Raw genomic sequence first — 56,252 nt, 5'->3', positions numbered from 1 at the left:
GCGTGTAGAGGAGCGTGGACGCCGGTTCGACCGCGAGGGCTCCGTCGCCAGTCTGGACCCACGCGTGCAGGCGTACGGGGTCCGGCGCGACACCGTGACACCAGACGACGGACCGGCGCCGCAGGGCGAGGAGGAGCACGGCGGCGGCCGACTCCTCCAGACAGGCGGTGCGGGCAGGTGAATACCAGGCGGCCCGGCGCACGGCGAGGACGGCACGCTCGGCCTGCTCGGGGGTGGCGGGCCGGGTGGTTGTCGACGTGGCCGCGCGGATGGCTTCGGTGATACGTCGCATGGCGGTTTCCTTCCTCCCCGCCGCTTTGACCGCCAGGACACAGGCGAGGGCGGCGGCTGCGGCCGAGCTCCACGCATTGCGGGGGACGGTGAGACCTGCAGGGTGCTCGGTGCTGCCCCAGCTGGCCTTCGGCGCGATCGACGGAGCGGGCTCTGCGGGAATCAGGCAGCGCACGCCACCGGTGTCGTAGTCGATGACGACCTGAACATGGCCGAAGTCGACGGACCGCTCCATTACTCCACCTTTCCGGGGGCAGGGGCGACCCACACGGGATCAGGGGTGTGGGTGATGGTGCGCAACCAGGCGTCGGCAGCCAAGGCCTGCTCGATGTGCGCGAGCGGCATCGGGACCCCGGCGGCGGCGTGGCGGAGCTGCTCACGGAATCGCTTCGTGTCGATCAAGCCGAGCGCGGCCAGATTCATGCCCCCGGTGTCGAGGAGCTGGGGAAGGGCGGCGCGCAGTCCGCCGTAGTGGTCTGCCTCGAAGGCGCCCTTCGTGGTGCGGGCCACCAGTTCGGCGGGGAGGAGATCGGCGAACGCCCGTTTCAGCACCGGCTTGTAGGCGTAGAGAGGGGGACGCAGACCGACTGGGGTCCTCAGCACCGCGTCGACCACGGAGGCATCAAGGAATGGATTGTGCAGATCGATTCCGCAGGCGTCTGCCAGCTCGGCGTCGGCCACCGCCGTACGTGCCACTTCGCGGATCTCGTCAACGAGGATGCGTACCGAGGCGTCCAGGCCCGGTAGAGGGTCGGGCGCGGCAGCGTAGTCCTCGGCGGCCTCGGTGAGGAAACGTACGGCGGAAGACTCCGCCCATGCCGGTACGGGCAGGGTGGAGAACCACCTGACATCACCCCGAGTCGGCTTGACCCCGCTGGTCAGCTCGGTGGTGAGTGCTGCCGAGGCGCCCTCGCGAGTGATGGCCGTCATCATCGACGCGGAGCGAAGCAGTGGGACGACAGCGATGTGCCGAAGCCGGGCCCACCCGAATGCCTCGCGGACCGCGCGGGTGCAGCGACGATGGCGCAGGAGATCGGCGAGTTGGGCCGGCGGCTGGAAGAGGATGCCGTCCCCGCCGTCGCCGGTCAGATGAGTACGGGTGCCGAGTTCGCTTCGCATCCAGCGGAATTGGGCCAGGAGTCGGGTCTGCGTGAGCGTGGAAGGCGCGGGCTCGTCGGTCACGGGGACGTCGGTGAGGGTGGTGTACGGCCGGTGTTCATCGCCGAGGGGGAGGAGGCGGTGGCGGAGCCGGCCGTCGGAGGCCGCAGCGGTGAGCCGGGCGTAATGGAGGTCGGCGCCGTCGAGGACACCACGGGGGTGGATGGTGACAGCGTTCACCGGATCCGGCGCGGTGCGGGAAGCGAGGACGGCGACCGTGGAGGAGTCGAGACCACCGGAGAGGTCGCTCGACAGGGCCGGGTCGGTGTCGGCACGGAGACGTACGGCGGCAGTGAGGGCGTTACGCAGACACAGGTGCGGTGGCGGCCCGTCGAGGGGGTCGGGGCACCACGTGGTGCTGTACGTGTACCGGTCTCCGGTGGCGGGCAGTTCGATGCGGCTGCCGGGCGGGAGCTGTTCGACTCCGGCGAAATACGTACGGCCAGAGGCCAATACGGGCACGGATGGAGCGAGGAACGCGCATGCCAGACGCTTGGTGTCGACGTGAGCGCCCGCCAGGGCGCCGAGGTGGCGGGCCGACGTCGACCACGCCCAGGTCCCCTGCCAGGCGACTGCGTACAGGGGCAGTGCGGCGGCCGGGTCGGTGTGGAGGACCAGCCCGTGTGCCAGCTCCTCCAGGACCGCGTAGGTGCCCGGCCACTGCCACGTCGCGCGGGTGGGCACAGGGCAATCGGCGAGGGTCTGTACCTCCTCTGCGGTGGCTCCGCAGAAGCCGATGACATGGACGCGGCGGCCGGGCCGCCGCGCTGTGCGGACGGGGATGTTGCCGAGCCGCCACAGAGATGACGTGGTGAAGCTCTCCGCGCCGAGTGGGCGAGGGAGGCCGGGTCGGGTGGTGCTGAATCCGCCGATGGGCAACGTGTCCTCCAGATCCTGCGAAGGGGGTGCGGCCTCGACCCGAAGGCCGGGGCCGCACCCGTGCGACAGGGGTCAGCAGTTGTACGCGCGGCGCTTGTCCTCGGACTGTCCGCCGCCTTGGCCCTCGGTCAGCTCGGCGACGTCGCCGAGGTCGATCGCCACCGGCTTCCTCTCGGGAGTGGTGGTGCCGTTCTCGTTGCGGGTGTCGATCATGGTGATGCTCCTTCGGTGGATGCGCGAGTGTTGGCTGGTGGTGCCTCCGCCCGGGGCCGGCGATCCAGCGGGGCGGAAGTTGGTGGGCTGTCGCTGTCTCGATGTCGCGGACCTGCCGGTGCAGCCAGGGGTGATCGTCCTCGTGGAGGAATGATCCGAGGCCGACGGCGGTCATCGTGTGGCCTCCTCTTCGAGCAGGTCGTCCTCCTCGAACCGGGCGAGGAACGCCGCGAACCCTTCCTGGGCACGGGCCGTCAGGTCTGAGCTCGGAACGCCGTACTCCGGCTGCTCGTCGGAGGGGAGGGGCGTGGTCATCGCGCATTCCTACGGGTGGGGTCGGCGCAGCGGGCCGCGCTACGGACAGGGCGTGGTCGCTGCTGAGGCGGAGCGGCCCGGAGCGTTCTTCGCCTTCCGGGGCGTGTGATCAGTCAACGACCGTCAGGCGGCTGTGGACAGGAAAGGTCGCAGTCGATTCGCCCAAGACCAAGCGGAAAACTTTACGTTCGCATGACCCGGCGGCTGTTCCGGACGTACCGGCCCGGCTACGTTCTGTCGCATGGGAGCGAATGTCATCCTGAGAGGCCGGATGGATGAACTCGGCCTGACGCAGGACGAATTAGCACGTCAGATGAATGTCGCGCTCGAAGAAATCGGGGGGAGGCCGGGGGATGTGTCCGCGCGGACGGTGCGCAATCTTCTCAACGGCAGCACCCGAAGGCCGATCGGCCGCACATGCGCCGCACTCGAAGCGGTATTCGGGTGCCCCGCAGCGGATCTAGGGTTCGTCCCACCACGCACCGCCGTACGAGCGGAGGACCCAGTGCACCGCCGTACCTTCCTTGTCGCGGCGACCGGAACCGCCGCCGTCGCCGCCGCTGCTCCGCCACGCCTCACGCGGCTGGGGCAGGCCGACGCCGACCGGTTTCATCTGGAGTACACCGAACTGCTGCGCGGTGACGCGCGGCTCGGCGGGGCGGGGAAGATCGAGAACAAGGCCATCGAACTCGCGTCGCGCATCCAGTCGTCGCTCGCCGGCGGTGGCGTCTCGGACCGCGTGAGGCGCCAGCTGTACCGGCTCGCCTCCGATGCCACGTGTCTGGCGGCCTTCGCCGCCATCGACGCCCGTGCTCCGCGGCGTGCCCGCTCCCACCTCGACCAGGCTCTCCCCCTCGCGGGCCTGGCGCGCGAGGGGGAGGCCATGTACCGCGTGTGGGACCACCTGATGCTCACCTCCAGCCAACGCGAGAACCACGCCGAGGCAGCGGCCGGTGCCGAGGTCATGAAGCGGTCCTCGACCGCTCGGCGCGACCCGCTGTACGCGTCGCTGGGACACATGCGGCACGCCAACGCCCTGGCCAGGCTGCATCAGCCCACTGAATCCCTGCGTGCCATGAGCTTCGCGGAGAAGACGTTCGGACGCGCCGACGGCGTACGGCCCTCCGCGTGGATCTCGTTCTACAACCGAGCCGAATTCGACGCCCTGTCGTCGTACGTCTGGACCGCACTCGGGGACCACGAGCGGGCCGAGTCCTGCCTCCACCGCACTCTCGCGGCGATCCCCGACGACATGGTCCGCAACAAGGCCCTCTACACGGCGCACCTGTCGCTCGCCCAGGCGAGGCAAGGAGAGGTGGAGCTCGCCGCCGGAACAGGACGCCGCGCGTACGAGATGCTGCTGCCGGCGTCCGGATCGCTGCGCACGACGAGGACACTCGCCGTCACTCGCCAAGTCATCGAGGCCACGGGCACGAAGGCGCCCGAGGTCGTGAGCTGGATCGAGGAGTCACGCCGATGGATCTGAAAACGTACACGCACGCCGACGCCCCGGACGTGCGCTCCCTGCTCCTGGACATACACGACGAGGTCTACGCGAACGAGCCCGACCCGTTCCACTCGCGCGAGCGGTTCTCGTACTACGTCGATCTGTGGTCCGGGCGCGAGGACTGGCTGTGCGTCTCGGGCTGGGAGGACGGCGGAGCGGTCGGATACGCGTACGGTTCGAGGTTCAAACCGGGCGGCTGGTGGAAGGGCGCGGACCGGCCCAGGGGTGTGCGCGGCCGCATCTTCGCTCTGTCCGAGCTGATGGTGGTGCCCCGGTGGCAGGGCACCGGCAGGGCGCAGCAGCTCCATGACGCGCTGATCCGATCGGTCGAGGTCGACTTCGTGACACTCCTGGTCGACTCCACCCACCCGAGGGTGCAAGCCCTGTACGAGAAGTGGGGCTACGAAAAGCGAGACGAGGCCAAGCCGTCCGAGGACTCCCCGCTGTACGCGGTGATGGTCAGGACATTGCGAGAGGCACCCGCGCAGCGCGAGGCACAACCGAAAGGCCCTGTCGCTCTCCGCGGAGAGTGACAGGGGTCTTGCTCTGGCGAAACCGCGATTCAGAGATCGGAGTACAGCTGGACGAGCCTCCTGACCCGGCAGACGGCTCCAGCCGGTCTGGTCGGTGCACAACGGATGCACGAGACGGCCGTCCCGTCAGATGGCCGTTTGTGTGCTCACTGCCGTGAAGAGCTGAGGTCGCGCCTTATCACCTGCGGTTCTTCTTTGAATACGGCGTCGACACGCCGTTGTGGCCAGGTCCGTCTGGCATGGCCGTCTTCGACAGCCCCTACGGATACCCCTGCGTTCCGGAGAAACTTCCCATCACGGCAGCCACCAGCAACGAACTCACCAGCCTCGCAGACCTCTACCAGTTCTCACTCGACTGGGACCATCCTGCAGGTCCCTCGCCCTGGACCCAGGGGCAGCAGGAATCGTTCCGGCATGAGGCCGATACCGCGCTGGAAGCGTTGCGCCGCGAACTTGGAGACGGGTGGACGATTGAGGACCAGAGGAGCTGACTGCCCTCTGCGGCAGATGCCCCTCGGGGCTGTCGGGCGTACGTACGAGATGTTCGGGGATGCCGGCGGCTATGCGGGTAGCTGCGATGTCGGCAAGGGGCGGACGAGCGCCAGGCATCGACCAGATCTAGCCGTCTTGTGGGTTCTGCCGGTTGTATGGAAAGGGCCTCTGCCACACTCCACAGCTGATGTACCAGGCAACGAATCGGGGGTATGCAGGCCATGGCGCAGACGAGAAAGGGCTACTACCGGGCAGCGCACTACGTGAAGCCGTCGACGGTATCCAGAAAGGCCAAGAAGCCGGCGTTCTGGGTTGTCGCGGTGGGCGCGCTCTTGCTGATCGCCGCTTGGAATTCCCTCTTCGGTGACGACGGCGACAAGACGAAGCCGGAACCTCAGAGGACGGTCCAGTCAGCCACGGAGTCGCCGGCGCGTTAGTTCTCGGAGGGCTCGCGCCCAAGCAGTCGCGGTGCGGATGTCCTGGCTCCGGGGCTGCTGCTCCTCGGAATCAGGCGCCGCTTTAGCGGGGAGAGTAGATCGCAGCTGCTCCCAGCGCAGTTGCCAGTCACCCAGCCGCTCGTCCGGCATTCCGCAGGCGGTCAAGTAGGCGCTGGTTGTATGCCAGGTCCTGGGAAGATTCTTGCGGTTGAGGAGGGTACTGACTGTTCCGGTCGAGATCTGGCCGCCGGAGCGGTGGCTGATTGCTGAGTGGGTGAGGCCGCTTGTGACACGCACTTGACCCAGTGCGTTGATGAACCCTTCGACGCTGCGGATGGCCGCCGGATCTGGCCATGCGCGGAGGTCGGCAGAGCCCGCGTAGTGGCTGGCGGGCACCTGTGTTCGACTGAAGGCAGGGTTCCAGCTCAGTGCGAGCTGGCCGTTGCTGTTACGTTCTCTTCCTTGAGGGACGGGGTGCCCCTTCGCGGAGAGGGATTTCCTCAGCTGCAAGAAGACGTTGTCGAGGTCGAGCTGTTCCGGGCCTCCGGCAATACCCGTGGTGAGGATTTTGAGAAGCTCACCGGTGAATGCAGTGTGGGGCTCCCCGGGCGGGGCGAGTGCCTGACGGGTCTCCGAGGCTGCGGCGAGAAGATAGGTCCCTTCGACATCGGCTTGGGCGGCAAGATCTGAGGGCCCCATTGTTCCCAGGGCCAGGCCCGCGTAGCAGCAGTCAAGTATGACGACAGTCCGCTCGGCTCTTCCCTCCAGCAACGCGCTTCGCAGCCAGCTGTATTGAAGTCCCGTCTCCACCCGCTGCTGCCTGGATTGGGGTAGCCCCAGATAGAGCTCGCCCTCCGGCGTGACCAGTCCATGCCCCGCGTAGTACACCAGCAGCGTGTCCCTGGCCGCATCTGCGGCATCACGCAGGGTGTCCATCACGGCGATCGCACTCGTCGGCCCGGAGAGCACCTGGCAGTCGTCTCGGCTGAGATTCCAGGAGGTGGGCCCAGTGAGTACCTCGGCCAAGGAGCTGAGGTTGTTGGAGACGGCCGGCAGGTCTTCGAGGAAGGCGTACGAGCTGGTCCCGACCAGTACCGCCTTTGTGGCGCCGGCGTCCGGGAACACGCTCAACTCGCTGGGCCCCTCTGACCGTCTCCCCGGTCCTCCCGAAGCAGCTGGTTGATCCGCTCGATCTGTTCATCGCTGCAGTCCGTCAGGGCATCGATGAGATCGTTGTGCCGGACGGTGACACGAGTGGCCCGCGGCCGTGTCTGCTTCCAGGCAGCAAGCGCCAGAGTGAAGTTCGCGGCGTTCCATCCGTTCTCGGTGATCAACTGCAGAACGTCGGCTGCTGCCCCCATCTCGCCCTCGCGCGGTGGCTGCTCGCGCATCTCCAGGGTCGCGGTCCGCCGGATGTCAGGATCCTGACGAAGCCAGGTGAGCAGCGAACGGAGTTCGTCGTTCGACGGCTCGACACGAACCTCAACGCGCATGCGATCCCCCTGTTGCCGTGCTTCGAGTCTTGGCGGTCTTCCCTATGGTCGCGGATGAGCGGGTGCGTGGGGCTGTCTTCACCGAACCTCGCTGAAAGAGGTTGGCCTCCGCGTGATCCTCGCGGCCGACGGGATCGACGTCGTCCTTCAGTACGTCTCGACCAGATCCGCACGGTAGGGCCCCAGGTCACACGGCTGGGTGGTCAGCCGCAGAATCGGCTCAGTCACGGGTGTGTCCGATCGTCGTCATGACGGATGCGAACTTGCAGAGTCTTCTCTGCAGAGAATCCTATGCAGAGAAGACTCTGCAACCTACGCTACTGGCATGCCCGACGAACCGGAACGCACAGCACGGCCCGCCAAGCCCACCCGGCGCCTCGATGCGCGCAGTCTGCGGGGACTGGCCCATCCGCTGCGGATGAGCATCTTCGAACTGCTCAGCCTGGACGGCCCAGCCACCGCCACCAGGCTCGCCGAACGCCTCGGGGAGAACACCGGGACCATCAGCTGGCACCTGCGCCACCTCGCCGAACACGGCTTCATCGAGGAGGAGACCGGGCGGGGTACGAAACGCGAGCGCTGGTGGAGAAGGGCCGACGTATCCAATGAGCTGAACACGGCCGATTTCCGCGACGATCCCGACACCCGGGGCGCGTTGTCGGTCTACCTGCACGAACTGCTTCAGCAGCACTTCAACCGGGTCGTGAAGTACATCGGCGAGGACTGGGACGACACATGGCGGAGCGCCGGTACCGTCTCGGACTGGAGTGACCTGCGGATGACCCCGAAACAGTTGGAAGCACTCAACGCGGAGCTCATGGCTGTCATCACCCGCCACACCCCTGCTCCGAACGCCGACCCCGCCCCGGACGCGCTCCCCGTCGTCGTGCAGCTCCAGTCCTTCCCGCGCAAGGGCCGTGGCTCCGCATGAGCCACGACATACGCGGTGGCCTGCTGCGTCGCCACCGCGATTTCCGCCTGCTGTGGTGCGGTGAGACCGCCGGCAAGTTCGGTGCGTCCGTCACCGGGGTGGCGATGCCACTCGTCGCCGTATCCACCTTGGACGCCAGTACGTTCGAGGTCGGACTGCTGAGCGCCGCCGCCTGGGCCCCCTGGCTGATCATCGGCCTCCCGGTCGGTGTCTGGGTGGACCGGCTGCGCCGCAGGCCGATCATGCTGGCCGCCGCCGCGGTTTCCCTCGTGCTCTTCGCCGCCGTTCCGATCGCCTCATGGTCCGGTCGGCTGAGTATCGGACTGCTGCTCGCCGTTGCCCTGCTGGCAGGCACGGCAACGGTGTTCTTCCAGACCGCCTACACCGCCTATCTCCCCACCATCCTGGATCCCGATGACCAGCCCGAGGGCAACGCCAAACTGCACGGCAGCGCATCCGCCGCGCAGATCGCCGGGCTCGGCTCGGGCGGCCTGATCGCGCAGTTGGCAGGTGCGGTGAACGGGATGTTCGCCAACGCCGCGACGTTCCTCGTCTCCCTCCTGTGCCTCGCGGGCATCCGGCATCGCGAGCCGCACGTCACCAGGACCGGAAAGCGCCCCACCTCACTGGCCGGTGAAGTCCACGAAGGGCTGCGGTTGATCGCCCACGACCCCTGGTTTCGCACGTTCACGCTTTTCGGAGCCGCCTCCAACCTGGCCCTCATGGGGTACCAGTCGATCCAAGTGGTCTTCCTGGTCCGGAGCGTGGGCCTGGCCCCGGGGGCGGTCGGCGCACTCATCGCGGCGACCAGCGCCGGAGGCGTAGCCGGGGCATTCGCCGCACGCCGGGTCGCCCACCGGATCGGCACCGCCCGCGCGACCCTGCTGTTCGAACTGGGACTGCCCTCACTCGGTCTGCTCATCCCGTTGACCACCGGCGGAGCCGGGATCCTGCTCTTCGTGACAGGTGGCTTCAGCGTCTCCGCGGGCGTCGTCGCAGGCAACATCATCAAGGCGAGCTTCCAGCAACGCTACTGCCCGCCGGATCTCCTCGGCCGTCTCACCGCAAGCTCGGCATTCCTCGGCTACGGAGCGATCCCTGTCGGAGCACTGCTCGGCGGCGTGCTCGGAACCGTACTCGGCCTCCGCACCGCCATGGCCCTCATGACAGCGGGAATCCCGCTTGCCGCACTGATCCTGCTCCTCTCACCGATCCGGCACTCCCGCGACCTGCCGACGTCCCGCCGGGCAAGGAGCAGTCCGAGCACGGCAGAGAGCCCTGCCGCTCTCCGTGGAGAGTGACAGGGCTCCTGCTCCGGCGCAGCCGCGATTTAGAGGTCGAAGTAAAGCTCAAACTCGTGCGGGTGCGGGCGCAGCTGGATCGGGGCGATCTCGTGGGTGCGCTTGTAGTCGATCCACGTCTCGATCAGGTCGGACGTGAAGACACCGCCCGCCTGGAGGTACTCGTTGTCGGCCTCGAGGGCGTCCAGGACGGCCGGGAGGGACGTCGGGACCTGCTGGACGTTGGCGTGCTCCTCGGGAGCCAGCTCGTACAGGTCCTTGTCGATCGGCTCGGCCGGCTCGATCTTGTTCTTGATGCCGTCCAGGCCGGCCATCAGAAGCGCCGAGAAGGCCAGGTACGGGTTGGACGACGGGTCCGGCGCGCGGAACTCGACGCGCTTGGCCTTCGGGTTGGAGCCCGTGATCGGGATGCGCATCGCGGCGGAGCGGTTGCGCTGCGAGTACACCATGTTGACCGGGGCCTCGAAGCCGGGCACCAGGCGGTGGTACGAGTTCACCGTCGGGTTGGTGAAGGCCAGCAGCGACGGGGCGTGCTTGAGGATGCCGCCGATGTAGTAGCGGGCGGTGTCCGAGAGGCCCGCGTAGCCCTGCTCGTCGTAGAACAGCGGGTCGCCGCCGGCCCACAGGGACTGGTGGACGTGCATGCCCGAGCCGTTGTCGCCGAAGATCGGCTTCGGCATGAAGGTCGCGGTCTTGCCGTTGCGCCAGGCGACGTTCTTCACGATGTACTTGAAGAGCATCAGGTCGTCGGCTGCGGCGAGCAGCGTGTTGAACTTGTAGTTGATCTCCGCCTGGCCGCCGGTGCCGACCTCGTGGTGCTGGCGCTCGATCTCCAGGCCGCTCTTCTGCAGCTCCAGGGACATCTCGGCGCGCAGGTCCGCGTGGTGGTCGACCGGGGAGACCGGGAAGTAGCCGCCCTTGTAGCGGACCTTGTAACCGCGGTTGTTCTCGACCGCACCGGTGTTCCAGGCGGCGGCCTCGGAGTCGATGTGGTAGAAGCTCTCGTTCGCCGATGTCTGGAAGCGGACGTTGTCGAAGACGTAGAACTCGGCCTCGGGACCGAAGTACGCAGTGTCGGCGATGCCGGTGGAGGCGAGGTACGCCTCCGCCTTCTTGGCCACGTTGCGCGGGTCACGGCTGTACTGCTCGCCGGTGATCGGGTCGTGGATGAAGAAGTTGATGTTGACGGTCTTGTCACGGCGGAAGGGGTCGACCCGGGCGGTCGACAGGTCCGCGCGGAGCGACATGTCGGACTCGTGGATGGCCTGGAAGCCGCGGATCGACGAGCCGTCGAAGGCAAGCTCGTCGGCCGGGTTGAAGGTCGCCGCCGGCACGGTGACGTGCTGCATCACGCCGGGCAGGTCGCAGAACCGGACATCGATGAACTTGACGTCGTTGTCGGCGATGAACTTCTTCGCGTCGTCGGCGTTCTGGAACATCCAACTCCTCCTACTCCCGGCCCGGGAGGGACGGGGTTGCAGCTCGTTGTGTGACCAGTGCGGTGGCACACGCTGGACCCGACCATAGGCAGACCGGATTTCTCAAGCATGACCCATTTGTTTCGCCGAAGTTAACCGGCGCGGCTGCGGGGAGCGGCCGTACGGGCCCCGTACCGCCCCTTTGGCGTGGGCTTACGGGCCTCACGGCCGTATCAAAAGGGTGTCCGAGGAGTGGGACGACCCGTGGGACACCACCCGCGGGGCAAGGCGCCCGGGCGGGCGCAGTACCGTGGTCGGGTGGACAATAGGCAAGCAATCGGATCGTGGCTCTCCGGGCCGCGCGCGGCCGCCGAGGACATGGGCGCCGACTTCGGCCACCGGGGCAAGCGGCTCGGCCTCCCCGAGCAGGGCCCCGGGGCCATCGCCCCGCTCGGCCGGCGCTTCGGGGCCCTCTTCATCGACTGGGCCCTGTGCATGCTGATCGCATACGGGCTCTTCGCTCGCGGTGACCAGCAGGCGACCGGCAACTGGGCGCTCGGCATCTTCCTGGTCATGAGCGTGCTCACCGTCGGCACGATCGGCTGCACCCCCGGCAAGCGCCTCATGGGCACCCGGGTCGTCGCCGAGGAGGGTGGCCGCCTCGGCCTCGTCCGGGTCCTCATCCGCAGTGTCCTGCTCTGCCTGGCGATCCCGGCCCTCGTCTGGGACCGCGACGGCCGCGGCCTCCACGACCGCCTGGCCCGCGCGGTCCAGATCCGCGCCTGAGACGTAGAGAACGTGAAGAGGGCGGGCCGCGAACGGCCCGCCCTCTTCACGTTTCCGTACGCGTCAGCGCATCTTGCCGCGCGGCATCCGCATGCCCTTCGGCATGGGGCCCTTCGGCAGCGGCATGTTGCTCATCAGGTCGCCCATCGCGCGGAGCCGGTCGTTGGCGGCCGTCACCTGGGGGCCGGTCAGCACGCGGGGCAGCTTCAGCATCTTGGTGCGCACCTTCTTCAGCGGCACCTGGCCCTCGCCGTTGCCGACGATGATGTCGTGGACGGGGACGTCCACCACGATGCGGGCCATCTTCTTCTTCTCGGCCGCGAGCAGGCTCTTCACCCGGTTCGGGTTGCCCTCGGCGACCAGCACGATGCCCGCCTTGCCCACGGCGCGGTGCACGACGTCCTGGCTGCGGTTCATCGCGACCGCCGGGGTCGTCGTCCAGCCGCGGCCCACGCGGTCCAGGACCGCCGCCGCAGCGCCCGGCTGGCCCTCCATCTGCCCGAAGGCCGCGCGCTCGGCACGGCGTCCGAAGACGATCGCCATCGCGAGGAGCGCGAGCACGAAGCCCAGGATGCCCAGGTAGATCGGGTGATCGATCAGAAAACCGATCGCGAGGATGACACCGAAGGTGACGATTCCCACACCCGCGACCACAAGACCGATCTTGGAGTCGGTCCGCTTGGTCATCTTGTAGGTCAGAGCGATCTGCTTGAGCCGCCCCGCGTTCTCGGCGCTGTCCGCGCCTTCAGTGGTGTTTGCCTTCCTCGCCATGCAATGAAGTTTACGTGGCCTTCGAACGACGGGCGGCCACGGCCTCCCGTTCCGGCACGTAGCCGGACGCGGCCCGGTCCTTCGCCCGGCGGCGGTCCTCCAGGACGGCCGTCCAGGCGTTGCGCCGGGCGGTGCGCTGGCCGCTGCTGAGCAGCAGCGACTCCACGGCGCGGAGGGTGTTGGTGACGGTCGGGATGACGTTGGCGCGTACCGGCGCGGCCTGCATCGTGGCAAGTCCCCTCGGAAACGATGTACGTGTGCTGCGCGGACTGGAGACGGGTGGCGGAACTGTCACCGCACCGCTCGTGTATCCAGGGTCACCGTTCGGTGTTACCAGCGCGTGACCGGTCGGTCAAACACCAATGAAACCTTGATACGGGCCCCGCGCACGCCGACGCGGTCCGTCCGCGCCCCCGGCCTCTCGGGCCTGCGGGGACGGGACGGACCGCGTCGGGCGGGTGACGGATTACGCGGACGGCACCGGGGCCTCGGCCTCGCGCCGGTCCATCGCCTGCTGGAAGAGGCGGCCCGCGCGGTACGAGGAGCGGACGAGCGGGCCGGACATGACGCCGGAGTAGCCGATCGCGTCGGCCTCGTCCTTCAGCTCCACGAACTCGTTCGGCTTCACCCAGCGCTCGACCGGGTGGTGGCGCACCGACGGCCGCAGGTACTGCGTGATCGTGATGAGCTCGCAGCCCGCGTCGTACAGGTCCTGAAGCGCCTCGCTGACCTCTTCGCGGGTCTCGCCCATGCCGAGGATCAGGTTCGACTTGGTCACCAGGCCGGCCTCGCGGGCGCGGGTGATGACCTCCAGGGACCGCTCGTAGCGGAAGCCCGGGCGGATGCGCTTGAAGATGCGCGGCACCGTCTCCACGTTGTGCGCGAGCACCTCGGGGCGCGAGGAGAAGACCTCCGCGAGCTGGGCGGGCTCGGCGTTGAAGTCGGGGATCAGCAGCTCGACCTTGGTGCGGCCGGCCTCGCGGTCCGCCGTCTGCGCGTGGATCTGGCGCACGGTCTCCGCGTACAGCCAGGCACCGCCGTCCTCCAGGTCGTCGCGGGCGACGCCGGTGATGGTGGCGTAGTTCAGGTCCATCGTGACGACGGACTCGCCGACGCGGCGGGGTTCGTCCCGGTCCAGCGCCTGCGGCTTGCCCGTGTCGATCTGGCAGAAGTCACAGCGCCGGGTGCACTGGTCACCGCCGATGAGGAACGTGGCCTCGCGGTCCTCCCAGCACTCGAAGATGTTGGGGCAGCCGGCCTCCTGGCACACCGTGTGCAGACCCTCGCTCTTGACGAGTTTCTGCAGCTGGTTGTACTCGGGGCCCATCTTCGCCCGGGTTTTGATCCACTCGGGCTTGCGCTCGATGGGGGTCTGGCTGTTCCGGACCTCAAGGCGCAGCATCTTGCGCCCGTCGGGTGCGACAGACACTCCGGCACTCCCCTTTGCTTTCACTGCATTGGATTCTTCGGCGAACACCAGGGTACGCCCGTAGTTCATTCGGTTGTACGTCCACCCAACCTGGGGCAGGCGGGGCCTATTCCCGGAAGCGCGTTCCGTGGGTCACGCCGTGGCCATGGCGTCGCCGGTGCGCTCGATCGTACGGGGGGCGAGCTCAGCGTTCTCCAGGATGTCCCGGAGGTGCTTCTCGACGACCGGGAGGACCTCGGCGATGGTGATCTCGCGGCCCAGCTCGTAGCTGAGCGAGGTGACGCCGGCGTCCCGGATGCCGCAGGGCACGATGCGGTCGAACCAGGTGTTGTCGGGGTTCACGTTGAGCGCGAAGCCGTGCATCGTGACGCCCTTGGCGACGCGGATGCCGATCGCGGCGAGCTTGCGGTCCTCGCGGCGCTGCCCGGCGTTGGACGGGGCGTACTCCGGACCGTTGAGCCGCGGGTCGAACTCCTCGTCCGCCAGCCGCGGGTCGAAGTCGAGCGTGAGGCCGCCGAGGGCGGGACGCTGCTCGACCGGGTCGCCCAGGACCCAGACGCCGGAGCGGCCCTCGACCCGGCTGGTTTCGACGCCGAACTCGGCGGCGGTGCGGATCAGCGCCTCCTCCAGACGGCGCACATGGGCGACGACGTCCACGGGGCGCGGGAGCTTCTGGATCGGGTAGCCGACGAGCTGGCCCGGGCCGTGCCAGGTGATCTTGCCGCCGCGGTCCACGTCGATGACGGGGGTGCCGTCGAGGGGGCGCTCGCTGTCCGCCGTGCGCCTGCCCGCGGTGTAGACGGGCGGGTGTTCCAGGAGCAGGCAGGTGTCCGGGACGGTGTCCTCGAACCGTGCCGCGTGCACCTCGCGCTGCTTCTGCCACGCCTCCTGGTAGTCGACGGCGTCCTCGCCGAATCCCATGCGGACGAACCGGAGCTCACTCACGGAAGCAGCCTCTCTCCTCGCGGTGCCGGGGGCCGGGGGGTGTCCCCGAACCGCGTCACCCTGCACGAATCGCGCTTAGGGCCTTTCGTCCGGATCAGGCCGGGCTCGCGGGCTCTGGTGCCGCACCTCGCGGCGTTGTCGTCAATCACCAACGCTCCGCGTTGGCTCAATCCTCCGCCTTGCGATGCACGGCACCAGAGCCCGCTCCCTGATCCGGCCTGATCCGCACGAAAGGCCCTAGCCACTGTACGACCGGCGTCGGCGCGTGAGCCGGGCAGGTCTTCCCGTCAGCGCCGTCCACAATCCTCACACGATCGGATGAATGTGGAGCGAAGGGTGCTGAGGCCGCCCCGCAGACAGTTAAATTCGCGCCGTTCGTCAGAGGGCTGCCCGGCCCGGAAGGCAGGAGACCCTAGAGCTGATGTCGGAACGACCTCCGCAGCGCACGCCCAACCGCCGGCTCGCCTCGCTCATCACCGAGGCCGGGTTCTCCAACGCCGGTCTCGCCCGCCGGGTGGACCAGCTCGGCCTCGAACACGGACTCGACCTGCGCTACGACAAGACCTCCGTGACCCGCTGGCTGCGCGGCCAGCAGCCCCGGGGCACCACCCCCGCGCTGATCGCCGAGGTCTTCACCCGGCGCCTCGGCCGCCGCCTCTCCGCGCAGGACCTCGGGCTCGACGCCTGCGCCCCGGTCTACGCGGGCCTGGAGTTCGCCGCCACGCCCGCCGAGGCGGTCGACATCGTCAGCGGCCTCTGGCGCAAGGACTCGGGCAGCCAGACCGAGCTGCGGAAGATCGCGTTCACCCCGGCCGGTCTCGTCGTGCCCAGCCGGGACTGGCTGATCGGCCGGGCCGACGAGTGGGTCGGCAGGCCGGCACCCGCCAGGGCCGGTGCCGCACGGGCGGCCGGTGCGCAGCTCCCCGCCGCCGGGGCCCTGACCGCCGTCCCCGAGCAGGGCGGGCGGCACGGCGTGCGCGGGCCGGTGCCCTCGCGCCCCGGCGGAGTGCCCGCACCGCCCGGCGCCCCGGCCGGGGGCGCGACGGGCAGCCCCGGGGTGCCCCGGCAGCGGCAGACCGAGCGGGGCTCCGGGCTCCGGGTCGGCGAGGGGGACGTGGCCGCGCTGCGCTCGGTGGCCGAGCTCTTCCGTACGCTCGACCACGCCTACGGCGGCGGGCACGCCCGGCAGGCCCTCGTGCGGTACCTGGAGCACGAGACGGAGCCGATGCTGCGCGGCACGTACGGGGAGGCGACGGGCCGGAGGCTCTTCGCGGCCGCCGCCGACCTGACCAGGCTGGCCGGCTGGACCTCGTACGACATCGCGGCGCACGGGCTCGCGCAGCGCTACTTCGTGCAGGCGCTCCGGCTCTCTCAGGCAGCCGGCGACCGGGCCTACGGCAGCTATGTGCTGATCACCATGAGCCGCCAGGCGGTCTATCTCGCCCACGGCCGGGAAGCGGTCCAGCTGGCCCGGGTCGCGCAGCAGGGCATCGGCTCGGCCGCGCCCCACACCGTGATGGCCCTGCTGCACGCGGTGGAGGCGCGCGGGCACGCGGTGCTCGGGGACTCCAAGGCGTGCACCGCCTCCCTCGCCCGGGCGGAACGCGCGCTGGAGGCGGCCCGTCCCGGCGACGAGGTCCCGCACTGGGCGCGCCACTTCGACGAGGCGCAGCTCGCCGACGAGTTCGGGCACTGCCACCGCGACCTCCAGCAGTACCGGTCCGCCGCGCAGTACGCGGAGCGCGCGCTCCAGCTGCGCGCCCCCGCGTACGCCCGGAGCAGGCTGTTCTGCCGGGTGGTGCTGGCGTCCGCCCGGCTCGGGCTCGGCGAGCTGGACCAGGCGTGCCGGCTGGGCGCGGAGGCCGCCCAGCAGGCGGCCGAGATGCGCTCGGCGCGGGCCACGGAGTACGTACGGGACTTCGAACGGCGGCTGGAGCCCTACCGGGACGCCGCAGCCGTGCGCGGCTACCGGGAGCGGGTCGCCGCGCTGGGCTGAGGCGCGGTCTCAGGCCGCCTCGGGGAGTGCGGTGTCCCCGGCGGCCGGGCGGATGCCCAGGTCGTGGAGGATCGAGGCGGCGGCGCGGGCGCCCGAGGCCAGGGCGCCCTGGACGGTGCCGGTGTCGCGGTGGTCGCCGCACACGTACAGGCCCGCGAGGACCCGGACCGGGCGGTGCGGGTCGTGCGGGGCGGGCATCGCCGGGACGGCCTCCGGGTCGTGGTGGGCGGCCAGCAGCTCCCAGTCGTCGGTGGGCACGCCGTAGAGCGCGGCGAGGTGGGCGCGGACCGTGCGGTCCAGGTCGTCGGGCGGGGTGCCGAGGACCGTGGAGCTGATCAGGGTCCGGCCGTGCGGGGCGCGGGCCGGGTCGACCTCGCTCATCACGGCGGTGTGGGACACGGGGCCCGACCGGTCGGCGTCCAGGAGGAGCGAGGCGCCGGTGGGCGGGGGAGCGGGCGCGGTGTGGTGGAGCACCGTCACGGGGTGGAAGGACGGCAGCCGCAGCCCCGGCAGCAGCTCGGCGGCGGCGCTCGCCCCGGTGGCCACCAGCAGCGAGCGGCAGCCCAGTTCGCCGTGCTCCTTGGTGCGTACGGAGGTGATGTCGGCGGAGGTGACGTGCACCCCGGTGCGTACGGTCCCCGGCGGCAGGGAAGCGGCGAGGAGCGCCGGCAGCGTACCCGCCCCGCCCTCCGGTACGCACAGCCGTCCGCTCGCGTACGCCCGCAGGGCGAGGTCGGCGCACCGGCTGGACGTGGTGAGGTCCGGGTCGCTGAGCAGCGCGGTGAGCAGCGGGCGTACGAAGCCGTTGAGCGTACGGGAGGAGAGCCGGCCGGCCAGGGCGTCGAGCGCGGCGCGTTCCGGCCGGGCGAGGATGCGGGACGGCGGGGTGGCGGCGAGGCGGGCCAGGGCCGTGCCGAGCCGGGCGTGGTCGATCGCGCCGCCCATCGCCCCGGTGAGGGCGCCCGCAAGCGGCGGCCGGGGGGCGTGCGCGAGGGCGCGCGCCGCCTTGAGCGCGCCCCGTGCGCTGCGTGCGCCCGGCACGCGGCGGGTCTCGCCGGTCCGGTGGCGGCGGCCCTCGCTGTGCACCAGGACCCCGGGATCGAACGGGCGCAGGACGAGTCCGTCGAGCCCCGGGGTGGTGCGGAGCTCCGGATACGCGGTGTTGAGCAGCGGGCCGACCCGGTCGAGGCAGAACCCGTCCACCTCGTCGGTGGCCATCCGGCCGCCGACGCCGGGGCCGGCCTCCAGGACGCTGACGCTGACCCCGGCGCTGGTCAGTCGGTGGGCCGCCGACAGGCCGGCGATCCCGGCCCCGATGATGACGACGTCCGCGTGGTGTGCCGTGCTGAGCACGTGCCCTCCCCGGTTCGGCGCAAGTGGTGGGGGGCTCATGCCCTCAACCGCCCACCGGAATGCGTGAGTTCGTCAGGAGGCTAGGAGAGTGGCGCGATCGTGCGCAGTCGCGCGCGGACCGGAGCACCGATGCACGGGGTCGCACGCCCGTCCGGAAAAAACCGGGCTGCCCGGACGGTCCGTCAGCGCAGCGCGGCGCGGATGGCGGCGTCGACGGAGGGGAAGGCGAACGTGAAGCCGGAGCCCAGCAGCCGCGCGGGCACCACCCGCTGACTGCCCAGCACGTCCCCGGCGAACTCGCCGAGCGCGAGCCGCAGGGCCGGAGCGGGCGCCGTGAAGAGGGTCGGCCGCCGCAGCACCCGGCCCATCGCGGCGGTCACCTCGGCGTTGGTGACGGGCGTCGGGGCGGTCAGGTTCACCGGCCCGGACAGCTCCGGGGTGTCCAGGATGTGCCGCAGCGCCGCGATGTGGTCGTGCAGCGCGATGAAGCTCCAGTACTGCCGCCCGTTGCCCATCCGGCCGCCCAGCCCCGCCTTGAACAGCGGGAAGAGCCGCCCCCAGGCACCGCCCTCCCGGGCGACCACCAGGCCGGTGCGGGCGTGCACCGTACGCACCCCCGCCTCCTCGGCCGCCGCCGTGGCCTCCTCCCACTCCACGCAGACCGACGGCAGGAACCCGTCCCCGGGCGGCGCGTCCTCGTCCACCGGGCGGTCGCCGGTGTCCCCGTAGAAGCCGATCGCGGAGCCGGACAGCAGCACGGCGGGCGGGGTGTCGAGCGAGGCGACGGCGTCCGCGAGCGCGGCGGTGCCCAGCACCCGGCTGTCCCGGATCTCCTTCTTGTACGCCTCGGTCCAGCGGTGGTCGCCGACCCCCGCCCCGGCGAGATGGACGACCGCGTCGCAGCCCACAAGACCGGCCACGTCGACGTAACCCCGTTTCGGGTCCCACTCCACCTCGTCACCGGCCCGGGCCGGGCGGCGCACCAGGCGCACCACCTCGTGCCCGTCGGCTCGCAGCAAGCGCACCAGCGCCGCTCCGATGAGTCCGGTCGATCCGCTGACGGCGATACGGGAGTGCGGCATGGCGTCCATCCTGCCCCACCGGGGCCCCCGTACACGGCCGTGGCACAGTGGCGGCCATGACCGATTCCGCCGCATCCGCCGCGCCCCTCGTCCGCCGCGCCGTCCTCGCGGACGACTCCGCGCTCGGCGAGCTGGACCGCGCCACCTGGTCGACGCTGCACGCGGTGCAGCCGCGCCCGCAGCCGCCGTACGAGCCGTTCTTCGACGAGCGGCACACGCCCCGGGACATCCTGGTGGCGGAGGCGGTGAACGAGACGGGGGAGCGGGCGCCGGCCGGTTACATACGCGTCGTGCCGCCGACCCCGCTGGCCTGCAACGCGCACGTCCGGCAGATCCAGGGCCTCGCCGTGGCCCACTGGGCGCGCGGCCGGGGCGTCGGGCGCGCCCTGATCCGCGCGGCCTGCGCGACGGCACGCGCCGAGGGGGCGAACCGGATCACCCTGCGGGTCCTCGGCCACAACGCGCCCGCCCGCGCGCTGTACGAGGCGGAGGGCTTCACCGTCGAGGGTGTGCTGCCGGGCGAGTTCTTCCTGAACGGGCGGTACGTGGACGACGTGATGATGGGCCGCCCGCTCACCCCGTGACGCCGAACCGCTCCCAGAGCGCGGGCAGCCGGGCCGCCAGGGCCGCGTCGTCGTCCGGGTCCAGCCGGGCGCCCTCCGGCTCCTCGGGCTGCGGGGGGAGGCCGAGGTCGGGCGCGACGACGCCGGTGAGCTGTTCGTACGCCTCGTCGGCCGCGTACCCCAGCTCCTCGCCGTCGCCGTCCAGCTCCTCGTCGAAGGAGTCGAGCAGCTCGGCCAGGGCGTCCGGGTCGTGCACGGCGCCCTCGAAGACCTCCCGGCCCCGGCCGATCAGCCAGCAGCGGAAGTAGTCGAAGGCGTCGTCGCCCGCGCCGCCGAGCAGGACGGCGGCGGCGCCCCACAGGTCCCAGCGGTAGGCCCGGTTGAAGCGGGCCTCGAAGTGCCGGGCGAAATCCAGCACCGCTTCGGGGTCGAGCTGCACCAGCTTGTCGACCAGCAGATCGGCATGGTCCTCGGGGTCGCCGTCGGCGGCCTCGCGCGTGCTGTCGATCAGCTCCCAGAACTCGGTCTCGTCCATCACGGGTCCAGCATCTGCCCTGAGAGCCGCGGATGCACGCCCAGACATCTGAACGAAGCCGTCAGGGCGCGCCCCCGTAGAGCGCGTGCAGGCGCGCCGCGGCCGTCGCGAACCTCTCCCGCAGGGCGGTCGGCTCCAGCACCTCCAACTCCGGTCCGAGGCCCAGCAGCTGGCCGTAGGCGACGTCCAGGGACTCCACCGGCAGGGTGACCGTGACCCGGCCGTCCGCACCGGGCGGCCCGGCCGCCTCCAGCGCCTCCGTGGCGGCGGCCCGGTCCGCGACGTGCGGCAGCCGGTGCGCGCCCGCCTCCGAGAGCCGCAGCCTCACCTCCGTACGCAGCAGGGAGCGGGCGAACGCGGCGGACCGCTCTTCCCAGAAGGCGGGCAGGTCGAAACCCTCGTCCCTGACGAAAGGGGTGTCCGAAACGCTGGCGGCGGTGAACCGGTCGATGCGGTACACCCGCGTGTCGTCGCCCGCGCGGGCGCAGAGGTACCAGACGCCCGCCTTCAGGACGAGCCCGTACGGGGCCAGCTCCCGTTCGACGTCGGAGTCCCGCCCGGCCCGCCAGTACCGGGCCAGGAGCAGCCGGTCGCGCCACACGGCCTCGGCCACGGCGGGCAGCAGCTCCGGCGTGACCGGCTCCTGATACCAGCCGGGTGCGTCCAGGTGGAAGCGCCGGCCCGCCCCCGCCGGGGCGTCCCGCAGCGCGGGCGTCAGGGCCGCCGACACCTTCAGCCGGGCGGCCGATGCGGCGTCCGCGAGCCCCATCTCGCGCAGCGCGGAGGGCAGCCCGGACAGGAACAGCGCCTCCGCCTCGTCACGGGCGAGACCGGTCAGCCCGGTGCGGTAGCCGCCGACGAGCCGGTAGCCGCCGGCCCGGCCGCGCTCCGCGTACACCGGGACACCGGCCTCGGAGAGGGCCTGCGCGTCCCGGGTGACGGTCCGCTCGGACACCGCCAGCTCCCGGGACAGCTCGGCGGCGGTCATGCCGGGGCGGGCCTGGAGGAGCAGCACCATACGGATCAGCCGGGCAGCACGCATGCGGCCATTGTGGCTGGACTGCGGCGCGGCAGAAATCAAGCCCGTCCGGCGATTGAGGACAAAGCCTCAAGCCGGACGGGCCTGATCACGCTCAGAGACCGTACCGGTCCCGCGCCTCCTTGACCGCGGTCGCGGGCACCTCGCCGCGCCGGGCCAGCTGGGCCAGCGTGGCGACCACGACGGACGGGGCGTCGACGCCGAAGTGGCGGCGGGCCGCGTCACGCGTGTCGGAGAGACCGAAGCCGTCCGTGCCGAGCGAGGTGTAGTCCTGCTCGACCCACTGGCTGATCTGGTCCGGCACCGCGCGCATCCAGTCGCTGACCGCGACGACCGGGCCCGGAGCGCCCTCCAGCGCCTGCGTCACGTACGGCACCCGCTGCTCACCGCGGAGCAGCGCCTCGTCGCACTCCAGCGCCTCGCGGCGCAGCTCGCCCCAGGAGGTCGCGGACCAGACGTCGGTCGTGACACCCCAGTCGGCGGCCAGCAGCTCCTGGGCCTCCAGGGCCCAGTGGATCGCTGTGCCGGAGGCCAGCAGCTGGGCGCGCGGCGCGTCCGCCGAGGCGGGCGTGCCCTCCTTGAAGCGGTACAGGCCCTTGACGATGCCCTCCTCGACGCCTTCCGGCATCGCGGGCTGCGGCTTCGGCTCGTTGTAGACCGTCAGGTAGTAGAAGACGTCCTCGGCGTCGGGACCGTACATCCGCCGAAGACCGTCCTTGACGATCACCGCGATCTCGTACGCGAACGCCGGGTCGTAGTTGAGCGACGCCGGGTTCGTGGCGGCGATCAGGTGCGAGTGGCCGTCCGCGTGCTGGAGGCCCTCGCCCGTCAGGGTCGTACGGCCGGCGGTGGCGCCGACGATGAAGCCCTTGCCGAGCTGGTCGGCGAGCTGCCAGAACTGGTCGCCCGTCCGCTGCCAGCCGAACATCGAGTAGAAGATGTAGAACGGGATCATCGTCTCGCCGTGCGTCGCGTACGACGTGGCGGCGGCGATGAAGTCGGCCATGGCGCCGGCCTCGGTGATCCCCTCGTTGAGGATCTGGCCGTCCTTGGCCTCCTTGTAGTACATCAGCTGGTCGCGGTCGACCGGCTCGTACGTCTGGCCCAGCGGCGAGTAGATACCGGCCGACGGGAACAGCGACTCCATGCCGAAGGTGCGGGCCTCGTCCGGGACGATCGGCACCCAGCGCTTGCCGGTCTGCTTGTCCCGCATCAGGTCCTTGACCAGGCGGACGAAGGCCATGGTGGTGGCCATCTCCTGCTTGCCGGAGCCCTTCTTGAGCGCCGCGAACGCGCGCTCCTCGGGCTGCGGCAGGGCCACCGCGTGCACCCGGCGGGCCGGGGCGGGGCCGCCGAGGGCGGCACGGCGCTCCTGGAGGTAGCGGACCTCGGGGGAGTCGGCGCCCGGGTGGCCGTAGGGCACCAGGCCGTCGGCGAAGGCGCTGTCCGGGATCGGGAGGCCGAGCAGCTCGCGCATGCCCTTGAACTCGTCGATCGACAGCTTCTTCATCTGGTGGTTGGCGTTCTTGGACTCGAAGCCCTTGCCGAGCGTGTAGCCCTTCACCGTCTGGGCGAGGATCACGGTCGGCGCGCCCTTGTGCTCGACGGCCGCGCGGTAGGCCGCGTACACCTTGCGGGCCTCGTGGCCGCCGCGCGAGGTGTAGAAGCACTCGGCGATCTTCGCGTCGGTGAGCAGTTTCGCCAGCTCGGCGAGGGCGGGCTCGGCACCGAAGAAGTGCTCGCGGATGTACGCGACGTCGCGGGTGGCGTACGTCTGGAACTGCGCGTCCGGGACCTCGCGGAGGCGGCGCACCAGCGCGCCCGTGGTGTCGAGCTGGAACAGCTCGTCCCAGGCGTTGCCCCAGAGCGTCTTGATGACGTTCCAGCCGGCCCCCCGGAAGGCGCCCTCCAGCTCCTGCACGACGCGGAAGTTGGCGCGGACCGGACCGTCGAGGCGCTGCAGGTTGCAGTTGATGACGAAGGTCAGGTTGTCGAGCTGCTCACGGGCCGCGAGGGCGAGGGCCGCGGTCGACTCGGGCTCGTCCATCTCGCCGTCGCCCAGGAAGGCCCAGACGTGCGAGTTCGACGTGTCCTTGATGTTGCGGTTGGCCAGGTAGCGGTTGAAGCGCGCCTGGTAGATCGCCGAGAGCGGGCCGAGGCCCATGGAGACCGTGGGGAACTCCCACAGCCAGGGCAGCCGCCGCGGGTGCGGGTAGGAGGGCAGGCCGTTGCCGCCCGACTCCTGGCGGAAGTTGTCGAGCTGCTGCTCGCTGAGCCGGCCGTCGAGGAAGGCGCGGGCGTAGATGCCGGGGGAGGCGTGGCCCTGCACGTACAGCTGGTCGCCGGAGCCGTCCCCCTCCTTGCCGCGGAAGAAGTGGTTGAAGCCGGTCTCGTACAGCCAGGCCGCCGAGGCGAAGGTGGCGATGTGGCCGCCGACGCCGAAGCGCGCGCCACGGGTGACCATCGCGGCCGCGTTCCAGCGGTTCCACGCGGTGATCTTGGACTCCATCTCCAGGTCACCGTCGAAGTCGGGCTCCGCGGCGGTCGGGATGGAGTTGACGTAATCGGTCTCCAGCAGCTTGGGCAGCGCGAGACCGGCGCCCTCGGCATGCTGGAGCGAGCGCCGCATGAGGTACGCGGCACGGTGCGGGCCCGCGGCCTTGGTGACGGCATCCAGGGAGGCCGCCCATTCAGCGGTCTCCTCCGGGTCGCGGTCCGGGAGCTGGTCGAGCTCGCTCGGAAGCTTTCCTACGGGGTCGGTCATGATCGCCGCCTTCCGGTGAGGAGGGGGGTGGAGAAGTCCCTGACTGGCAGGACAGGGCGATGGGGCCGGTGGGCCCGCGGAGTGAACTGTAAATCGCCGATCGATGATCGATCAAAGGATGAACGGCAAAACTTCTCGATATGAAGAAAGTGGCATGCGGTGCCATGAAATGGGGCACCGAGTGACGGGATTTACCCGTCAAAACGGGCGCTGACCTGCACGGAAGAGCGGCAGGGGCGACACTTGCGCAGCGCCTCAGGCGCGCGGCGCGCAGCCCAGGACGTGGGCCTTCACCAGAGTCCCGATGTCCGGGTCCTTGCGCAGGAACGCGTCGATGAGGGCCTCGTGCTCCTCCGCGTACGACTTCTGGACCGTGCCCAGCCAGCGGATGGACAGGGCCGTGAACACCTCGATGCCCAGCCCCTCCCAGGTGTGCAGCAGCACCGCGTTCCCCGCCGCCCGCACCATCTCGCGGTGGAAGCCGACCGTGTGCCGGACCTGGGCCTCGCCGTCCGCCAGCCGGTCCGCCTCGTACAGCGCCGCCACGTGCGGGGCCAGCAGCGAGCAGTCCTCGCCGAGCCCGGGGGCCGCCAGCTCGGCCGCGATCTGCTCCAGGCCCGCCCGTACGGGGTAGCTCTCCTCCAGGTCGGCGGCGGTGAGGTTGCGGACCCGGACGCCCTTGTTGGGCGCCGACTCGATCAGCCGCAGCGTCTCCAGCTCCCGCAGCGCCTCGCGCACGGGCGTCTGGCTGACCTCCAGCTCGGTCGCGATGCGCCGCTCCACGATCCGCTCGCCCGGCTTCCAGCGCCCGCTGACGATCCCCTCCACGATGTGCTCGCGGATCTGTTCGCGCAGCGAGTGGACGACGGGCGGGGTCATGACGGGCTCCTTCGGACAGACCGGTACGCCTGCACCGGGCTCGGTGGCCGGGGCGACCGGTGGTGTCTAGACAATACGGCGGCGCCCCCGCCCGGAAGTGTTCCGGACGGGGGCGCCGATCGTGAGGCTGGTTACAGGCCGAGCTCGACCTCGAACTCGCCGGCCTCCAGGATCGCCTTGACCGCGGTCAGGTAGCGGGCGGCGTCCGCGCCGTCCACCAGACGGTGGTCGTAGGAGAGCGACAGGTACGTCATGTCGCGGACACCGATCACGGTGCCCTCCTCGGTCTCGATGACCGCGGGACGCTTCACGGTGGCGCCGATGCCCAGGATGGCTGCCTGGTTCGGCGGCACGATGACGGTGTCGAACAGCGCACCGCGCGAGCCGGTGTTGCTGATGGTGAAGGTGGCACCGGACATGTCGTCCGGGGTCAGGCCGCCACCGCGGGCCTTGCCGGCCAGCTCGGCGGTCTTCTTCGAGATACCGGCGATGTTGAGGTCGCCCGCGCCCTTGATGACCGGGGTCATCAGGCCCTTCTCGGCGTCCACGGCGATGCCGATGTTCTCCGAGTCGAAGTACGTGATGGTGCCTTCGTCCTCGTTGATCCGGGCGTTGATGACCGGGTGGGCCTTCAGCGCCTGGGCGGCGGCCTTCACGTAGAACGGCATCGGGGAGAGCTTGACGCCCTCACGGGCCGCGAAGCCGTCCTTCGCCTTGGCGCGCAGCTTCATCAGCTTGGTGACGTCGACCTCGACGACCGAGGTCAGCTGGGCCTGCGAGTGCAGCGCCTTCATCATGTTGTCGCCGATGACCTTGCGCATGCGGGTCATCTTGACCGTCTGACCGCGCAGCGGGCTGGCCTCCAGCTTCGGCGCGGCCTTGGAGGAGGCGGCCGGAGCGGCGGGCGCCGGGGCAGCGGCGGCGGCCTTGGCGGCCTCCGCTGCGGCGACGACATCCTGCTTGCGGATACGGCCACCGACGCCGGTGCCCTTGACCGAGCCCAGGTCGACGCCGTTCTCGGCGGCGAGCTTGCGGACCAGCGGCGTGACGTACGCGCCGTCGTCACCGGAGGTCGCGGCCGGGGCGGCGGCCGGAGCCTGCGCCGGGGCGGCCGGAGCCGGGGCGGGAGCCGCCGGAGCCGGTGCCGGGGCGGCGGGCGCCGGAGCCGGAGCGGCCGGAGCCGGGGCGGGCGCGGCGGGGGCCGGAGCCGGAGTCGGCGCGGGGGCCGGAGCCTCCTGGGCCGGGGCGGGCTGAGCCGGAGCCGGGGCCTGGGCCGGAGCGGCACCGGGCGCGCCGATGACGGCGAGCTTGGCGCCGACCTCGGCGGTCTCGTCCTCGCCGACCACGATCTCCAGCAGCACACCGGCGACCGGGGCGGGGATCTCGGTGTCGACCTTGTCCGTGGAGACCTCGAGCAGCGGCTCGTCCTCCGCGACCTCCTCGCCGACCTCCTTCAGCCAGCGGGTGACGGTGCCCTCGGTGACGCTCTCGCCGAGCGCGGGGAGGGTGACGTCGGTGCCGGAGGCACCACCGGCCGGGGCGGCGGCCGGAGCCTCGGCCGCGGGGGCCGGGGCGGCGGGGGCCTCGGCGGCGGCCGGGGCCGGAGCCTCGGCCGGCTCGGCGGCCGGAGCGGCCTCGGCGGCCGGGGCGCCCGAGCCGTCGTCGATGATGGCCAGCTCGGCGCCGACCTCGACGGTCTCGTCCTCGGCGACCTTGATGGACGACAGGACGCCGGAGGCGGGGGCGGGGATCTCGGTGTCGACCTTGTCGGTCGAGACCTCGAGCAGCGGCTCGTCGGCCTCGACGCGCTCGCCCTCGGCCTTCAGCCAGCGGGTGACAGTGCCCTCGGTGACGCTCTCGCCGAGCGCCGGAAGGGTTACGGAAACCGACATGGTTTCAGTTGCTCCTTACGAAAATGCGGAAGTGGTCGGTCGTCGCGCCCGGTCGACTGGATCAGTCGTGGGAGTGAAGCGGCTTGCCGGCGAGCGCCAGGTGGGCCTCGCCCATCGCCTCGTTCTGCGTCGGGTGGGCGTGGATGAGCTGGGCGACCTCGGCCGGCAGCGCTTCCCAGTTGTAGATCAGCTGGGCTTCGCCGACCTGCTCGCCCATACGGTCACCGACCATGTGGACGCCGACCACGGCACCGTCCTTGACCTGGACGAGCTTGATCTCGCCCGCGGTCTTGAGGATCTTGCTCTTGCCGTTGCCCGCGAGGTTGTACTTCAGCGCGACGACCTTGTCCGCGCCGTAGAGCTCCTTGGCCTTGGCCTCGGTGATGCCGACGGAGGCGACCTCGGGGTGGCAGTACGTGACCCGGGGGACACCGTCGTAGTCGATCGGGACGGTCTTGAGACCGGCCAGCCGCTCCGCCACGAGGATGCCCTCGGCGAAGCCGACGTGCGCCAGCTGGAGCGTCGGGACCAGGTCGCCCACGGCCGAGATCGTCGGGACGTTGGTGCGCATGTACTCGTCCACCAGGACGTAGCCGCGGTCCATGGCGACCCCGGCCTCCTCGTAACCGAGGCCCTGCGAGACCGGGCCGCGGCCGATCGCGACCAGCAGCACCTCCGCCTCGAAGGTCTTGCCGTCGGCGAGGGTCACGCGGACGCCGTCCTGCGTGTACTCGGCGCTCTGGAAGAAGGTGCCGAGGTTGAACTTGATGCCGCGCTTGCGGAAGGCGCGCTCGAGGAGCTTCGAGCTGTTCTCGTCCTCGACCGGGACGAGGTGCTTCAGGCCCTCGATGATCGTCACGTCGGAGCCGAAGGAGGTCCACGCCGAGGCGAACTCGACGCCGATGACGCCGCCGCCCAGCACGATCGCGGACTTCGGGACGCGGTCCAGCTTCAGCGCGTGGTCCGAGGAGATGATGCGGTTGCCGTCGATCTCCAGGCCCGGCAGCGACTTCGGCACGGAGCCGGTCGCCAGGAGCACGTGGCGGCCCTGGATGCGCTGGCCGTTCACGTCCACCGAGGTGGGCGACGAGAGCCGGCCCTCACCCTCGATGTAGTGCACCTTGCGGGAGGCGACGAGTCCCTGGAGGCCCTTGTACAGGCCGGAGATCACGTCGTCCTTGTACTTGTGGACGGCCGCCATGTCGATGCCCTCGAAGGTGGCCTTGACGCCGAACTGGGCGGACTCGCGGGCCTGGTCCGCGATCTCGCCGGCGTGCAGCAGCGCCTTCGTGGGGATGCAGCCGTTGTGCAGGCAGGTGCCGCCGACCTTGCCCTTCTCGATCAGAGCGACGTCCAGGCCCAGCTGCGCTCCGCGCAGGGCCGCGGCGTACCCGCCGCTGCCACCGCCGAGGATCACTAGGTCGAAAACGGTGCTGGCGTCGTTCGCCACGTCACGTCCTCCATGCATGTGCGCCGTACGCCGGGCCCCGTCCTCGGGGTGCTACCGGCCGGTCGGCTGGTGTGCGGCCGCTTTGTCTTCGGCCCTGTGGTGGGGGCCCTGTCCTGCCGAGAACCCATCTTCGCACTTGTTGACGGTGGGCGGGACGCGGGGCCCGTGTCCGGGACGGTCGATCGTCCGTCCCGGTGGGGAACACCTACGGCCCCGGACGTATGCCCGGGGCCGTACGGGGGCTGCCGCGGCCGGGTCAGCCGAGGTCGCCGGCGGCGGTGCGCTCCGCCAGCTTCACCAGCGTGCGGACGGCCGAGCCGGTGCCGCCCTTGGGCGTGTAGCCGTACGGGGCGCCCTCGTGGAAGGCGGGGCCCGCGATGTCCAGGTGCGCCCAGGCGATGCCCTCGCCCACGAACTCCTTCAGGAACAGGCCGGCCACCAGGCCGCCGCCCATCCGCTCGCCCATGTTGGCGATGTCGGCGGTCGAGGAGTCCATGCCCTTGCGCAGGTCCGCCGGGAGCGGCATCGGCCAGGAGGCCTCGCCGACCTCGTCCGCGATCTCGTGGATCGAGGTACGGAAGGCGTCGTCGTTGGACATGATGCCGAAGGTGCGGTTGCCCAGCGCCAGCACCATCGCGCCGGTCAGGGTCGCCACGTCCACGATCGCGTCCGGGTTCTCCTCCGAGGCGCGGGTCAGCGCGTCGGCCATGACGAGGCGGCCCTCGGCGTCGGTGTTCAGGACTTCGACGGTCTTGCCGCTGTACATGCGCAGGACGTCACCCGGGCGGGTGGCGCTGCCCGACGGCATGTTCTCGGCGAGCGCCAGCCACGCGGTGACGTTGACGCGCAGGCCCAGACGGGCGGCCGAGACGACGGTCGCGAACACGGCGGCGGCGCCGGCCATGTCGCACTTCATCGTCTCGTTGTGACCGGCCGGCTTCAGCGAGATGCCGCCCGAGTCGTAGGTGATGCCCTTGCCGACGAGGGCCAGGGTCTTCTCCGCCTTCGGGTGCGTGTAGGCGAGCTTCACCAGGCGCGGGCCGCGCTCCGCGCCCTGGCCGACGCCCAGGATGCCGCCGTAGCCGCCCTTGACGAGCGCCTTCTCGTCCAGCACCTGCACCTTGATGCCGTGCTCCTTGCCGGCGGCGGTGGCCACGGCGGCGAAGGACTCGGGGTACAGGTCGTTGGGCGGGGTGTTGACCAGGTCGCGGGCGCGGTTGATCTCCTCGGCGAGGGCGATCGCGCGCTCGGCGGCGGCCTTGAACGCCTTGTCACGGGGCTTGGCACCGAGCACGGCGACCTCGGCCAGCGCCTGCTTGGCACCGGCGGGCTTCGCGTCCTTGGGCGCCAGCTTGTTCTCACCGGCCTGGTAGGCGGTGAAGGCGTACGCGCCGAGCAGCGCGCCCTCCGCGATGGCCTCGGCGTCCTCGACGGAGCCGATGGGCAGCGCGAAGCCGGCCTTCTTCGAACCGGCCAGCGAGCGGGCGGCGGCACCGGCGGCGCGGCGCAGCGTCTCCGCGTCGTACGAGCCGTCCTTCTCCGGGGCCTTGCCGAGTCCGGCCGCGATGACGACGGGGACCTTCAGGCCCTCCGGGGCGGGGACCTTCGTCAGCTCGCCCTCGGCACCCGAGGCGCCCAGGGTCGCCAGGACGGCGGCGAGCTTGCCGCCGAACGCCTTGTCCACGGCCTCGGCGCCCGGTGCGAGGACCAGGTCCCCAGGCTTGGATCCAGCGCCCTTGGCGACGCCCACGACGAGGGCGTCGGCGCGCAGCGTCGCCGCACCGGCAGTGCTGAGAGTGAGAGCAGTCACGGTGGTGAAATCTCGCTTCCGTTGAGTTCTTTTCGGTCGAGTGGGTGGGCCGACCGTGCCCGGCGCATCGTAGACGCGGCCGCAATGTGCCGGGAATGAGCCTACGCGCGCCTTTGCTGCCCGCTCACGGCGGCGGGCCGTAGGCGGTGCGTGCGAGGTGCGCGGACGTCGTTACGGTGGTGCTTCCGGGAAGATCGTCCCGGCGGACCTGGGGGGACGATGCGCGACCGGACGGCCGCACGGACGAGCGGGGCGCGCGGCGTGCTCGCCGTCACCGCACTGATGCTGCTCACGACGCTCACGGGCTGCTCCTCGGAGCCCGGCAAGGCCCCGGCGGGGAAGGAAACCGCCGCCGCGCGGCCCTCGCAGGCGCGCTGGCAGCCGGAGCCCGGCATGGACTGGCAGTGGCAGCTGTCGGGGAAGCTCGACACCTCGGTGGACGCCCCGGTGTACGACATCGACGGCTTCGACCGTACGGCGGCCCAGGTCGCCGAGCTGCACCGCAAGGGCCGCAAGGTCATCTGCTACCTGTCCACCGGCGCCTGGGAGGACTTCCGTCCGGACGCGGCCCGTTTCCCCACCGCCGTGCTCGGGAAGGGCAACGGCTGGAAGGGCGAGCGCTGGCTCGACATCCGGCGCACCGAGGTCCTGGAACCGCTGATGGAGACCCGGATCGCGATGTGCGCGAAGAAGGGCTTCGACGCGGTCGAACCGGACAACATGGACGGCTACCGCAACAAGAGCGGCTTCCCGCTGACCGCCGCCGACCAGCTGCGCTACAACCGCCTGATCGCCCGCGTGGTCCACCGCCACGGCATGTCCGTCGGCCTCAAGAACGACCTCCCGCAGATCCCGGAACTGGTCGGGGACTTCGACTTCGCGGTCAACGAGCAGTGCGCGCAGTACGAGGAGTGCGAGGAGCTGACCCCGTTCGTGAAGGCGGGCAAGGCGGTCTTCCACGTGGAGTACGAGCTGCCGGCGGCGGAGTTCTGCGCGCAGTCCCGGAAGCTGCGGCTCAGCTCGCTGCGCAAGGAGTACGAGCTGGACGCCGGGCGGGAGACCTGCGCGAAGGGCTGACGGGCCGCCTCAGCCCAGCGCCAGGCCCACCAGCGCCACCGTCGCCGCCGTCTCCGCCAGCGCCCCGAACACGTCCCCGGTCACCCCGCCGAACCGCCGCACGCAGTGGCGCAGCAGCAGCCCGGCCGCCACCGGCGCGGCCACGGCGGCCAGGGCGTACCGCAACGCCCCGTACCCGCCCAGCAGCGCCCCCGCCCCCGCGCACCCCGCCACCACCACGACCGCCACCGCCCAGGCACCGGCCGCCGGGACCGTACCGGCGACGGCCGCGCCCAGGCCCTCCGGGCGCGCCGCCGGGACGCCGCGCCGGGAGGCCAGGGTGAGCGCGAGCCGGGCGACGACGGCGGAGGCGACGGCCGCCACCGCGCCCTGCGCCCAGCCCTCCGCGTACAGCCGCTGAAGGGCCGCCACCTGGGCCAGCAGCACGAAGAGCAGGGTGATCACGCCGAACGGGCCGATGTCCGACTGCTTCATGATCCGCAGCGCGTCCTCGGCCGGCTTGCCGCTGCCCAGCCCGTCGGCGGTGTCCGCGAGCCCGTCCAGATGGAGGCCCCGGGTGAGCGCCGCGGGCACGGCGGCCGAGGCGACCGCGGCGAGCAGCGGGCCCGCCCCGCCCCACAGCAGCAGACCGCCGGGAACCGCCGCGAGGACGCCGACGACCAGCCCGGCCAGGGGCGCGCACAGCATCCCGGCCCGGGCGGTCTCCCGGTCCCAGCGGGTGACGCGGACGGGGAGCACGGTCAGGGTGCCGAAGGCGAAACGCAGGCCGTGGCTGTTCAGGGAGGTCACGGCGCGCAGGCTAATCGGTGGGGGCGGCCGCTAGATTGACCGAATGCCGCATAACGGGGCAAAGGCGGACGAGTGGGAGTGCGTGGCATGGGTCACTGGTTCAATCAGAACTTCGTGGAGCCGGGCAAGCTGCCCCTGCTCCTGGCCCTGACCGCCTTCGTGCTGACGTTCGCGATCACCCGGCTCATCACCCGGATGATCCGGGCCGGGAAGGGCCCGTTCCGCAACATCACGCCCGGCGGGGTCCACATCCACCACGTGGTGCCCGGGGTGGTGCTGAGCGTGGTCGGCGGATTCGGTGCGGTGGCGAGCGGGCGGCACGGGGTCACGGCCGGGATCTGCGCGGTCGTCTTCGGTGCCGGCGCGGGCCTGGTGCTCGACGAGTTCGCCCTGATCCTCTACCTGGACGACGTGTACTGGACCGAGGAGGGGCGCCGGAGCGTGGAGGTCGTCGTGCTCACGGCGGCCCTGGTGCTGCTGGTCCTCGGCGGGTTCTCCCCGCTGGGCGTCAACGACCTGAGCGACGATCAGCAGCAGGGCCGGCTGGGGGCCGTGCTCACCGTCGTCGTCAACTTCTGCTTCGTGCTGATCACCCTCTTCAAGGGCAAGGCGCGGATGGCGGTGGTCGGCACGCTGGTCCCCTTCGTGGCCCTGGTCGGCGCGATCCGGCTGGCCCGGCCGACCTCGCTGTGGGCGCGCCGGTTCTACCGCAACCGGCACCGGGCCCGCTCCCGCGCGGTGCTGCGGGCCTACCACCACGACGTGCGCTGGGTCGGCCCGCGCCGCAGGTTTCAGGACCTGATCGGCGGGGCCCCGGACCGGGTCCCGCTGCCGCCCTCCAAGCACTGACGGCCTCTCAACGCCTGCGAGGTGCACAGCAGAAGCGCCGCCACGATGGCCGCCAGGTGTTCCCGGCCCGCCAGGTTGTCCTTCAGCACGGCCTCGGCCACCATCGCCACGATCACCACCGCCCCGGTGACCCGCGCCCGGTACGCGCAGCAGACGCAGACCGCCAGCGCGACGACCGCCGCCGAGGGCCCGGTGTCCACGATCCGCGCGTCGGACCCGGGCAGCCCGAGGAAGGCGTCCGGCCCGGCCGCGACGCCGATCCGCGCGTACATCGTCCCGGCCAGGGTCGCCGCGTACGCGATCAGCAGCGTCCGCCACCGGCCGAGGCAGATCTCCGCCGCCCCGAACACCACCAGCATCTGCGCCAGCGCGCCCCACACCGGAAGGTCCAGCGCGGGTACGAACAGCGACAACGGGGTACGCAGCAGGGCCGCCCAGAGCGGATCGTCGGCCCGGACCGCGCCCAGCGTCTGCACCGGGCCGTAGCCCCAGGACCGGTTCTGCACCACCTGGAGCAGCCCCGTCAGGGCCACCGACGCCAGGGTCAGGGGCACGGCCCGCACACCGCGGGCGGCGAGCGGCGCCCGTACGGCCGACCGGAGCGGGCCCCACTCCCGGCGGGCCGCCCGGCGCAGGGCGCGTACGGCTCTCATCCACGCGGTCCCGGCGGTACGCCGCGGCCCCGGGCCAGCCGCGAACGGTGCAGCCACTTGGGCAGGCCCGGCGCCTCCAGGAAGCCTTCCGCGCGGCCCGCCGCGACCCCGATGCGCAGCAGGTCCGCGCTCTTCTCGAAGAGCAGGAACCGGGGCTCCCAGATCGGGCGGTACTTCGCGTTGGCCCGGTACAGCGACTCGATCTGCCACCACCGCGAGAAGAAGCTGAGCAGCGACCGCCACATCCGGAGCACCGGACCGGCGCCCAGCCGCGAACCGCGCTCGAAGACCGAGCGGAACATCGCGAAGTTCAGCGACACCTGCGTCACGCCCAGCTTCCCGGCGCGTTGCAGGAGTTCGATGACCATGAACTCCATCAGCCCGTTCTCGGAGTCCCGGTCACGCCGCATCAGGTCCAGCGAGAGGCCGTTCGGGCCCCACGGCACGAAGCTCAGCAGGGCCCGCAGCTCGCCCGGGGCGCCGTCGTCGGACGGGGCGTCACGGCACTCCAGCATCACGCACTGCCCGTCGGCCGGGTCGCCGAGCCGGCCCAGCGCCATCGAGAATCCGCGCTCCGTCGCCCCGTCGCGCCAGTCGTCCGCCCGGCGCACCAGCTCGGCCATCTCGGCCTCCGGGATCTCCGCGTGCCGGCGCACCGTCACCTCGTAACCCGCCCGCCGCACCCGGTTGTACGCCTGGCGCACGGTCCGCATCGCGCGGCCCTCCAGGGTGAAGTCGGCCGTCTCCACGATCGCCTCGTCGCCCAGCTCCAAGGCGTCCAGGCCGTGCCGCGCGTAGACCGTGCCGGCCTCCTCACCCGCGCCCATCACGGCCGGGATCCAGCCGTGTTCGCGGGCCTCGGCCAGCCACGGCACGATCGCCCCCGGCCAGGCCTCCGGATCGCCGATCGGGTCGCCGGACGCCAGCGACACCCCGCCGACCACCCGGTAGGCGACGGCCGCCTTCCGGGTCGGCGACCACACCGCGCTCTTCTCGCGGCGCAGCGCGAAGTAGCCCAGCGAGTCCCGCTCGCCGTGCTTGTCGAGCAGCGCCCGCAGCGCCTCCTCGTCCTCCGCGGTGATCGGGTCGACGGCCCGGCGGGAACGGAAGGCCGCCCAGACGACCGCGACGAGCAGCAGCGTGGACAGGATGTTGATGGCGACGTTGACCCAGCCCGGCGCGGTGATCCCGGGGAACCGCGAATCGGACGCGGCGACGGACACCAGCCGCAGCGCCCCGTACGCCCAGCGGTCCAGGAACGTCGAGCGGTACTCGTCGTACGCGGTGTTGGTGACCGTGACCAGGCCCGCCGCGATCAGCGAGGTGACCAGCAGCCCGCCCACCGCCACCAGCGCGGCCAGCTTCGGATTGGACCGGTCGCCCTTCGCGTAGAACTCGCGCCTGCCGAGCAGCAGCGAGAGCACGAAGCCCGCGGACAGCGTCAGCGAGATCCAGTTCTGCGGATAGCGGCGGACCTCCGGGAAGACGATCAGGGCGGCGGACAGCAGCAGCGTCAGCCCGCTGAGCGCCAGGTTGGCGATCCACGCGGCCCGCTTGCGGCGGCGCATCGTCACGGCCAGGAAGAGCGCCACCACCCCCGAGGAGAAGCCCGCCGTGAGCAGATAGGGGGTGAAGTAGTCGTCCGTGTTGTGGCGGCGCAGGTCCTGGCCGAAGGTGACCCAGACGGCGCTGAGGAAGTTGAGGAACGACACCACGCGCAGGTACCAGATCGCGAACGCGGCGCCGCGCCGCGAGCGTGGTGTGCCGGCCCTGCGGACGGTACCCCGCCCGGACTCCTCGACGGTCATACCGACCTCTCCCATGAAAAGCGATCATATGGGGCATCGCGCTGCATGAGGGGGCGCTCCGCGGCCGGTGTCGGCCGGACGCGGAGCGGGGCCGGCGTCAGTCCGTCGGCTCGTCCTTCTCCTCGTCCGCGCCGCCCTCCGCCGGCTCCGGCTCCCGCTCGGGCAGCTCGGCGGCCAGCGCGGCGGCGGCCTGGACGAAGGGAAGGGCGAGCAGCGCCCCGCATCCCTCGCCCACGATGACGCCGTGATCGAGCAGCGGGTTGAGCGCCATCCGGTCGAGGGCCTTCGCCTGCGCCGGCTCCCCGCTCAGCTGGCCCGCCAGCCACCAGTCCGGCGCCCGGAACGCGGCCCGCTGGCCGACCAGCGCCGCCGCCGCGCCGACCACCCCGTCCAGGACCACGGGCAGCCGCCGCACCGCGCACTGGAGCAGGAAGCCGGTCATCGCCGCCAGGTCCGCCCCGCCCACGGTGGCCAGCAGCGCCAGCTGGTCGCCCAGGACCGGCCGGGCCCGGCGCAGCGCGTCACGGATCGTCGCGCACTTGCGCATCCACGCCAGGTCGTCGATCCCGGCACCACCGCGCCCGGTCACCACCGAGGCGTCCGTGCCGCACAGCGCCGCGATCAGCGTGGCCGCCGCCGTCGTACCGCCCACGCTGAGATCGCCGAGCACCACCAGATCGGTGCCCGAGTCGGCCTCCTCGTCGGCCACCGCGATCCCGAGCCGCACCGCGGCCTCGGCCTCCTCGGCCGTCAGCGCGTCCTCGATGTCGATCCGGCCGCTGCCGCGCCGCACCCGGGTCCGTACGACGGCCTCCGGCAGCAGTTCCGGGTCGCAGTCGAGTCCGGCGTCCACGATCCGCACCGGCACCGAGAACCGGCGGGCCAGGACCGCCAGCGGGGTCGCACCGTCCAGCGTGGCCCGGACCAGCTCGTGCGCGGTGGAGGCCGCACGGCCGGACACGTCGAGTCCGGCCACCCCGTGGTCACCCGCGAACAGCACCACGCGCGGCTGCTCGATCGTCCGCACCGGCGCGGACTGCTGCGCGATCGACAGCCACTCGCCCAGCTCGTCCAGACGGCCGAGGGCGCCCGGGGGCACGATGAGCCGCTCCCGGCGTTCCTCGGCATCGCGCCGTACGCCCCCGTCGGGGCGCTCGATCAGGTCGGAGAAGTCGTCCAGATTCACGGGGGTCTGCCTCGCGGGTCGATACGGGGAGTGGTCCGGGGAGCCCGGCGGCGGGCTCCCTGCGGAACAGTACCCGTCACGTTTTCCGGGCCCGCCCGGTACGGTCCCGCGCCCGGGCCCCCGCCCCCTCAGCCGCGCAGCGGCAGCACCTGGCCCGCCACCACCAGCAGCACCTGCTCGCACTCCCCGGCCACCGCCGCGTTCAGCCGGCCCAGCTCGTCCCGGAAGCGCCGCCCGGCCGCCGTCGCGGGCACCACCCCGGAGCCGGTCTCGTTGGTCACCAGGACCACCGTGCGCCGCGTCCCGCGCACCGCCGCGACCAGCTCCGCCGTCCTGTCCCGCAGCGCCCGCTCGCCGCCCTCCGCCCACGCCGCGTCGTCCCAGGCGTCCACCCGGTCCATCGCGTCCGTCAGCCACAGCGACAGGCAGTCGACGAGCAGGGGCGGCCCGTCCGAGGACAGCATCTCCGCGAGCTCACAGGTCTCCTCGGTGCGCCAGGCGGCCGGCCGGCGCTCCCGGTGCAGCCCGACCCGGGCCGCCCAGTCCGCGTCCCCGTCCCGGGCGCCGCCCGTCGCCACGTACACGACCTCCGGATACGTCTCCAGGCGCCGTTCCGCCTCGACGGACTTCCCGGAACGGGCGCCGCCGGTGACCAGGGTGCGCCGGGGGAGTGCCGGGGCCGGGGCGCGGAAGCCGCCGACCGCCAGCGTCGTGCCGTCCGGCACCGCCCGGGCCCCGGCCGCGGCGAGCCGCCGTTCCAGCTCGGGGGCGGGCGGCGCGTCGTGGCCCAGATGGACGGCGATCAGCTCGGTGGCGGGCCCGATCGCCTCGACGGACCGCAGCCGCGCCACGGCGTCGGGCCGCCCGACGACGTCCGCGGCGACCAGGTCGTACGGCTGCGCCACCGGGCCGGTCAGCCCTGCCGGTGCGCCGCCCGGCGGGAGGTACAGCAGCCGGGCGCCCTCCGGCGAGGTCACCTCGTACCCCGTGCCGGGCGCGTCCATCGGCACCGCCCGCACCCGGTGGCCGCTGATCAGCGTCAGCACCCGCCCGTCCGGGACCCGGCCCGCCGGGGGGAGCCCGACGGGCAGCTCGACGGCGGGCCCGTCGTGGGGGTGGGTCAGCAGGACCTGGCGTACGCCGGTGAGCGAGCGGCCGGCGCGGGCGGCGGCGAACACCGCCCCGGGCGTGAGGTCGAGCAGCAGCGCGTCGTCGACCAGGAGAGCGGTCGCGGCCCGGCTGCCGGCTCCGCGGGCGAGGGCGCAGGCGGCGCAGGGGCAGTCGGGCCGCGGCAGCCCGTCGGGGGCTCCGGTGCCGAGCAGGGTCAGTTCCACGCTCCGATCCTCCCGCGTCACCGCGCACGGTGCGCGACGTGGGCTCTCGAAGATCCGCTCCGCAGGCTCTAGGCTGCCGACGGGAACGACTTACCGGGAGGCGCACATGGCGTGGACGTGGCGGTTCGAGAAGTCCGACGGTACGGAGACGGAGCCGGCCCTGCGGCCGGAGGAGTTCACGACCCAGGGCGACGCGGAGTCCTGGATCGGTGAGTACTGGAAGGAACTCCTGGACGGCGGGGCGGACCAGGTCACGCTCTTCGACGACGGGACGAAGATCTACGGCCCGATGAGCCTTCAGGCGGACGCGGCGGGCTGACGGCGCACGGCTGCCGCCGGGGCCTCACGGACCCGCCCGGCGGCAGCCGTCTCCGTACGCTCAGATCTCGCCGAGGGTGACCTCGGCCGTCTTCTGCGCGCTCCCGCGCGTGTACGTCACCTTCGCCTTCTGGCCCGGCTTGTGACCGGCCAGCGCCTCGGAGAGCGAGGTGATCGTGGTGACCTTCGTGTCGTCCACCTTCACGATGATGTCGCCGGCCCGCAGCCCCGCCTTCTCGGCCGCGCCGCCCTTCTGCACGCTGACGATCGCGACGCCCGCCGGACGGTAGTCGTCGTTGACGACCGTGCGGCCGGTGATGTCGAGCGCGGCCCGGCCCGAGTCGGTGACCTTGCCGTTCTTGATGATCTGGTCGGCGACCGTCCGCACCATCGAGGCCGGGATGGCGAAGCCGATCCCGGGTGCCGCGCTGTCGCCCATCTGGGGGTCGGACGCGGCGAGCGTCGGGATGCCGATGACCTGGCTGTCCAGGTTCACCAGGGCCCCGCCGCTGTTGCCCGGGTTGATCGCCGCCGAGGTCTGCACCATGTTGGCGATGGTCGCCCCGGTGCCGCCGCCCGAGCGGCTCTCGCTCACGGTGCGGCCGAGGGCCGAGACGATGCCCTGGGTGACGCTGCTGGACAGGCCGAGCGGCGAGCCCATCGCCAGCACGATCTGCCCGACCGCGACCTTCTCCGAGTCCCCGAACTTCGCGGGCCGCAGCCCGTCGGGCACGTCGTCCAGCTTGATGACGGCCAGGTCCTGCTGGGGGTAGGCGGCGACCAGCGACGCCTTCATCACCTTCTCGCCGGTGGCGACGGTGACCTTGAACGTCTTCTCGTCGCCGACGACGTGCGCGTTGGTGACGATGTGGCCCTTGGCGTCGTAGACGACACCGGAACCCAGGCTCTCGGAGGCGTCGATCTGCACGACCGACGGCAGCACGTCGTTGATGGCGGACTGGTACTCGCTCTGCAGATCCCCGTCGGCCTTCGCGGCCGGACCGGGCTGCGCCGAGCCGGACGCCGTCGCGTCCGGCCCCGCGGCGGGAGCGCTCGAACCGGAGCAACCGCTCACCAGCGCGATCACGCAGACCCCGGCGGACAGAGGCAGCAACAGCCGCCGCGCACGGCGGCGGGAGTGAATGGCATCCATGTCCGGATTATTACTTTTGCCCCCGGGGGTGGCCCGTCGAGCGCATCCAGAGGGGGCCTATCAAGCCCGCCCGGCGATTGAGGGCAGTCCTTCAGCCCCGTACGCCACACAGATGCAGCAGCGCCGCGACCCCGCGATACGGATCGGTCCGCCCCGCCCGGTCCTCCGCGGCAAGCACCCGCTCCAGCTCCGCCACCGGCGGCAGCTCCTCCTCGTTGCTCACGAGGTCCGTGAAGAGCCGCACCCCGTACCAGGCGTGCAGCGGCGCCGCGATCGAGGCCAGCGTCGCCGTCAGCGCCTCCAGCCGGTCCGCGCGCACGGACAGGCCGAGCCGGTTGGTGTACCGGTCGGAGTCGAACGCGGCCAGCGCCCCGGCGAAGTCCCCGGCCATCCCCGGCCGCATCGCCAGCGCGTCCGCGTTCCGCACGAGCAGCGACAGCAGCCCGCCCGGCGCCAGCATCCGGGCCAGGCCCGCCACCATGGCGTCCGGCTCCTGGACGTACATCAGCACACCGTGGCAGAGGACCACGTCGAAGCTGCCGGGCAGGAAGTGGACCCCGGTGTCCTGGCCGTTGCCCTCGATGAGCCGCACCCGCTCGCGGATGCCGGCCGGTTCGCCGCCCAGCGCCTCACGGGCGAGCCGCAGCTTCTCCGCGTCGGACTCCAGACCGGTCACGGTGTGCCCGGCCCGGGCCAGCCGCAGCGCCTGCGTGCCCTGTCCCATGCCGACGTCCAGGATGCGCAGCCGCTGCCCGACCGGGAAGCGGGCCGCGATCTGCTCGTCCAGCTGCCGGGCGACCAGCTCCTGACGCACGGTGTTGCGCAGGCCGGTCAGCCCCTTGGCCCAGGCCGCCGAGGCCCCGGCGAAGCCGGAGACGGCACCGCCCGGCCGGTCGGCGGACACACCGCCGACCGGGCCGGACGGCTCGGTGCTCAGGGTCGCTCTCCGCGCTTGACCTGCGGCTTCGGCAGACGCAGCCGGCGCATCTGGAGCGTACGCATCAGCCCGTAGGCGACCGCGCCGCGCTTCGGCGTGTCCGGGAACCGCGTGTTCAGCTGCTTGCGCAGGCGGAACGCGAGCCCGATCGAGTCGATCACGATCAGCACGATCACGATCAGCCAGAGCAGCAGCGAGATGTTCTGGATGCCCTGCACCTGGATCACGCTGAGGATCAGGATGACCACGGCGAGCGGCAGGAAGTACTCCGCGATGCAGAAGCGGGAGTCCACGAAGTCGCGGACGAAGCGGCGCACCGGCCCCTTGTCGCGCGCGGGCAGATAGCGCTCGTCACCACTGGCGAGCGCCTCCCGCTGCTTGGCCATGTCCACACGGCGCGCCTCGCGCTGCCGCTTCGCGGCCTCCTTGCGGTCGAGCGGCGCACCACTGGAGGCACGACGGCGCTGCGTCTGGGCCTCACTGCGCTTGGGGGTGGGGCGACCCTTGGGGGCCTGCGGGTCGCGGGGCGTCTTGGAGAGGTCCGCCGTCACCTTGTCGGTGGGGGCCTTCTCTTCCTTGGAGCGGCTACGGAACACAAGGCCCAAGGGTACGGGGTCGCTCGCGGATCCCCGCAGGCCGCCCGGGAACGATCCGGCAACGGCCTGCGTCCTTGCCCATGTGAGAGCGCCGCTACGGGCCTCACCTACTCCCTGGGCCGGAGCGCAGCCGGGACACAGTCGTCCTTGGGGAGGAGCCCATCCATGCTCGAACAGTGCGGTAATAGAGACAGGGCCCGTACTGTGGGTTCTGTTGGAGTGCTGGAGCCCAGTTGAGTCAGAAGGGGGCGCGCGAAGCCCATGAGCGGTGTCATGAAGCGTATGGGGATGATCTTCCGCGCGAAGGCAAACAAGGCCCTTGACCGGGCCGAGGATCCGCGCGAGACCCTTGATTACTCGTACCAGAAGCAGCTGGAGCTGCTTCAGAAGGTGCGCCGCGGAGTCGCCGACGTGGCGACCTCGCGCAAGCGGCTGGAGCTGCAGCTGAACCAGCTGCAGGGCCAGTCCTCGAAGCTGGAGGACCAGGGCCGCAAGGCGCTCGCGCTCGGCCGCGAGGACCTGGCCCGCGAGGCGCTGTCGCGCCGCGCCGCCCTCCAGCAGCAGGTCACCGACCTGGAGACGCAGCACACCACGCTGCAGGGCGAGGAGGAGAAGCTCACTCTCGCGGCCCAGCGCCTTCAGGCCAAGGTGGACGCCTTCCGCACGAAGAAGGAGACCATCAAGGCCACCTACACGGCGGCCCAGGCGCAGACCCGGATCGGGGAGGCCTTCTCCGGCATCTCCGAGGAGATGGGCGACGTCGGCCTGGCGATCCAGCGGGCCGAGGACAAGACGCAGCAGCTCCAGGCCCGCGCCGGTGCCATCGACGAGCTGCTGGCCTCCGGCGCCCTGGACGACCCGACCGGCACGGCGAAGGACGACATCGCCGCCGAGCTGGACCGGATCTCCGGTGGTACGGATGTGGAGCTGGAGCTTCAGCGCATGAAGGCCGAGCTGGCCGGCGGCTCCTCCTCGCAGCAGGCGATCGAGGGCGGCCCGCAGGACGCCCAGCAGCAGAACAGCCAGGCGCACAAATTCGACAAGAACTGAGGCGCGTCATGATCGTACGGATCATGGGGGAGGGCCAGGTCGTCCTGGCCGACAGCCATCTCGCCGAGCTCGACAAGCTCGACGACGCCCTGCTGGCCGAGATGGAGCGCGGTGACGGACCCGGCTTCCGCACCACGCTCCACGCGCTCCTCGCAAGGGTGCGCGAACTCGGCTCACCCTTGCCGGACGACTCCCTGGAGCCGTCCGAGCTGATCCTGCCGTCGCCGGACGCGACCCTCGAAGAGGTACGCGCCATGCTCAGCGACGACGGACTGATCCCCGGCTGACGCCGACCGCTCTCCAGCACCCGCACCCCGTGCCCCGCGCCCGCCCGACGGACGCGGGGCACGGGTGCGTCCCGCCGGTCGGGGCCGGACCGGGCCGCGAGCGGCACGCCGTAACGTAGCCCGACGTGACCACCCTCGGAACCGGGGTGCTGCGCGTCCGCCACTGGCTGCGCGCCCACCCCCTCGCGCTGGACGGCGCGCTCGCCCTGGGCGTGCTCGTGGCCATGGTCTTCGCCTCGTTCGTGGACCCCGGCGGGCACGACGGGCCCACCTTCGGCGCCCGCACCCCCGCCGCGAGCAGCCTGCTGCTGATGCTGCTCAGCTCGCTGGCCCTGATCCGGCGCCGCCGCGAACCGATGGCCGTGCTCGCCGCCACCGGGGCGCTGACCGTCGTGGAACTGGTCACCGCGGACCCGCCGGCCCCCGTCGTGATGAGCGCCGTCATCGCGCTCTACACCGTCGCCGCCCGCACCGACCGGCCCACCACCTGGCGGGTCGGGCTGCTCACCATGGCCGCGCTCACCGCCGCCGCCATGCTCTTCGGGTCGCCGCCCTGGTACAGCCAGGAGAACCTGGGCGTCTTCGCCTGGACCGGCATGGCCGCGGCGGCGGGCGACGCGGTCCGCTCCCGGCGCGCGTTCGTCGGCGCGATCCGGGAGCGCGCCGAACGCGCCGAACGGACCCGCGAGGAGGAGGCCCGCCGCCGGGTCGCCGAGGAACGGCTGCGCATCGCCCGCGACCTGCACGACGTCGTCGCCCACCACATCGCCCTGGTCAACGTGCAGGCCGGGGTCGCAGCCCACGTCATGGACAAGCGCCCCGACCAGGCGAAACAGGCCCTCGCCCACGTCCGCGAGGCGAGCCGGTCCGCGCTCAACGAGCTCCGGGCCACCGTCGGCCTGCTCCGCCAGTCCGGCGACCCGGAGGCGCCCACCGAACCGGCCCCCGGCCTCGCGGTCCTCGGCCAGCTCGTGGAGAGCGTGCGCCAGGCGGGGCTGCCCGTCGAGGTCGCCTGCGCCGCCGAGGGCGAGCCGCCGCTGCCCTCGGCCGTCGACCTGGCCGCGTACCGGGTGATCCAGGAGGCCCTGACCAACGTCCGTAAGCACGCGGGCCCGGGCGCCAAGGCCGAGGTGAGCGTCGTACGGGTCGGGGCCACGGCCGAGGTCATGGTCCTGGACAACGGCCGCGGGAACGCCACCGGCGCCGACTCCGCGTCCGGCGGCGGCCACGGCCTGCTCGGGATGCGCGAACGCGTCACCGCCCTGGGCGGCACCCTCACCGCGGGTCCCCGCTACGGGGGCGGGTTCCGCGTCCATGCGATCCTGCCCGTCGAGGCCCGCGCGCAGGAGCCCGGTGGCCCGGGCGCGGCGGGCCGGACGGGGGAGAACGCATGACACCGGCCATCAAGGTCCTGCTCGCCGACGACCAGGCGCTGCTGCGCAGCGCGTTCCGGGTGCTGGTCGACTCGGAGCCCGACATGCGGGTGGTGGGCGAGGCGGCGGACGGGGCGCAGGCCGTGGAGGTGGCCCGCGCCGAGCGGCCCGACGTGGTGCTGATGGACATCCGGATGCCCGGCACGGACGGACTCACCGCCACCCGCATGATCAGCGCCGACCCGGATCTCGCGGACGTCCGCGTGGTCATGCTCACCACCTTCGAGGTGGACGAGTACGTCGTGCAGTCGCTGCGCGCCGGGGCCTCGGGCTTCCTCGGCAAGGGCGCCGAGCCGGACGAACTCCTCAACGCGATCCGGATCGCCGCGGGGGGCGAGGCGCTGCTCTCGCCGGCCGCGACCAAGGGCCTGATCGCCACGTTCCTCGCGCAGGGCGGCAGCGGGGTGGAGGACGGGCCGGGGGCGGCCGCGTACTCGGAGCGGCTGGCGGCCCTCACCACGAGGGAGCGCGAGGTGCTGGTCCTGGTCGCGGGCGGGCTGTCCAACGACGAGATCGCGGAGCGCCTGGTCGTCAGCCCACTCACCGTCAAGACCCATGTGAACCGGGCGATGGCGAAGCTGGGCGCCCGGGACCGGGCACAACTCGTGGTAATCGCGTACGAATCGGGCCTGGTGCGCCCACGGGTGGAGTGAGGGTGCAGGCGGGGCGTACTCCACCTGCGGTATGCGGGGCGTGAGAAAGCGACCCTGGGGCCGAGGACTTTCGTCCCGGGCATCGGCGATCGTATAGGTGGGCTGGATCTGTCCCCCGGGCACGCCCCGGCATCCCGCCCACCTGCCGCGTAAGCCACAGAAAGAGACCCACCCATGTCCTGGCTGTCCAGATTCAGCCTCGCGCAAAGGGCCCTGATCGGTCTGATCTCGATCGTCGCGCTCGTCTTCGGAGCGATTGCGATCCCGCAGCTCAAGCAGCAGCTGCTGCCCACCATCGAACTGCCGATGGTGTCGGTGCTCGCCCCCTACCAGGGTGCGTCCCCCGATGTGGTCGAGAAGCAGGTCGTGGAACCGCTCGAGAACACCATCAAGGCCGTCGACGGCGTCACCGGCGTCACGTCGACCGCCAGCGAGGGCAACGCCGTCATCATGGCGTCCTTCGACTTCGGGGACGAGGGCACCAAGCAGCTCGTCGCCGACATCCAGCAGGCCGTGAACCGCGCCCGCGTCCAGCTGCCCGAGGACGTCGACCCGCAGGTCATCGCCGGTTCGACGGACGACATCCCGACCGTCGTCCTCGCCGTCACCTCGGACAAGGACCAGCAGGCGCTGGCCGACCAGCTGGACCGCACCGTCGTCCCCGCCCTGGAGGACATCGACGGCGTCGGCCAGGTCTCCGTCGACGGTGTGCGCGACCTCCAGGTCTCCGTCACCCCGGACGACAAGAAGCTCGCCGCCGCCGGACTCAACGCCGCCGCGCTCTCCCAGGCCCTCCAGTCGGGCGGCGCGACCGTCCCGGCCGGTGCCTTCTCGGAGTCCGGCAAGAGCCGCACGATCCAGGTCGGCGGCGCCTTCACCTCGCTGAAGCAGATCGAGGACCTGCGGGTCACCGGTCAGAACCCGGCCTCGGGCAAGCCCGGCAAGCCGGTCCGCCTCGGTGACATCGCGACCGTGAAGCAGGAGGCCGCCACTGCGGACTCCATCACCCGCACCAACGGCCGCCCGAGCCTCGCCGTCATGGCGACGATGGACAAGGACGGCAGCGCCGTCGCCATCTCGGACGCCGTCAAGGACAAGCTCCCGGACCTGCGCAAGGACCTCGGCTCCGGCGCCGAGCTGACCGTGGTCTCGGACCAGGGCCCGGCCGTCTCCAAGGCGATCTCCGGCCTGACGACCGAGGGCGCGCTCGGCCTGCTCTTCGCGGTCATCGTGATCCTGGTCTTCCTGGCCTCGCTGCGCTCCACCCTGGTCACCGCGGTCTCCATCCCGCTCTCCGTGGTCCTCGCGCTGATCGTGCTCTGGACCCGTGACCTGTCGCTCAACATGCTGACGCTGGGCGCGCTCACCATCGCGATCGGCCGGGTCGTGGACGACTCGATCGTCGTCCTGGAGAACATCAAGCGCCACCTCGGCTACGGCGAGGAGCGCCAGTCCGCGATCATCACCGCGGTCAAGGAGGTGGCCGGAGCGGTCACCTCGTCCACCCTCACCACCGTCGCCGTCTTCCTGCCGATCGGTCTCGTCGGCGGCATGGTCGGCGAGCTGTTCGGCTCGTTCTCGCTGACCGTCACCGCGGCCCTGCTGGCCTCGCTGCTGGTCTCGCTGACCGTGGTCCCCGTCCTGTCGTACTGGTTCCTGCGCGCCCCCAAGGGCACCGCCGAGGACCCGGACAAGGCGCGCCGCGAGGCCGAGGAGAAGGAGGCGCGCAGCCGCCTCCAGCGGATCTACGTCCCGGTGCTGCGGTTCGCCACCCGGCGCCGTATCACCAGTGTCGTCATCGCCGTCGCCGTCCTCTTCGGCACCTTCGGCATGGCGCCCCTGCTGAAGACCAACTTCTTCGACCAGGGCGAGCAGGAAGTCCTGTCCATCAAGCAGAAGATGGACCCGGGCACCAGCCTCGCGGCCTCCGACGAGGCGGCGAAGAAGGTCGAGAAGCTCCTCGCCGACGACGACGGCGTCAAGGACTACCAGGTCACCGTCGGCTCGTCCGGCTTCATGGCCGCCTTCGGCGGCGGCACCGGCTCCAACCAGGCGTCCTACCAGGTCACCCTGAAGGACTCCGCCGAGTTCGAGGCCACCCAGGACCGCATCGAGAAGGGTCTCGCCAAGCTCGACGGCATCGGCGACACCACCATCAGCGCGGGCGACGGCTTCGGCAGCCAGGACCTGAGCGTCGTGGTCAAGGCCGCCGACGCGGACGTCCTGAAGAAGGCGTCCGAGCAGGTCCGCGCCGAGGTCGCCAAGCTCAAGGACGTCACCGACGTCCAGAGCGACCTGGCGCAGAGCGTCCCGCGGATCTCGGTGAAGGCCAACGCGAAGGCAGCCGACGCCGGTTACACCCAGGCCACGCTCGGCGCGGTCGTCGCCGGAGCGGTGCGGGGCACCCCGTCCGGCAAGGCGCTCATGGACGACGCCGAGCGCGACGTCGTCGTGAAGTCGGCCCACCCGGCGACCACCATGCAGGAGCTGAAGGACCTTCCGCTCGGTAAGGTGAAGCTCGGCACCATCGCCGATGTGAAGCTGGTCCCCGGACCGGTCTCCATGACCCGGATCGACGGCCAGCGCGCCGCGACCATCACCGCCCGGCCCACCGGTGACAACACCGGCGCGGTCAGCACCACGCTCCAGAACAAGATCAAGGCCCTGGACCTCCCGGAGGGCGCCACCGCCACCATCGGCGGTGTCTCCTCGGACCAGGACGACGCCTTCAAGAACCTGGGCCTGGCCATGCTGGCGGCCATCGCGATCGTCTTCATGCTGCTGGTCGCCACCTTCCGGTCGCTGATCCAGCCGCTGATCCTGCTGGTCTCCATCCCGTTCGCCGCCACCGGCGCGATCGGCCTGCTCGTCGCCACCGGCACCCCGATGGGCGTTCCGGCGATGATCGGCATGCTGATGCTGATCGGCATCGTGGTGACCAACGCGATCGTGCTGATCGACCTCATCAACCAGTACCGGGCCCAGGGCCTGGGCGTGGTCGAAGCGGTCGTGGAGGGCGGTCGCCACCGTCTGCGCCCGATCCTGATGACGGCCCTGGCGACGATCTTCGCCCTGCTCCCGATGGCGCTCGGCGTCACCGGCGAGGGCGGCTTCATCTCGCAGCCGCTGGCCGTCGTCGTCATCGGCGGTCTGATCACCTCGACGCTGCTGACGCTCCTCCTGGTGCCGACGCTGTACGCGATGGTGGAGCTCCGCAAGGAACGCCGCCGTGACAAGAAGGCCGCCAAGCGGGCCGCGAAGGCCGGCACCCCGGCCCCGGCGGAGGCGCAGGAGTCCGGCGAACCGGAGCCGACACGGGCCTGATTCACCGGTAACCCACACAGGGGGCCCGGTCCGCACGCTCGTGCGGGCCGGGCCCCTTCGTGTGTACGGGTGCGGTCAGGCCGCCCCGCTGAGCGCCTTGATCATGCGGAGCCACAGCTCCCCGTACGGCTCGGCGTACCGGACACTGAGGCCCGCGATCTCCCGCAGCAGCCGGGCGCGGATCTCCTCCGGGGCGCGCGGGATCAGATCGGCCAGCTCCTCCGGTTCGATGCCCTGGACGGCCCCCGAGAGGACCATGCTCACCTGGGCGTGGGCGAAGGAGGACAGCCGGTCGTCGAAGACCTGCCCCTCGATGGCGGCCGCGTGCATCAGGGAGGTGCCGTCACCGGCCTCCAACGCCCTTTCCACGTACGCCTGGAGCGCGTCCCGGTCCTCCACCAGCGCGTAGGCGGCGTCCATCCCCTCCGTACGGGAGACGTCCAGGACGGCGACGTGCGAGAGCGGGGTGTCCGGGGACGGCCGGACCTGGAGGAGGCGCGGGTGGTCCTGGAGGTAGGCCCGCGACTCGGCCCAGGACTCGCAGCCCACCCACTCGGCCAGCTGCCCCGAGAGGATCAGCGGATCGTAGGCCGAGGTCACCCCGTGGTCGAGCACGAACTCGCGGAGCGCGGCGTGCTGTTGCGCGGTGCCCGGATCCAGGAGCGCCAGCTCTTCGAGCGCCGTCGCGGCCTCCTCGCTGCCGAGCGCGTCGGCGTACCGGGACCAGAGGTCGCGCGACGCGGACCAGTCGGGCGCGAACATCCAGGTGCCCACGGCTTCCAGCGTGGCGGCCGAGAGCGAGAGCCAGTCGGGCGCGGGCCCGTGGGTCTCCGCCTCCCACGCCTCGCGCACCGCCTCCCGGTCGCCGTGGGCGCGCAGGGCCCGCCGTGCCCGTACGGTCACCAGGTCCGGGCCGTCCTCCGGTTCGAGACCGGCGTCCCGCCCGAGGAACGACGCGAGCGCGCGTACGCCCTCCGAGGGGAGCGGGTCGGGGCAGCTCAGGAGGAAGATGCTGCGCTCGACGCCGAGGCGCCGGGCGGTCGACGGGTGGGCGTCGGCGAACTCCGCCGCGCACTCGCCGTACGCCTCGACCGCCGAGGCGTGGTCGCCGGTACGGGCGAGTGCGCGGGCCAGGTTCCCGACCGTTTGCGCCAGATCGTCCGCGAAGGGGCGCGGGTTTTCGAGCGCCAGGGCGCGGTACGCGGCGACCGCCTCCCGTGTCGTGTCCACGGCACCTTCGTCGTCCTCGTTCATCCCGCGCAGCTTGCCCAGGTTCCGCAGGGCGCGTGCCAGGTCGGGGAGGCGGGCGCCGCTGTGCTCCTTCGCGAGCAGGCGCCAGAGATCCACCCCTTCCCGGGCCACCGGCAGGGCCTCTTCCGGGCTGCCGGTGTCGGCGAGGTTCTGGGCCAGGGCGCCGAGGGCCCCCGCGAGGGTGGGACGCAGGACGGGTGCGTCGGGGAGGAGTTCACGCAGGAGCTCGACGGCCTCCGTCGCGACTGACAGCCCTTCGTCCGGCTCCCCTGCCCGGTTCAGATGGCCGGCGAGGTTGGTGAGGGCGGTGGCCAGATCCGGGCGGTACACGGCGGGTTGCAGCACGGCGAGTTGCCGGCGGAAGGCGACCGCCTTCAGGCCCGCCGAGACCGCCCCCGACAGATCGCCCAGGGTCGCGCGGTGGTTGCTGACGTTGCTGAGGACCGTCGCGTACTCGGGGAGGTACGCCTCCCGGTCCTCGGCGGCGAGGCGTTCGTAGAGCCCGGCGGCTTCCTCGGCGTGCAGCAGGGCCTCTGCCGGCTCACCGTCGGCGGTCAGGTGCATCGCGAGGTTGTTGAGCATCGCGGCGAGCCCGGGGAGGCCGGCCAGGGGTGTGCTCTTGACGGCTTCGCGCTGGAGCTGGATGGCCTGACGGGCGAACAGCACCGCGGTGGTGTGGTCCCCGATGGCGGCGGTCTTGTTGGCCATGGACGTCAGGGACCGGGCGAGATCCGGGCGGAAGACCTCCGGATGCTCACCGGAGAGCGCGGCGAACATGCGCGCGGCCTCGCGTGCGGTGGCGAGCGCTTCCTCGTGGTCCCCGGCGGCGGAGAGCTGGTCCGCCAGGTTGTGGAGGGCCCCGGCCAGGTGCTGCCGGAAGGCGTCCGGGTGACGTACGACGAGCTCCCGGCAGATGTCCACGGACTCACGCGCGAGCGTCAGTGCCCCCGCGAGGTCGCCCACGTCCCGCCGGTGTACGGACAGATTGGTCAAGGACCCCGCCAGAGCGGCCCGCAGGGTGGAGGGATGGCGCTCGGCCAGCTTCCGGTTGGCTTCGACCGCTGCCTCCGCGTGGGGCAGGGCGTCCTTATGACGTCCGACTGACTTGAGGGCGTTGGCCAGGTTGCTCAGAGATGAGGCGAGCGAGCCCAGGAACTCGTCCGGGCCCGCGGCGGCCAGTTCGGTGTGGATCTCGACCGCCTCCTGCGCGGGGGAGACCGCGGCCCTGCGATCCCCGGCCGCCCTCAGAGCCACCGCCAGGTTGTTCAGCGCGGCGGCGAGGTGCGGGCGGAAGGCTGCGGGCTCCTTCTCGGCCAGTCCCCTGAAGACGTCGAGAACGTCCCGGTTGAGCGTGAGCGCACCCTCGACGTCACCGGTTTCGGCGAGCCTGCGCGCGAGCGCGGCGGTGGCGATGGCGAGGTCGCCCACGGCCGCTTCGTCGTCCGCTGCTGTGACAGTCCGCTGGAGCGCGACCGCTTCCCGGGCCGGGGCCAGAGCGGCCTCACGGTCCCCGAGGTCGGTGTACCGCTTGGCGACGTTGATGAGGGCGTGGACCAGCGTCGGTGTACGGGAGGGGGGCTCGGCCTCCTCCGAGGTCCGCAGGAGGCCGACCACCTCCTGCGCCGTACGCAACGCCCCCTCCAGGTCCCCTTCCGTCCCCAGGCGCTCCGAGAAGCCGTACAACGCCCGGGCCAGGACCGGGGCCGCGCTGGGCCCGATCCGCCTGGCCAGCTCCCGCAGCGCCTCGATCCCCGGCACACCCGCCCGTACCGCGTGCCACGCGAGCGCCCGCACCACGTACGGGTCCACCGCCCCCCAGCCGCCATCCGGCACCTTCCGCTCCGCATGCGCGACCAGCGCCGCGAGCACCACCTCGGCGGCCTCGGCCCCGCCCGCCACCGGCCGGGACACGAGATGCGAGACGAACTCCCGGTGGTACAGCCGGTACACCGCCTGCCCGTCCTCCGCGTCCTCCACGATGTAGCGCCCGTACGCGGACAGCACCCAGTCCACGTCGCTCTCGTCGTACGGCGTCGCCCGGCCGCCCAGCGCCCCGGCGACCTCCTCCCAGACGCCTCCGGCGGGCATCCCGCGTCCGGCCGTCCAGGCCAGCGCGGTCAGCAGGTCCCGTGCGGCTGAGGGGAGTTCGGTGCCGTCCGCCAGGACCCGGACCGGGCCCGCCCGCAGATCGTCCTCGAACGCGGCCCCGATGGACTCCGGCAGACCGGCCTCCCAGGCGTCCCCGTCGTTACGTCCCTCCGCCAGCAGCGAACCGGTCACCAGCCGGGCGAACAGGAACCCGCCGCCCACCGCCGTGGCGCGCGCGGCGACCGCCTCGCCCGCCTCCCGCGCCCGGTCCGCCGGAAAGCCGCCCACCTCGCACCGGCGGCGCACATACGCGGCGATGTCCTCCTGCGTGTCCGGCTCCGCCTCCAGGTCCGCGGTGGTGACGGCCGCCCCGATCAGCCGCGCCAGCGCGTCCGGCAACGTCTCGTCCGGGTGCCCGTCGTCGTCCGCCAGCCGGGCGCGGAACGCCCGCTCCCGCGAGCCCAGCAGCACCGGGACCGCCCGGCTGAGCGGGAAGACCAACTCCTCGATCATGGTGTGCAGATGCTCGACGGGCACCTCGTCCAGGCCGTCCAGGACCAGCACCGGACGCCGGTCCAGCTCCCGCAGCTCGCCCCGGAAGTCGTCCGGATTGCGCGGCTCCGGCAGCCCGAGCCGTAGGGCCAGCTCCGCGGCGGCCTGAAGCGGACTGAGGCCCCGCAGGTGCACCGCCGCGAGCGGGTGCCCGGGGCCGGGGCCGGGGTCGCCCGCACGCAGGCCGCCCTGCGCCTCGGTCTCCGCGCGCCGCTCCGGGTCGGTGAGCGTCGCGATCCGCCCCAGCACCGCCGACTTGCCGCAGCCCGCCGGGCCGGTCACCAGGAAGAGCCCGGCCTCGTCCGCCTCGATCCAGTCGGTGATCCGGCCCAGGACCCGCTTCCGGCCCGTGAAGAACGAGCCCTCCTCGCGGAACCCGACGCCCCGGGCCGCGAGCACCAGGTGCTCCACCAGCCGCGCGGGCGCCCCGGGCACATGGCGCGGGTTCGGGAAGACCGCCCGCCCGGTGCCGAGGGTGGCCGGAACCGGCGTCTGCCCCTCGCCGCGCCACCGCTCGCCGAGCGCGGTGAGCACGTCCGGGCCGCTGACCCAGGCGTTGTGGGCGCTCCACGCCGACCGGTACTCGCTGGTGGCCGGGCCCTCCCTCAGCACCTCGGCCAAGGCGTCGAGCAGCGGCCCGGCCCCGTCCGAGGTCTCCCCGCGCCGACAACTCGTCATGATCCCGAACCACTGCACCCGGCCGGGCGGCGCGGAGGTGGTCTCCCACCGCCGCAACGCCTTCTCCAGGCCCCGGCCCACGGCGTCCCCGGCATGGCAGGCATCGATGAGCACCAGGATCTGGTCGGCGCCGGACGCCACGGCCTCGTTGACCAGCGTCTCGGGCGAGACCCCGTGCCGCAGGGCGCGCGCGTCCCGGGCCACCTGCTCGACGTCGAGGTCCAAGTCGCACAGCGCCAGGCGGAGTTCGTCGTCCACCAGCACGCCGTGCCCGGACCACACGATGATCGCGGGCTTCCCCGCGCCGGACGCGCTCCAGGCGGTGAGGTCCCGGTCGAAGTCCGCCCAGGACGGGTTGCCGCCGCCCGCCACACGGGTCGCGATCCCCAGCGCCTCAAGGCGGTTGACGACCCCCTCCATCTGGGCCGTCGCACCGGTCAACTGCGGAAAGGTCCGCTCGTCGGCGTACGTCTCACACACCACGCACAACGCGGTCCCCACGGCCTCGCCGCCCACCACATCCGCCTCATCCGCCATCGGGCGCTCCGCCTTCCCGTACATACGCCGCTGAAATGGACAGCAGCGTATGCACGCAACGGACGCCGGGGGGCCGGTCCGGACAAACTCGACTCTTTCCGGTCCCCGGGTGATAAGGAAACGGCCCGTCCCACGCGCACGTGTGGGACGGGCCGTTGCGCTGCGCGCTACTTCAGGGACGAGACGAAGTCGCCCCATGCGGCGGAGTTGACGACGAGCGACGGACCGCTCGGGTTTTTGCTGTCGCGTACGGGGATGACGCCGGGGAAGTCGTCGCTGATCTCGACGCATTCGCCCCCGTTGGTGTTGCTGTAGCTGCTGCGGCGCCAGCGGGCGGAACTCAGCTCGGGGGAGTGAGTCATGGTCGGTAGTCCTCCATCGCGGTACGGATCATTGCCGCCGACTCGGCCAGGGAGTGCGAGTTGGCGCGCAGTACGTCGTACTGCCGCCGCCACTTCTTCACCGCGTCCGGGTCCTCGTAGAGGTGACCGGCCTCGATGCTCTCCTCGTACGCCACCGAGGCGCCGTCGGGCAGGGTCAGCAGAGTCAGTGCGCCACCCAGTAGCGAGTGTGGCCCCGCACTGAACGGCATCACCTGAACCTTACTGTTCGGAGTATCCACCTGCTCCAACAGCGAGGCCAGTTGCTTGTGCATGCAAGACCGGCTGCCCACCTGCCGCCGAAGTACGGACTCGTCGATGATCGCCCAGCGAAACGGTGGATTTGCCGATCGTTGTCGCTCCTGCCGGGACATGCGGGCGGTGACGCGCTCATCGACCACCTCTGCGGTCAGGTCCTCCTGACAACGGAGCAACTCCCGGGCGTACTGCTCGGTCTGGAACAAGCCAGGCAGGGCCTGTGCGCCGTACTGCTCTATGACCTCGGCCCGGGCTTCGAAATTCATGTACCGCTTGTACTGGTCGGGATGGATGTCCTGCTTGGCGAGTTCGTAGAGCCCCGTGAAGTACTCGTCCGTCCCGAAGGCGATGTCCAGGCAGCTGGGCATGTCCGGTGGGGGCATCAGTTCGGCTGTCTCGATCCGGGCGAGCGTGCTCTTGCTGGAGTTGACGATGTCCGCCAGCTGCACGAGGGACAGCTTCGCGCGCTCGCGGTGGCGGCGTAACTCCGAGCCGAAGTAGTGGCGCGTGGAGGCGAAGGGCGAAAGCGGCTGCGGCCTGAACGTCATGGAGCGGGCCTTCCGTGTGTCCCGTGTTGAACGTCGGGACGCGGCGGCCCTGTTGGGGAGACCCGCCACAGCGCGACGATTGCGGCACACACCGTAACCAGCGGGTACGACCGGGGACCAGAGCGCTCCCCGAACGGAGGCGGAGGCGACATGATGTTCGACGCGCAAGGGAACGCGATGCGGCTGCTCCCCTGGGTCGGCGAGAGCGGCACCCCGTGCTACCTGAGCAGCGACGACCCCGGCGGCCGGATGTCACGGCTGGCCGACGAGGTGGAGACGGGCCTGCTCGACTCGGCCGAATACGTCCTGACCGAGGCGCGGGCGCTCCTCGCGGAGAGGGGCGTGGGGGCACGCGAGTTGCGGTTCACCGGGGTGCGGCTGGCGGAGTCGCTGCGGGACGCCCTGCGGATCGCGGAGAGCCGGGGATACCGCTTGGCTCCCACCCTCCTCACGCCTGCGGAGGCCGAGGAAACCACGGCTTGCGCGGCGGCCCAGGGGGCCGGTACCAGCGAGGCTTGAGCGGCTTGCCGGGCGGGACGGGGCGGTCGGCGGCGGCGATGAGGAAGTGGGCTTCGGGGAGGTGGCCCGGAGTGCTGTGCAGCACGGGCAGCTCGGTGCAGCCGATGAGCGCGAGCAGCTTGCAGGCGGTGGCGTGGGCGCTCAGCACGGAGTCGCCTTCGGCGAGGTTGCGATAGAAGACCCGGGCGTACGCACACGCGTGCGCGTCGGGGACCTGCCCCTCCCACCCGATGGCTACGGGGACGAGGCCGGCCATCTCCTTGGCCAACGGCTCCGTCCAGCACGCGTTGAGGACCACCAGCCGCAGCCCGAGCGGGGCGGCGTCGGCGACGCAGTCGCGTAAGCCGTCCAGGGAGACGGGTGCCTCGCCACCGTCATCGGTGACGAAGCGGGGCCCGCCGTCGGGCGTCCCGCGCCCTGCGAAGTGCAGGGTGTGGGGGACCGTGGCCGCCAGGTACTGCACCAGGTCCTCGGCCCGGGCGGCCGGAAGGACGTCGAGCCGCAACAGGTGCCCGAACCGGGCATGCGTGACGCTGCGCTGTACGTCCCGGTGCTCCTCGTGCAGCGCGGGCGCCCGACCGGCCTCGGGCGAGGCGGCGAGGACCAGGCAGACGGCGGCGGTCACCCGGTGGCGGCCAGCACCTGGATGATCCGCACCCAGTGCGCGGCGTGCTGCTGCGCGTGAGTCGCGCTGAGGGTGGCGGTCTCGGAGATCAGCCGGTTGCGTGTGTCGGGCGAGGCGTCGGCGACGAGGGGGGCGAGGTCGGCGGGGTCGGCTTCGTCGGGTGTGCCTGCGAGGAGCAGGGCGGCCTGGTGGTGGGTGCGGGCGGAGAGCTGGTCGGCGTACACCTCGTCCTCGATGGCGGCCGCGTGGCGGAGGGCGTCGGCGTCGCCGGTGGTGAGGGCGTTGTCGATGTACTGCTGGAGGGCGGTGCGGTCGCGTACGAGGACGTAGGCCGTCGGGATGTCGTGGGTGCGGGCTGCGTGGAGGAGTGCGCCGGGAACGGAATCCGGCGGGTCGAGTTCGAGGAGGTCCGGGTGCGCGCGGAGGTACTGCTCGGACTCGTCCCAGGTGGTGAGGGCCGTCCAATCGGCCAGCTGCTCGCCGAGGATGAGGGGGCGGTAGGCGGCGGTCGCGCCTTCGATCAGGATTTCCTCGCGGAGGACTTGGTGTTGGGCGGCGGCCTCGGGGTCGAGGAGCGCGTACTCGGCGAGGGCGACGGCAGCTTCGGGGCTGCTCAAGAGCTCGGTGTGGTCGGTCCAGTGGGCGTATGAGTCGGACCAGGAGTGCGTGGTCGTCCATGCGCCGACTGTGCTCAGCGCCTGGGGGGCGAGCGCTAGCCAGGAGGGGAGGGGTGTGCGGGTCTCGTCGTGCCAGACAGCTGCCAGGTCTTCGCGGTGTTCGGCGCTCTCTTGTACGTACGCGCGGAGGGTCTTCCGAGCGTGGAACGTCACTTGGTCCGGTGCTTCGGTGGTTGGGATGCTCGCCAGTCGAGCGAGGTTTCGAAGGCCGGCTGTGGTCGAACACCCCGGCTCACGGATCAGGAACCTGTCCCGTTCGAGCATGAGAGCTCGGCCGACTGCGGGGTGCTTGGCGCTGAGGTCGACGATGACTTGCTCGTACGCCTGGGCTGCGGCTGAAAGGGCTCCGGCGTCAGTGAGTCGCTTGGCGAGGGTGTTGAGGGACATGGCGAGGTTGGGGGTGAAGGTTGCGGGGTGTTGTTCGGCGAGG

At 71.7% G+C, this 56,252-nt stretch carries 51 protein-coding genes (1 of these 51 running past the window's edge); 18 read left to right on the top strand and 33 right to left on the bottom strand.

Annotation, left to right across the window (positions count from 1 at the left end; translation table 11 throughout):
• From AMK18_RS15925 to AMK18_RS34900, 4 genes are all read right to left on the bottom strand, one after another.
• A protein-coding gene (locus AMK18_RS15925; RefSeq protein ID WP_073863295.1) for a lasso peptide biosynthesis B2 protein crosses the window boundary here: on the bottom strand, window positions 1–526 show its 5' portion. 32 nt of this gene lie to the left of the window's left edge; only the first 526 of its 558 coding nucleotides appear in the window; its start codon is at window positions 524–526; the stop codon falls past the left edge of the window.
• A complete protein-coding gene (locus AMK18_RS15920; protein ID WP_073863294.1) occupies window positions 526–2,328 on the bottom strand; it encodes an albusnodin/ikarugamycin family macrolactam cyclase in 1,803 nt (600 codons plus the stop codon). Before AMK18_RS15920 ends, AMK18_RS15925 begins: the two co-directional genes overlap by 1 nt.
• Window positions 2,329–2,400: 72 nt before the next feature.
• Window positions 2,401–2,541 (bottom strand): albusnodin family lasso peptide, encoded by a 141-nt coding sequence (locus AMK18_RS34440; protein WP_107422344.1) that lies wholly within the window; start codon window positions 2,539–2,541, stop codon window positions 2,401–2,403.
• A 171-nt stretch (window positions 2,542–2,712) separates the two neighbouring features.
• Window positions 2,713–2,856 carry a hypothetical protein gene (locus AMK18_RS34900; RefSeq protein WP_198957017.1) on the bottom strand — a complete coding sequence of 48 codons (144 nt, stop codon included), beginning with the start codon at window positions 2,854–2,856 and terminating at the stop codon, window positions 2,713–2,715.
• A 505-nt stretch (window positions 2,857–3,361) separates the two neighbouring features.
• On the opposite strand from AMK18_RS34900, the gene AMK18_RS15915 reads away from it, so the two are divergent.
• The 4 genes from AMK18_RS15915 (at window position 3,362) to AMK18_RS15900 (ending at window position 5,825) form a co-directional block, all read left to right on the top strand.
• Complete coding sequence (locus AMK18_RS15915) at window positions 3,362–4,342, top strand: hypothetical protein (protein ID WP_073863293.1); 981 nt, start codon at window positions 3,362–3,364, stop codon at window positions 4,340–4,342.
• On the top strand, window positions 4,333–4,896 hold the full coding sequence (locus tag AMK18_RS15910) for a GNAT family N-acetyltransferase (protein WP_073863292.1): 564 nt from the start codon (window positions 4,333–4,335) through the stop codon (window positions 4,894–4,896). Before AMK18_RS15915 ends, AMK18_RS15910 begins: the two co-directional genes overlap by 10 nt.
• A gap of 239 nt (window positions 4,897–5,135) precedes the next feature.
• A complete protein-coding gene (locus AMK18_RS15905) occupies window positions 5,136–5,387 on the top strand; it encodes a hypothetical protein (protein WP_241836577.1) in 252 nt (83 codons plus the stop codon).
• A gap of 222 nt (window positions 5,388–5,609) precedes the next feature.
• Complete coding sequence (locus tag AMK18_RS15900) at window positions 5,610–5,825, top strand: hypothetical protein (RefSeq protein ID WP_143202270.1); 216 nt, start codon at window positions 5,610–5,612, stop codon at window positions 5,823–5,825.
• Here the strand turns inward: AMK18_RS15900 and AMK18_RS15895 are convergent.
• Both AMK18_RS15895 and AMK18_RS15890 read right to left on the bottom strand, forming a co-directional pair.
• Window positions 5,799–6,950 carry a caspase family protein gene (locus AMK18_RS15895; protein ID WP_241836599.1) on the bottom strand — a complete coding sequence of 384 codons (1,152 nt, stop codon included), beginning with the start codon at window positions 6,948–6,950 and terminating at the stop codon, window positions 5,799–5,801. The two genes, AMK18_RS15900 and AMK18_RS15895, sit on opposite strands and share 27 nt — an antisense overlap.
• A 2-nt stretch (window positions 6,951–6,952) precedes the next feature.
• On the bottom strand, window positions 6,953–7,318 hold the full coding sequence (locus tag AMK18_RS15890) for an effector-associated constant component EACC1 (protein ID WP_073863288.1): 366 nt from the start codon (window positions 7,316–7,318) through the stop codon (window positions 6,953–6,955).
• A gap of 325 nt (window positions 7,319–7,643) precedes the next feature.
• Between AMK18_RS15890 and AMK18_RS15885 the strand changes: the two genes are divergently transcribed.
• Together AMK18_RS15885 and AMK18_RS15880 are read left to right on the top strand one after the other, a co-directional pair.
• Window positions 7,644–8,249, top strand: a complete 606-nt coding sequence (locus AMK18_RS15885; RefSeq protein WP_073863287.1) for an ArsR/SmtB family transcription factor — start codon at window positions 7,644–7,646, stop codon at window positions 8,247–8,249.
• Window positions 8,246–9,550 carry an MFS transporter gene (locus AMK18_RS15880; protein WP_073863286.1) on the top strand — a complete coding sequence of 435 codons (1,305 nt, stop codon included), beginning with the start codon at window positions 8,246–8,248 and terminating at the stop codon, window positions 9,548–9,550. The genes AMK18_RS15885 and AMK18_RS15880 overlap by 4 nt, the downstream gene beginning before the upstream one ends.
• 29 nt (window positions 9,551–9,579) lie before the next feature.
• Here AMK18_RS15880 and glnA read toward each other — a convergent pair whose 3' ends face one another.
• Complete coding sequence (gene glnA / locus AMK18_RS15875; RefSeq protein WP_018103543.1) at window positions 9,580–10,989, bottom strand: type I glutamate--ammonia ligase; 1,410 nt, start codon at window positions 10,987–10,989, stop codon at window positions 9,580–9,582.
• A 297-nt stretch (window positions 10,990–11,286) separates the two neighbouring features.
• On the opposite strand from glnA, the gene AMK18_RS15870 reads away from it, so the two are divergent.
• A complete protein-coding gene (locus tag AMK18_RS15870) occupies window positions 11,287–11,754 on the top strand; it encodes an RDD family protein (protein WP_073863728.1) in 468 nt (155 codons plus the stop codon).
• A gap of 63 nt (window positions 11,755–11,817) precedes the next feature.
• Here the strand turns inward: AMK18_RS15870 and AMK18_RS15865 are convergent, their stop codons facing one another.
• From AMK18_RS15865 to lipB, 4 genes are all read right to left on the bottom strand, one after another.
• Window positions 11,818–12,525 carry a DUF4191 domain-containing protein gene (locus tag AMK18_RS15865; protein WP_018103545.1) on the bottom strand — a complete coding sequence of 236 codons (708 nt, stop codon included), beginning with the start codon at window positions 12,523–12,525 and terminating at the stop codon, window positions 11,818–11,820.
• Window positions 12,526–12,535: 10 nt separating this feature from the next.
• Window positions 12,536–12,751 carry an SCO2195 family GlnR-regulated protein gene (locus AMK18_RS15860; RefSeq protein ID WP_018103546.1) on the bottom strand — a complete coding sequence of 72 codons (216 nt, stop codon included), beginning with the start codon at window positions 12,749–12,751 and terminating at the stop codon, window positions 12,536–12,538.
• A gap of 240 nt (window positions 12,752–12,991) precedes the next feature.
• Window positions 12,992–13,927, bottom strand: a complete 936-nt coding sequence (gene lipA, locus AMK18_RS15855) for a lipoyl synthase (RefSeq protein WP_018103547.1) — start codon at window positions 13,925–13,927, stop codon at window positions 12,992–12,994.
• Between the two features lie 159 nt (window positions 13,928–14,086).
• A complete protein-coding gene (gene lipB / locus AMK18_RS15850; RefSeq protein ID WP_018103548.1) occupies window positions 14,087–14,899 on the bottom strand; it encodes a lipoyl(octanoyl) transferase LipB in 813 nt (270 codons plus the stop codon).
• Between the two features lie 421 nt (window positions 14,900–15,320).
• On the opposite strand from lipB, the gene AMK18_RS15845 reads away from it, so the two are divergent.
• Window positions 15,321–16,895, top strand: coding sequence for a regulator (locus tag AMK18_RS15845; RefSeq protein ID WP_073863285.1), 1,575 nt, complete (start codon window positions 15,321–15,323; stop codon window positions 16,893–16,895).
• 9 nt (window positions 16,896–16,904) lie between these two features.
• On the opposite strand, the gene AMK18_RS15840 is transcribed toward AMK18_RS15845, so the two are convergent.
• Both AMK18_RS15840 and AMK18_RS15835 read right to left on the bottom strand, forming a co-directional pair.
• Window positions 16,905–18,248, bottom strand: coding sequence for an NAD(P)/FAD-dependent oxidoreductase (locus AMK18_RS15840; RefSeq protein ID WP_073863284.1), 1,344 nt, complete (start codon window positions 18,246–18,248; stop codon window positions 16,905–16,907).
• 182 nt (window positions 18,249–18,430) lie between these two features.
• Window positions 18,431–19,330, bottom strand: a complete 900-nt coding sequence (locus AMK18_RS15835) for a TIGR01777 family oxidoreductase (protein WP_073863283.1) — start codon at window positions 19,328–19,330, stop codon at window positions 18,431–18,433.
• A 56-nt stretch (window positions 19,331–19,386) separates the two neighbouring features.
• Between AMK18_RS15835 and AMK18_RS15830 the strand changes: the two genes are divergently transcribed.
• Entirely contained in the window at window positions 19,387–19,914 is a 528-nt protein-coding gene (locus AMK18_RS15830) for a GNAT family N-acetyltransferase (RefSeq protein WP_073863282.1), read from the top strand.
• Here AMK18_RS15830 and AMK18_RS15825 read toward each other — a convergent pair.
• From AMK18_RS15825 to AMK18_RS15795, 7 genes are all read right to left on the bottom strand, one after another.
• Entirely contained in the window at window positions 19,904–20,428 is a 525-nt protein-coding gene (locus AMK18_RS15825; RefSeq protein ID WP_073863281.1) for a DUF4240 domain-containing protein, read from the bottom strand. The two genes, AMK18_RS15830 and AMK18_RS15825, sit on opposite strands and share 11 nt — an antisense overlap.
• A 61-nt stretch (window positions 20,429–20,489) precedes the next feature.
• The gene (locus AMK18_RS15820) at window positions 20,490–21,470 is read right to left on the bottom strand and encodes a helix-turn-helix transcriptional regulator (protein WP_073863280.1); all 981 of its coding nucleotides are present in this window, start codon (window positions 21,468–21,470) and stop codon (window positions 20,490–20,492) included.
• A gap of 91 nt (window positions 21,471–21,561) precedes the next feature.
• A complete protein-coding gene (aceE, locus tag AMK18_RS15815; protein WP_073863279.1) occupies window positions 21,562–24,231 on the bottom strand; it encodes a pyruvate dehydrogenase (acetyl-transferring), homodimeric type in 2,670 nt (889 codons plus the stop codon).
• Between the two features lie 255 nt (window positions 24,232–24,486).
• A complete protein-coding gene (locus AMK18_RS15810; RefSeq protein WP_018103556.1) occupies window positions 24,487–25,110 on the bottom strand; it encodes a GntR family transcriptional regulator in 624 nt (207 codons plus the stop codon).
• Window positions 25,111–25,241: 131 nt separating this feature from the next.
• On the bottom strand, window positions 25,242–27,002 hold the full coding sequence (sucB, locus tag AMK18_RS15805) for a 2-oxoglutarate dehydrogenase, E2 component, dihydrolipoamide succinyltransferase (RefSeq protein ID WP_073863278.1): 1,761 nt from the start codon (window positions 27,000–27,002) through the stop codon (window positions 25,242–25,244).
• Between the two features lie 61 nt (window positions 27,003–27,063).
• The gene (gene lpdA / locus AMK18_RS15800) at window positions 27,064–28,452 is read right to left on the bottom strand and encodes a dihydrolipoyl dehydrogenase (protein WP_018103558.1); all 1,389 of its coding nucleotides are present in this window, start codon (window positions 28,450–28,452) and stop codon (window positions 27,064–27,066) included.
• A gap of 256 nt (window positions 28,453–28,708) precedes the next feature.
• The gene (locus AMK18_RS15795) at window positions 28,709–30,262 is read right to left on the bottom strand and encodes a leucyl aminopeptidase (RefSeq protein WP_073863277.1); all 1,554 of its coding nucleotides are present in this window, start codon (window positions 30,260–30,262) and stop codon (window positions 28,709–28,711) included.
• A 219-nt stretch (window positions 30,263–30,481) separates the two neighbouring features.
• Here AMK18_RS15795 and AMK18_RS15790 point away from each other — a divergent pair, with 219 nt between their 5' ends.
• Window positions 30,482–31,339 carry an endo alpha-1,4 polygalactosaminidase gene (locus tag AMK18_RS15790; protein WP_073863276.1) on the top strand — a complete coding sequence of 286 codons (858 nt, stop codon included), beginning with the start codon at window positions 30,482–30,484 and terminating at the stop codon, window positions 31,337–31,339.
• Window positions 31,340–31,348: 9 nt separating this feature from the next.
• On the opposite strand, the gene AMK18_RS15785 is transcribed toward AMK18_RS15790, so the two are convergent.
• Complete coding sequence (locus tag AMK18_RS15785; RefSeq protein WP_073863275.1) at window positions 31,349–32,128, bottom strand: adenosylcobinamide-GDP ribazoletransferase; 780 nt, start codon at window positions 32,126–32,128, stop codon at window positions 31,349–31,351.
• 87 nt (window positions 32,129–32,215) lie between these two features.
• Here AMK18_RS15785 and AMK18_RS15780 point away from each other — a divergent pair, with 87 nt between their 5' ends.
• The gene (locus AMK18_RS15780; RefSeq protein ID WP_073863274.1) at window positions 32,216–32,977 is read left to right on the top strand and encodes a hypothetical protein; all 762 of its coding nucleotides are present in this window, start codon (window positions 32,216–32,218) and stop codon (window positions 32,975–32,977) included.
• Here AMK18_RS15780 and AMK18_RS34205 read toward each other — a convergent pair.
• The 4 genes from AMK18_RS34205 to AMK18_RS15760 all read right to left on the bottom strand — a co-directional run bounded on the left by AMK18_RS34205 (window position 32,920) and on the right by AMK18_RS15760 (window position 37,958).
• Window positions 32,920–33,630 (bottom strand): hypothetical protein, encoded by a 711-nt coding sequence (locus AMK18_RS34205; protein WP_079199293.1) that lies wholly within the window; start codon window positions 33,628–33,630, stop codon window positions 32,920–32,922. The two genes, AMK18_RS15780 and AMK18_RS34205, sit on opposite strands and share 58 nt — an antisense overlap.
• The gene (locus AMK18_RS15770) at window positions 33,627–35,438 is read right to left on the bottom strand and encodes a phosphatidylglycerol lysyltransferase domain-containing protein (RefSeq protein WP_073863272.1); all 1,812 of its coding nucleotides are present in this window, start codon (window positions 35,436–35,438) and stop codon (window positions 33,627–33,629) included. The genes AMK18_RS34205 and AMK18_RS15770 overlap by 4 nt, the downstream gene beginning before the upstream one ends.
• 97 nt (window positions 35,439–35,535) lie before the next feature.
• The gene (locus AMK18_RS15765) at window positions 35,536–36,624 is read right to left on the bottom strand and encodes a nicotinate-nucleotide--dimethylbenzimidazole phosphoribosyltransferase (protein WP_073863271.1); all 1,089 of its coding nucleotides are present in this window, start codon (window positions 36,622–36,624) and stop codon (window positions 35,536–35,538) included.
• Window positions 36,625–36,752: 128 nt separating this feature from the next.
• Entirely contained in the window at window positions 36,753–37,958 is a 1,206-nt protein-coding gene (locus tag AMK18_RS15760) for a bifunctional adenosylcobinamide kinase/adenosylcobinamide-phosphate guanylyltransferase (protein WP_073863270.1), read from the bottom strand.
• A gap of 106 nt (window positions 37,959–38,064) precedes the next feature.
• On the opposite strand from AMK18_RS15760, the gene AMK18_RS15755 reads away from it, so the two are divergent.
• Window positions 38,065–38,277 carry a hypothetical protein gene (locus tag AMK18_RS15755; RefSeq protein ID WP_073863269.1) on the top strand — a complete coding sequence of 71 codons (213 nt, stop codon included), beginning with the start codon at window positions 38,065–38,067 and terminating at the stop codon, window positions 38,275–38,277.
• A 60-nt stretch (window positions 38,278–38,337) separates the two neighbouring features.
• Here AMK18_RS15755 and AMK18_RS15750 read toward each other — a convergent pair whose 3' ends face one another.
• The 3 genes from AMK18_RS15750 to AMK18_RS15740 form a co-directional block, all read right to left on the bottom strand.
• Complete coding sequence (locus AMK18_RS15750; protein ID WP_073863268.1) at window positions 38,338–39,429, bottom strand: S1C family serine protease; 1,092 nt, start codon at window positions 39,427–39,429, stop codon at window positions 38,338–38,340.
• Window positions 39,430–39,520: 91 nt separating this feature from the next.
• The gene (locus AMK18_RS15745; protein WP_198957037.1) at window positions 39,521–40,255 is read right to left on the bottom strand and encodes a class I SAM-dependent methyltransferase; all 735 of its coding nucleotides are present in this window, start codon (window positions 40,253–40,255) and stop codon (window positions 39,521–39,523) included.
• A gap of 107 nt (window positions 40,256–40,362) precedes the next feature.
• Window positions 40,363–40,962 carry a DUF3043 domain-containing protein gene (locus tag AMK18_RS15740; RefSeq protein WP_020207443.1) on the bottom strand — a complete coding sequence of 200 codons (600 nt, stop codon included), beginning with the start codon at window positions 40,960–40,962 and terminating at the stop codon, window positions 40,363–40,365.
• 273 nt (window positions 40,963–41,235) lie between these two features.
• Between AMK18_RS15740 and AMK18_RS15735 the strand changes: the two genes are divergently transcribed.
• The 5 genes from AMK18_RS15735 to AMK18_RS15715 all read left to right on the top strand — a co-directional run bounded on the left by AMK18_RS15735 (window position 41,236) and on the right by AMK18_RS15715 (window position 47,709).
• Window positions 41,236–42,012 (top strand): PspA/IM30 family protein, encoded by a 777-nt coding sequence (locus tag AMK18_RS15735; protein WP_026171584.1) that lies wholly within the window; start codon window positions 41,236–41,238, stop codon window positions 42,010–42,012.
• Between the two features lie 8 nt (window positions 42,013–42,020).
• The gene (gene pspAA, locus AMK18_RS15730) at window positions 42,021–42,299 is read left to right on the top strand and encodes a PspA-associated protein PspAA (RefSeq protein ID WP_018103572.1); all 279 of its coding nucleotides are present in this window, start codon (window positions 42,021–42,023) and stop codon (window positions 42,297–42,299) included.
• Window positions 42,300–42,424: 125 nt separating this feature from the next.
• A complete protein-coding gene (locus AMK18_RS15725) occupies window positions 42,425–43,693 on the top strand; it encodes a sensor histidine kinase (RefSeq protein WP_018103573.1) in 1,269 nt (422 codons plus the stop codon).
• Window positions 43,690–44,385, top strand: coding sequence for a response regulator (locus AMK18_RS15720; protein ID WP_018103574.1), 696 nt, complete (start codon window positions 43,690–43,692; stop codon window positions 44,383–44,385). The genes AMK18_RS15725 and AMK18_RS15720 overlap by 4 nt, the downstream gene beginning before the upstream one ends.
• Window positions 44,386–44,559: 174 nt before the next feature.
• Complete coding sequence (locus tag AMK18_RS15715; RefSeq protein ID WP_073863267.1) at window positions 44,560–47,709, top strand: efflux RND transporter permease subunit; 3,150 nt, start codon at window positions 44,560–44,562, stop codon at window positions 47,707–47,709.
• A 75-nt stretch (window positions 47,710–47,784) separates the two neighbouring features.
• On the opposite strand, the gene AMK18_RS15710 is transcribed toward AMK18_RS15715, so the two are convergent.
• From AMK18_RS15710 to AMK18_RS15700, 3 genes are all read right to left on the bottom strand, one after another.
• Window positions 47,785–52,815 (bottom strand): tetratricopeptide repeat protein, encoded by a 5,031-nt coding sequence (locus AMK18_RS15710; RefSeq protein ID WP_073863266.1) that lies wholly within the window; start codon window positions 52,813–52,815, stop codon window positions 47,785–47,787.
• Between the two features lie 167 nt (window positions 52,816–52,982).
• Entirely contained in the window at window positions 52,983–53,177 is a 195-nt protein-coding gene (locus AMK18_RS15705; RefSeq protein WP_073863265.1) for a DUF397 domain-containing protein, read from the bottom strand.
• Window positions 53,174–54,001 (bottom strand): helix-turn-helix domain-containing protein, encoded by an 828-nt coding sequence (locus AMK18_RS15700; RefSeq protein WP_073863264.1) that lies wholly within the window; start codon window positions 53,999–54,001, stop codon window positions 53,174–53,176. Before AMK18_RS15700 ends, AMK18_RS15705 begins: the two co-directional genes overlap by 4 nt.
• A 150-nt stretch (window positions 54,002–54,151) precedes the next feature.
• On the opposite strand from AMK18_RS15700, the gene AMK18_RS15695 reads away from it, so the two are divergent.
• Window positions 54,152–54,520, top strand: coding sequence for a hypothetical protein (locus AMK18_RS15695; RefSeq protein ID WP_073863263.1), 369 nt, complete (start codon window positions 54,152–54,154; stop codon window positions 54,518–54,520).
• On the opposite strand, the gene AMK18_RS15690 is transcribed toward AMK18_RS15695, so the two are convergent.
• On the bottom strand, window positions 54,450–55,145 hold the full coding sequence (locus AMK18_RS15690; protein WP_073863262.1) for a CHAT domain-containing protein: 696 nt from the start codon (window positions 55,143–55,145) through the stop codon (window positions 54,450–54,452). The genes AMK18_RS15695 and AMK18_RS15690 overlap by 71 nt on opposite strands.
• Window positions 55,142–55,762, bottom strand: a complete 621-nt coding sequence (locus tag AMK18_RS34895; RefSeq protein ID WP_198957016.1) for a hypothetical protein — start codon at window positions 55,760–55,762, stop codon at window positions 55,142–55,144. The genes AMK18_RS15690 and AMK18_RS34895 overlap by 4 nt, the downstream gene beginning before the upstream one ends.
• Window positions 55,763–56,252 lie beyond the last annotated feature (490 nt).

Source organism: Streptomyces sp. CB01249 (genome assembly GCF_001905735.1).
GTDB lineage: Bacteria > Actinomycetota > Actinomycetes > Streptomycetales > Streptomycetaceae > Streptomyces.
Note: the sequence above shows the minus strand (reverse complement) of the source record. Positions and strands in the feature narration are given on the sequence as shown.

Coding starts and splice junctions, on each gene's coding strand:
- AMK18_RS34440 (WP_107422344.1), bottom strand. CDS start 2,541: ATGATCGACACCCGCAACGAGAACGGCACCACCACTCCCGAGAGGAAG.
- AMK18_RS34900 (WP_198957017.1), bottom strand. CDS start 2,856: ATGACCACGCCCCTCCCCTCCGACGAGCAGCCGGAGTACGGCGTTCCG.
- AMK18_RS15910 (WP_073863292.1), top strand. CDS start 4,333: ATGGATCTGAAAACGTACACGCACGCCGACGCCCCGGACGTGCGCTCC.
- AMK18_RS15905 (WP_241836577.1), top strand. CDS start 5,136: ATGGCCGTCTTCGACAGCCCCTACGGATACCCCTGCGTTCCGGAGAAA.
- AMK18_RS15900 (WP_143202270.1), top strand. CDS start 5,610: ATGGCGCAGACGAGAAAGGGCTACTACCGGGCAGCGCACTACGTGAAG.
- AMK18_RS15890 (WP_073863288.1), bottom strand. CDS start 7,318: ATGCGCGTTGAGGTTCGTGTCGAGCCGTCGAACGACGAACTCCGTTCG.
- AMK18_RS15885 (WP_073863287.1), top strand. CDS start 7,644: ATGCCCGACGAACCGGAACGCACAGCACGGCCCGCCAAGCCCACCCGG.
- AMK18_RS15880 (WP_073863286.1), top strand. CDS start 8,246: ATGAGCCACGACATACGCGGTGGCCTGCTGCGTCGCCACCGCGATTTC.
- glnA (WP_018103543.1), bottom strand. CDS start 10,989: ATGTTCCAGAACGCCGACGACGCGAAGAAGTTCATCGCCGACAACGAC.
- AMK18_RS15865 (WP_018103545.1), bottom strand. CDS start 12,525: ATGGCGAGGAAGGCAAACACCACTGAAGGCGCGGACAGCGCCGAGAAC.
- AMK18_RS15860 (WP_018103546.1), bottom strand. CDS start 12,751: ATGCAGGCCGCGCCGGTACGCGCCAACGTCATCCCGACCGTCACCAAC.
- lipA (WP_018103547.1), bottom strand. CDS start 13,927: ATGCTGCGCCTTGAGGTCCGGAACAGCCAGACCCCCATCGAGCGCAAG.
- AMK18_RS15845 (WP_073863285.1), top strand. CDS start 15,321: ATGTCGGAACGACCTCCGCAGCGCACGCCCAACCGCCGGCTCGCCTCG.
- AMK18_RS15835 (WP_073863283.1), bottom strand. CDS start 19,330: ATGCCGCACTCCCGTATCGCCGTCAGCGGATCGACCGGACTCATCGGA.
- AMK18_RS15830 (WP_073863282.1), top strand. CDS start 19,387: ATGACCGATTCCGCCGCATCCGCCGCGCCCCTCGTCCGCCGCGCCGTC.
- AMK18_RS15825 (WP_073863281.1), bottom strand. CDS start 20,428: ATGGACGAGACCGAGTTCTGGGAGCTGATCGACAGCACGCGCGAGGCC.
- AMK18_RS15820 (WP_073863280.1), bottom strand. CDS start 21,470: ATGCGTGCTGCCCGGCTGATCCGTATGGTGCTGCTCCTCCAGGCCCGC.
- aceE (WP_073863279.1), bottom strand. CDS start 24,231: ATGACCGACCCCGTAGGAAAGCTTCCGAGCGAGCTCGACCAGCTCCCG.
- AMK18_RS15810 (WP_018103556.1), bottom strand. CDS start 25,110: ATGACCCCGCCCGTCGTCCACTCGCTGCGCGAACAGATCCGCGAGCAC.
- sucB (WP_073863278.1), bottom strand. CDS start 27,002: ATGTCGGTTTCCGTAACCCTTCCGGCGCTCGGCGAGAGCGTCACCGAG.
- AMK18_RS15790 (WP_073863276.1), top strand. CDS start 30,482: ATGCGCGACCGGACGGCCGCACGGACGAGCGGGGCGCGCGGCGTGCTC.
- AMK18_RS15780 (WP_073863274.1), top strand. CDS start 32,216: ATGGGTCACTGGTTCAATCAGAACTTCGTGGAGCCGGGCAAGCTGCCC.
- AMK18_RS34205 (WP_079199293.1), bottom strand. CDS start 33,630: ATGAGAGCCGTACGCGCCCTGCGCCGGGCGGCCCGCCGGGAGTGGGGC.
- AMK18_RS15770 (WP_073863272.1), bottom strand. CDS start 35,438: ATGACCGTCGAGGAGTCCGGGCGGGGTACCGTCCGCAGGGCCGGCACA.
- AMK18_RS15755 (WP_073863269.1), top strand. CDS start 38,065: ATGGCGTGGACGTGGCGGTTCGAGAAGTCCGACGGTACGGAGACGGAG.
- AMK18_RS15750 (WP_073863268.1), bottom strand. CDS start 39,429: ATGGATGCCATTCACTCCCGCCGCCGTGCGCGGCGGCTGTTGCTGCCT.
- AMK18_RS15735 (WP_026171584.1), top strand. CDS start 41,236: ATGAAGCGTATGGGGATGATCTTCCGCGCGAAGGCAAACAAGGCCCTT.
- pspAA (WP_018103572.1), top strand. CDS start 42,021: ATGATCGTACGGATCATGGGGGAGGGCCAGGTCGTCCTGGCCGACAGC.
- AMK18_RS15720 (WP_018103574.1), top strand. CDS start 43,690: ATGACACCGGCCATCAAGGTCCTGCTCGCCGACGACCAGGCGCTGCTG.
- AMK18_RS15715 (WP_073863267.1), top strand. CDS start 44,560: ATGTCCTGGCTGTCCAGATTCAGCCTCGCGCAAAGGGCCCTGATCGGT.
- AMK18_RS15710 (WP_073863266.1), bottom strand. CDS start 52,815: ATGGCGGATGAGGCGGATGTGGTGGGCGGCGAGGCCGTGGGGACCGCG.
- AMK18_RS15705 (WP_073863265.1), bottom strand. CDS start 53,177: ATGACTCACTCCCCCGAGCTGAGTTCCGCCCGCTGGCGCCGCAGCAGC.
- AMK18_RS15700 (WP_073863264.1), bottom strand. CDS start 54,001: ATGACGTTCAGGCCGCAGCCGCTTTCGCCCTTCGCCTCCACGCGCCAC.
- AMK18_RS15695 (WP_073863263.1), top strand. CDS start 54,152: ATGATGTTCGACGCGCAAGGGAACGCGATGCGGCTGCTCCCCTGGGTC.